The sequence below is a fragment of the Pseudarthrobacter sp. HLT1-3 genome, assembly GCF_059383535.1.
Window position 1 is genome coordinate 168,072 of sequence record NZ_JBWZCJ010000005.1, and the last position, 55,612, is coordinate 223,683.

The following is a 55,612-nucleotide window of genomic DNA, read 5'->3' on the forward strand; positions in this document are numbered from 1 at the left end:
GGGTGCGGTTCTTGAGCGCGGCCGCGATGTATGCGGGGGTGTCCGCTGCGGTGCCGGCGGCGACGGCGGCCTCCGCCTCGTCCGCGAGGTCCAGCGGGTTGCGGTCGAACTGCGGGTAGAACGGCATCCAGCCGAGCCGGGCGGACTGGGCCAGCGCGTCCGCGGTGTGCATGCCGTCCAGCGCCCCGGTGGACAGCGGTGATTTCAGCGCGTCCGCGGAGTAGCCGTCCTGCCGCCACTGGTCAGTGTGCATGTACCAGTAGCCGGTGCCGATCATGGTCCGCGGCGGCCGTGACCAGTCCAGGGCGTTGGCCATCGACAGCCAGCCGGTTACCGGCCTGGTCTTTTCCTGTCCCACATAATGGGCCCAGCCGCCGCCGTTGCGGCCCATGCAGCCGGTCAGCATCACGAGGGCCAGCACGGCCCGGTAGGTGGTGTCGCCGTGGAACCACTGGCAGATCCCGGCGCCCATGATGATCATGGAGCGGCCCTTGGACTGCTCGGCGTTCCGGGCGAACTCCCGGGCCACCCGGATGCAGGCCTGGGCCGGGACGGACGTAATCTCCTCCTGCCAGGCCGGTGTGTAGGGCGTCGCGGCATCCTCATAACCGGCCGCCCAGTCACCCGGGAGCCCTTCACGGCCCACCCCGTACTGGGCCAGCATCAGGTCGAACACGGTCGTGACCAGCTGGCCCTCGACCTCGAGAACGGGCACCCCGCGGCGGAGCACGCTGCCGGTGCCGTCGGCCTGCTCGAAGCAGGGCAGCAGGATCTCGGCGCTCTCCCCGGAGACCTCGCGCAGCGACAGCGCCGGTTTGATCCCCTCGAGGTCCAGGTTCCATTTGCCCTCGCCGCTGCCGGAGTAGCGGAACCCCATCGAGCCGTTGGGGACGGCCGGGCGGCCGGACTTCTTGTCGAACAGCACGGTGCGGAACGCCGCGTCCTCGGCCAGGGATTCGGCCGGTATGTCCTTGGCGGTGAGGAATTTCGACGGTGTGAGGGTGCCGTCGTCGCGCCGTTCCAGCCGGACCAGGAACGGCAGGTCGGTGTACTGCCGGACATAATCGGAGAAGAACGGAACCTCACGCTCGACGAAGAATTCCTTGAGCATCACATGCCCCATCGCCATGGCCAGAGCGGCGTCAGTGCCGGCCTGGGCGGGAAGCCACTCGTCGGCGAACTTCGTGTTGTCCGCGTAGTCGGGGCTGACCGTGACGACTTTGGTGCCGCGGTACCGCACTTCGGCCATCCAGTGCGCGTCCGGGGTCCGGGTGACGGGGACGTTGGAGCCCCACATCATCAGGTAGCCCGCGTCCCACCAGTCACCGGATTCGGGCACATCGGTCTGGTCCCCGAAGACCTGCGGGCTGGCCACGGGCAGGTCCGCGTACCAGTCGTAGAACGACGTCATCACCCCGCCGATCAGCTGGATGAAGCGGGTTCCGACCGCGTGCGAGACCATGGACATCGCGGGGATGGGCGAGAAGCCGGCGCAGCGGTCGGGCCCGTAGGTCTTAATGGTGTTCACGTGCGCGGCGGCCGCGATTTCGATCGCTTCCTGCCAGGAGACGCGGACCAGGCCGCCCTTGCCGCGGGCCTGTTGGTAGCGGCGGCGCCGTTCGGGGTCGCCGACGACGTCGGCAAAGGCCAGCACCGGGTCGCCGAGCCGGGCTTTCGCTTCCCGGTACATCTCCACCAGGACGCCCCGGGCGTAGGGGAACCGGACGCGGGTGGGCGAGTAGGTGTACCAGGAGAACGCGGCCCCGCGGGGGCAGCCACGCGGCTCGTATTCCGGGCTGTCGGGTCCGACGGAGGGGTAGTCGGTCTGCTGGGATTCCCAGGTGATGATGCCGTCCTTGACGTACACCTTCCAGGAACACGAGCCGGTGCAGTTCACCCCGTGGGTGGAGCGGACCACTTTGTCGTGGCTCCACCGGTCCCGGTAGAAGATGTCGCCCTTGCGGCCGCCTTCCCGGAACACCGCCCTGCCGTCGTCGGTTTGGTCCCATTTCGTGAAGAAACGGCCCAGCTTCAACATTGCGTCCGAGGCGGGTCCGTCTAACCCCGCGGAGCCTCCGGCAGTCATGCCCTCAAGCTATGAGCCCTACCTCCGCCCCGATAGGGCCTTACGGCACTGGCCAGAAGCGGGCGGGCGGTGGGGCGCCCGCCGTCGGCAACGCCGGATCAGGCGAAGCTCTCCAGCTCCACGCCGGCATTTTCCAGGGCGGCGCGGATCGCTGTGGCGGTGGCAAGCGAACCGGGGGTGTCGCCGTGGATGCACAGCGAGTCCGGTTCGATCCGGAGCACGGTGCCGTCCACGGCCTCGACTTCGCCCTTGGTCACGAGGCGCACGGCCCGTTCGGCGATCCGGTCGGCGTCGTGCAGCTGGGCCCCGTCCTGCGAGCGCGGCACGAGGGTGCCGTCGGGCAGGTAGGCGCGGTCGGCGAAGGCCTCGGCGAAGACCGGGTGGCCGGCTTCCCCGGCGATGCCGAGCAGCGCCGAGCCCGGGAATCCGAGGACGGGCAGGCCCGGATCGTAGGCCTGGATGGCGGCGACGACGGCGGAGGCCTGCTCGGCGTCGCGCACGGTCCGGTCATAGAGCGCGCCGTGCAGCTTGATGTAGTCCACCGAGGCTCCGACGGCGTGCGCCACGCCGTCGAGGGCGCCGAGCTGGTACAGCACGGCGCCGAAGAGGTCATCGAAGGTGATGTCCATTGCCCGCAGCCCGAAGCCGGCGAGGTCCGGGTAGCCGAGGTGGGCGCCGACCCGGACGTCGAGCTCGTAGGCTGCCCGGCAGGTGTCCAGCATGGTCACGGGGTCCCCGGCGTGCAGCCCGCAGGCGACGCTGGCGCTGGTGACCAGCGGGAACATCGCGGCGTCGTCGCCCATGGTCCAGGTCCCGAAGGACTCCCCCAGGTCAGCGTTCAGATCCAAAAGTTGCCGCCTTCCTTGGCCGGATTGTCCTTATTGTCCGGGTTGCCCGGGTTGCCCGGGTTGTCCTTGGTGGCCGGGCTGGTTGTGTTATCCCTGTTGTCCCGGACGTTTGTGTCGGCCTGGCCCTGGACCGCCGCCGGGGCACCGGCATTCGTCAGGTCCGCCAGTTCCCCGGGAATGGTGAGCGGCATCGGACCGAAGGCTTCCTTGGCGTTCGCGATCACGGCGCGGCCCATCATCCGGTTGCCCACGCCGCCGACCACGGCGCCGATGCCAAACGGCAACGCCCGTCCCAGCAGGGCGGTGCCCTGTTTCTTGAGCAGGGTCCGCAGGAACATCGTCTGGATCCGTTCCCGCACCGAACCGAAGCCGGCCAGCGGCGCACGGCGGGCGAACACGGAACCCCAGGCCTGGGTGGGGCCCTTGCCCTGCCCCGCGGCCTGTCCGCTCAGGGAGCTCAACAGTGCCGTACCTTCCTCGCCCAGCATGATTGCCATGACCAGGGTGCTGGCCCGCTCGGGGTCAACCATGCGTACGCCGTGCAGCTCCGCGAGGGACGTGGAGAACAGTGCGGTGGCTTCGAGGAAGCCGACGGTGGCGGCAGCCGAAAGTCCCAGCGCGGCAACGGTCCCGACGCCGGGGATCACCGCGGCTCCGCCCACGAGCGCGCCGCCGCCGGTGACGGCGAGGAGATAGTCCCGTTCCAGCGTGGCGGCAAGCTGCGCCGCCGTGGCCCGGGGATGCTTCCGCTGGAGCCTGCGGAGGTTGGCCAGCACCAGCGGGCGCTGGACTTCAACGGCGCGCAGGAGCACGTTGTGGACGCCCGGCTTGGGCTTGCCCTCGGCGTCGAACATCACGTTGTGTGCGGACTTCTGGGCAATTTTCATTGCCGGGTTGCTTCGCTTGGCCATCATCGCCTCTCGTCGGAACCGGAACTGCTGCAGTTGCAGGCCTTAACACTAGGCCACGGCCGCCCCGACGCCCCCGTCCCCGCCGACGTGGGATTTCGCGCCCGTGCCCGGGCCGGGATCGGACCCCTAAACTGGAGCCATGCGCTCACTGAGGGCCCTCCGTCCGTTCGTGCACCGGGAATACCGCGTGCTGATCGCCGCCCTTGCCATCTCCATTTTCGGCTCCGGAATGTGGGCCGTGGCGATGGTCTACGAGGTCATCCATCTGGGCGGCGGCCCCCTGGAGCTGTCCCTGGTGGCGGCGGCGGGCAGCGTCGGGCTCGTCGCGTTTGTGCTCGCGGGCGGCATCGCAGCGGACCGGTTCCCGCAGCGGCTCCTGATCATCGCGGTGGAGGGTGCCAACCTTGCCGTCATCGCCAGCATCAGCGGGCTGGCCCTGCTGGGCTGGCTGCAGCTCTGGCACCTCGCGCTCGGCGGCTTTGTGCTGGGCGTCGGGGCCGCGTTCTTTTTCCCCGCCTACTCCGCCATCCTTCCCCGGATCCTACCGCCGGAGGACCTGCTCGCGGCCAACGGCATGGAGGGGACGGTGCGGCCCATGCTCCAGCAGGCCGCCGGTCCTGCCGTCGCGGGCATCCTGGTCGCCGCATTGTCCCCGGCGCACGCCTTGACCGGGGTGGCGGCGTGCCACCTGCTGGCTTTTTCCATCCTCAACCTGCTCCATCGCCAGCCCGGGCCGGACGGCGGCGCCGGTTCCCGGCCCGGCGAATCCGCCAGGACATCAGTGCTGCACGACCTCCGCGAGGGGGTCAGCTACACGGTCCGCACACCCTGGCTGCTGTGGACCCTGCTGTGGGCCTGCATCTCCGTACTGTTCCTGATCGGCCCCATCGAGGTACTCCTGCCCTTCGTGGTCCGCGACCAGCTCGGCGGCGACTCGAGCATGTTTGGCTTCCTGCTCGCGATCGCCGGCGTCGGCGGCGCTGCAGCCTCGCTGGCCACGGCCTCGTTCCCGCTCCCCCGCCGCTACCTCACCGTGATGATGGTGTGCTGGGGCGCGGGCAGCCTGCCGCTCGCCGCCGTCGGCTTTATGGACAACTTCTGGGCGGTGGCCGCGGCCCTGTTCATCTTCGGTGCCACCGGCGGCGTCGGCATGGTTATCTGGGGCACCCTCCTGCAGCGCCGGGTGCCGCCGCACCTGCTGGGCCGAGTTTCGAGCCTGGATTTCTTCGTCTCGCTGGCCCTGATGCCGGTCTCCATGGCACTGGCCGGGCCCGCCGCCGTCGTGCTGCCGGTGTGGCTGATCTTCCTGGTCGCCGGTACCGTGTGCCCGGTGATGGCGGTCGTGGCGATGGTCGTCGCACGGATGCCGGTAGACGAGCTGACCCATCCGCTGGACGACGGCCGGGAGAACCTGGGCGCGGGCGGGCGCCCCGGCGGCAAGGGCTCCGCCGAACGTTCCGGCGACCGCCGAGCGGGCAGTTGAGAGCGTTGCAACGACCATATGACTTTGCCGCCGTCCACTCGCCCTGATCTGCCCACGCGCCGAAGCCACCCACAGTCCCAGCCCAGCCGCAGGCACCGCGGGGTCATCTGGCGCCCCTGGGCGCTACCTGACCCCGCGTTGCTTTGGCGGGGCTTAGACCGCGGCGCGCACGATCGGGATGGACGCCGTCGGCAGTCCGCTCGGGAAGATCGTCGGCTCCGGTGTCGCGACCGGCGCCAGCTGGACCCGCACCGTATCGCCGTCGATGGTGAGCTGCTCGCCGCGCACATCGACCAGCAGCGGCGCGCCCTCGCGCACGGTCAGGCTGATGGCGCCCTGTTCCAGTTCGACCCGCAGCAGCCGGCCGTGGATTTTCAGGTGGAAGGACAACCCCTCCCATTCGGCGGGCAGCCGCGGGTCGAAGTAGGGCAGCGCGCCCTGGTCGCGCAGTCCCGCGAAGCCGCTGACCAGCGAACTCCAGACGCCGCCGGTGGAGGCGATGTGCACGCCGTCGATCGTGTTGCCGTGCGTGTCGTCCAGGTCGATGAACAGGGCGTGGATGAAGTGGTCCAGCGCAGCCTTGCCGTAGCCGACCTCGGCCGCCATGATCCCCTGCACGCACGCGGACAGGGTGGAGTCGCCGGTGGTGATCGGATCGTAGAAGTCGAAGGCGCGGCGCTTCTCCTCGGCGGTGAAGTCCTGCCACTGCAGGAACATGGCCAGCACGCTGTCCGCCTGCTTGAGGACCTGGTGGCGGTAGATCACCAGCGGGTGGAAGTGCAGCAGCAGCGGATACTTCGAACGCGGCGTGCTCCAGTCCCACGGCTCCAGCGTCATGAAGTCATTGTCCTGCGAGTGCACCTGGAGGTCCTCGTCGTAGGGCAGCTGCATGCGGTTGGCGGCCTGCTCCCAGATCTGGCGTTCGGCGTCGTCGATATCCGCTTGGTCCAGGGCCGCCGCCGCGCGCAGGTTAAACCGCGCCATCACATTGGTGTACAGATTGTCGTTGACGACGGCGGTGTACTCGTCCGGGCCGGTGACGCCGTGGATGTGGAAGAGCCCATCCTTGCCGAAGAAGCCCAGCGAGACCCACATCCGGGCGGTCTCGATCAGCAGGTCGGCGCCGAGGGTTGCCTGGAACGCCCGGTCGCCGGTGGCCCAGATGTAGCGGTTGGTCGCGAACGCGATCGCGGCGGCGATGTGGAACTGTGCCGTGCCGGCGGCGTAGTAGGCGCTGGCCTCGAGCCCGTTGATGGTGCGCCACGGGAACAGGGCGCCGTCGACGCTGAGCTCCTCGGCGCGGATCTTGGCCTCGGGCAGCATCTCGTGGCGGAATTCGAGGACCTGGCGGGCGTTGCCCGGGTTGGTGTACGTCAGGTACGGCATCAGGTACACCTCCTGGTCCCAGAAGTAGTGCCCGTCGTAGCCGGATCCGCTGACACCCTTGGCCGGGATGCCAGCGACGTCGGCGCAGGCCGTGGCCTGGGCCAGCTGGAAGAGGTTCCAGCGGACGGCCTGCTGGAGTTCGGTCTGGCCGGGCAGGACGATGTCACTGGTGGTCCAATAGTTCCGGTAGTGCGTGGCGCTCTCCGCGAAGATATCCGCTAGCGGCCTGAGGGCTGCCTCCGCGTCGTCGGCGAGGTCCTCGGAGGCCTGCCCGACGGCGTAGCTGACGCTCTTCTCGAGCAGGAACGGTTCGTCGGCCCCGACGGCCAGGACGTAGCGGACGCTGCTCTCGTCCTCATGCACGTGGGTGTCGAAGGGCTGCACGTCGGCGTTCGTCCAGTGGTCCACGGCAAGCCCGATGCGCTGCTTGGATTCGGCGGTCTGCCAGGAAAGGCGCAGCGAGCCGTCGCCGCCGTCGAGCCGCAGCGGAAGCAGCACCCGGCCGGCGTGCCGGCCCGCACGGCGCGGGTCGTGGGCCGAGTGGTCGTCGACCGGCTGGTCCTGGCGGTTGATCACCCAGGAGGTCACGTCCGCCGAAATGTCCCGGTCGGGGGCGAGTTCCAGCGAAATGCCGAGCGCCCCGCGGGACTGGTAGCCGACGGCACGGCGTTCGGTGGTGGTCACGGTGGCCCCGGAGCGGCACAGCCACGTGATCCTGCACTCGTAAACGCCGGTGGCGAAGTCGACCCTGCGCCGGTAATCCAGCACATGGGATTCGTCCAGGCTCAGGGTTTCGCCGTCGATGATCACGGTGAAGTTGTTGGCGTCCGGGATGTAGAGAATGCGCTGGCCGGTACGGGCGAAGCCGTAGGCGTTCTCCGCATGTTTGATGTCCCAGGTCTCGTGGAAGCCGTTGATGAAGCTGCCCGGCAGGTCGGCGTCGGCGGTGGCCCAGTGGGCGCCGCGGATGCCGAGGTGGCCGTTGCCGAGGCTGAAGAGTGTCTCCAGTATGCCCGCGCTCCCGGGGAGGTGGACGGTTTCCACCAGCTGCCAGGGGTCGTTGGGGAACCGAGCGCGGTCCGAGGTGATGAGAGCCATGGTGGTTTCCTTGAGGCGGTGAAGTCGAGCGGCGAAAGTGGTGCGTGAAATTCGTGCGGGCCGTGCAGGGCGGAAGGGGCGGGGGCGGAAGCCTTGGCTAAAGGAGCTCTTGAAGGTCGTTTACCACCAGCGTGGCGCCTGCGTCCAGTAGCGTTTGCCGGCCGGCTCCGCGGTCGACGCCGATCACCGAATGGAAGTTCCCGGCGCGCCCGGCCTGGACCCCGGAGACTGCGTCCTCGACGACGACGCAGTCCTCGCTGGGCACGCCCAGCAGCCGGGCGGCGTACTGGTAGGTCGCCGGGCTGGGCTTGCCGGGCAGTCCCTCGGCCACGGCGACGACGCCGTCGACCACCACCGGGAAGTAGTCGGAGAGTCCTGCGGCCTTGAGCACTGCCGGGGCGTTGCGGGAGGAGGAGACGACGGCGACCTTCAGTCCGCGGGCCAGCGCGGCGTCGACGAACCGAACGGAACCCTCGAAGGGTTTCACGCCGCCGGCCTCGACGATGTCATTGAAGACCTTGTTCTTGCGGTTGCCCAGACCGTGGACCGTGTTGTGCGCCGGGTCGTCATCCAGCGGCCCTTCCGGCAGGACGACGTTGCGGGAGGCCAGGAAGTCGCGGACGCCGTCGAAGCGCGGCTTGCCGTCAATGTGGTCGAAGTAGTCGCTTTCGCGGTAGCTGGGGGCGCCGGGCACGGTCGTGAGGAAGCCGTCGAAGAGTTCCTGCCAGGCGCGTTCGTGCACGACCGCGGTGGGGGTCAGGACGCCGTCGAGGTCGAAGAGGATCGCGGCGGCACCGGTCCAGCCGGACAGGGTGGTGTTTGAAGGCTCAGTCATGGATCGGTTGTCCTTTCAGACGCGGTACGTAGGGCGTGGGCGGCACGACGGCGGGCCATAAGTTGTGCGCACGGCAGCAGTGGCGCAGTGCGGGCGGGGGCGCCCCGGAGCGTTCCGCGGGCGGACCGCGGGCCTTGGCACCGGGCGGGCGCGCCTGTTCAGGGCGGCAGGAGGCCCGGCAAGTACCGGAGTGCTGTGCAGATGGTGCGGATGGAGGGTGCGGCGGCGTCCTGGACGGTGACGGGTGGCCTCTTGGCCTGCGGCACGGGGCTCAGCCTTTCTTCCCCCTGAAGTAGCGGCCGTGAAGACGGCCAACGTTAAGTATAAAGGCTGACAAAATTAACGCGCAAATGGACGAACAGGGTATGGAGCTTTGGCCCGGCAGCGCCGGCGCGCCCTGGTCAAGAACGGAGCCGGATCAGCTGCCCGGGCGCAGTACGTAATGACGCAGGAAGGCGCTGACGTCCACGAGTTCCGCCGCCGAGATCGCGTGGCCCATTCCGGGGTAGGTCCGCGCGGTCAACTGGGTGTGCTCGTGGAGCCATTCCTCGGTGTGCTCGGTGGCGGCCTCATTGATCACCAGGTCGTCCCGGTCCCGGCCCCAGAAGAAGGGCGGGCGGGAGTCGAACGATTCGCTCATCGCCAGGAGTTCGTTTTCCAGGACAAAACCTGACAGCCCGACGACGGCCTGGAACTGCGCCGGGCGCAGCCGCAGCAGGGTGGTGGCCATCGCCATGCCCTGCGAGTAGCCGAACAGGGTGACGCTGCTGTGCTGCGCCTTGACCGATTCGATCCAGCTGAAGACGGCGTTGGTGGAGGAGACGACGTCGGCGAAGTCATGGGTCAGGAAGTAGTCCAGCAGGAACCAGCCGAAGCCGTCCCCGATCACCTTGGGGCCGCGCAGGGCGGCGCAGCTGAACTCGGGGGGCAGCCGGTCAAAGAGTTTTGCCATCCGGGATTCGTCCCGGCCGTAGCCGTGCATCATCACCAGCAGCGGCGTTCCGGCGCGCTCGTGTTCCGGCTTGGACCAGACGACTGTCTCCATCGGAACAGCCTAGCTTTCGGTGATCACCAGCGCCGTGCTGTGCCCTCCGAATCCGAAGGCGTTGGCGATGCCCGCCTTCGCCGGCTGCCCCTCGACGGTTCCCCGCAGCACATTGAGGTCGATCCCGTCATCCGGTTCGTCAAGGTTGCCGATGCCCGGGACCGCCCCGGTCTTCAGTGCCTGGATCATTACGACGGCGCCGAGCGCGCCGGCGCCGCCGAGGAGGTGGCCGGTGAGGGACTTCGTGGACGTCACCGGAACCTGGTTTCCGAGCACGGCCCTGATCGCTTCCGCTTCCAGCCGGTCACCGACCGGTGTGGAGGTCGCGTGGGCGTGGACCAGACCGATGTCACCGGCGGACAGGCCTGCCATGGCGAGCGCTTTTTGCATCACCCGGCGCTGCATGGCCGGGTCGGCAGCGACGATGTCGACGGCGTCGGAGGTCACCGCTGTCCCGGCCACAACGCCCAGGACTTCCGCGCCGCGGGCCCGGGCGTGGTCCTCGCGTTCCAGAACCAGGACCGCTGCGCCCTCGGCCAGCACGAATCCGTCCCGGTCTCGGTCAAAGGGCCGGGAGGCGGACTGCGGGTCCTCGTTGCGGGTGGACAGGGCCCGGATTTGTGCGAAACCGCTGATGATCAGGCCGTTGATGCAGGAGTCGACGCCGCCGGCGATCACAACGTCCGCCGACCCCGCCCGGATCATGTCGGCCGCCTGGGAGATGGCTTCCGCCCCGGAGGCGCAGGCGCTCACCGGTGTCCGCGCCCCGCCCTTGGCCCCGACGTCGATGGATACCCAGGCCGCGGGCGCATTGGTCATGATCCGGGTGAGGGTGTGCGGGGATACCCTGCGCGGACCGCTCGCATCCAGCGTCCGGTTCTGCGCCAGGGTGGTGTCGAGTCCGCCGTAGCCGGAGCCGATCACGACCGCCAGGCGTTCCGGGTCGGCCTCCGGACGGCCGGCCTGGGCCCACGCTTCGCGGGCTGCAATCAGGGCCAGCTGCCCGCACCGGTCCATCCTTTTGTATTCAGGGGTGGAGAGCAGGGACGCGACGTCGACGGTCACCCGGCCGGCCATGCGGACGGGGAGCTCCTGCGCCCAGTCGTCCTCAAGCGCCACGATGCCGGAGCGCCCGGCGAGCAGCGCGGCCCGCGTCTCGGCCGCGGTCCCGCCTAACGGGGTCACCGCGCCCAGTCCGGTGACAACAACTCGGGGAAAACCTTCAGACATGGGTACCGGTGTTTCTGTGAGGCCCGCCGCGGTGCCCGCGGGATCCCCGGGGAGGGGGCGAGCGGGTTCATGGCGGAGTGTGGCAGGCTGGGGGTGCGGATCGTACGGAAGCGGTCAAGCGGCAAGCATGCCCGGTTGGGACCCGGGACCCTTTAAAGGATACGGGGACGGCCGGAACCGAGCCGTTCCGTGACTCCCCCGGCTGGCCCCTAACACTTTCCAGTCATATAAGTACGCCCGGTTAGCTGTACGTACCCGGAAGGTTGGCGACGATGGACTCAATCGGCCTGGGGACTGTTAGCGGGTCAGCATGGCGATGGAGAACTTTCCAGGCTCCGTCTTCAAATCGGAATATTGTGGTTGCCCGAAGAGCTATGGGCGACGGTTCGTCGGATCCGCCGATCTTCGTCCGCGTTCGTTTGCGTTCGTTCGATCTCGACGATATAGGCCAGTTCCGTTCCGGAATCCCCCGATATTCGCTCGAAGTGGGTCGCCTCGCCTCCGCGTAAGTTGGCAATGGCCCGCTCCATTGTCTTCTCGACCCCAGTCCAGCCGCGAACAGGCGGCCCGAGCGGATTGGCCAGCGTGACGTCATCCCGCCTGGAATACAACTCTTTCATCGGAGCGGGATTGCCCTTGACGACGGCGTCGAGCGCTCCATGGTACTTCTCCACGAACAGATCGAAAGCTTCTGACATCGGGTCCTCCGGGCTCCGCTGCGAGCCCCATCGCCGAGCGTCTGCGGGGCATGCGGTCATAGTGGCACCGCCAGATTTCCTTGTCCAGTACGGTCCCGTTGGATCCGCCCGCAAACAATGAGCAAGGCATTCGCGGTCACTCGGGCGTTCACAACGATGGTCACCCCGTGCCTGCGGCGCGGAAATTGACCGGAGTGGCGGCGCCCCTGATCGTTGAATCAGCACCCGCGGGGCTGTAGCGTGACGCTGGAAAGCATGCTTAGCAATACCTATCCGTCCCACCGGACACAAGGAGCACCTCATGAGAATCGGTTCCTCCATCTTCCTCATCGCCCTCGGCGCCATCCTGGCGTGGGCCATCACTCCCGGCCTGATACCTAACGTCGACCAGACCATGATCGGCTACATCCTGATGGTGGTGGGCGTGATCGGACTGATCGCCTCGCTGGTCCTGGCGTCACCGGGCCGCGGCCGGACGCGCCGGGTCAGCGAGACGCGCTCCGTCGTCGATCCCAACACCGGCGAAACCATCACCCGCAACGAGAGCCGCGACGCCGGTCTCTAAGCCAACGGGCCAACATGCACCTAGGTGCGCCCCACGAACGACCCGGACGCCGGGCCGGACCTCAGGTCCGGCCCGGCGTCCGTCGTTTGCGTCCCCAGCCCTCGCGTGGGACATGCCCCGCCCCTCTCGTGGGACATGCCCCGCCCCTGCGGCCACCAGCGGACTTAGTCCCAATATGACCACTCCTGGGCGCGATACCTGGACATGTCCCGCGGCTCACCGCGCCCAGGCTGGGGGTAACCACTCCTCCTGGAGGGCACATGCCCAGTCCTCGGAGCTGGCGCGGGACATAGTGCCAATATGCCCGCTCCTCGGCGCGAACACGGGGCATGTACCCCGGGTGCGCCCGTGAGAATTCTGCGTTTCTGTTGTTTTCCATTGACAAAGCCACAAAATCAAAGATAAAGTCAATCAACTCCACTAGCTGTGATGGTCATCACGGCAGTGGCAGGAAGGTCCGCAGTACTGACGCAAGGGAGAGCCAGTGTTCGCCGAGGAACGCCAACAGCTGATCGTGGGTCTGATCACCGCGAGCGGCCGTGCCAGCGTCACGGACCTCGCCGAGCGTTTCAGCATCACCACCGAGACCGTCCGCCGCGACCTCGCCGCCCTTGAGGCCGCCGGCAGCGTCCGCCGGGTCCACGGCGGCGCCGTGTCCCCCGAGCGCTTCAGCACGAACGAGGAAAGCATCCTGGTCCGGACCGACCAGCGGCAGCCGGAAAAGACCCGGATCGCGGAGGCCGCCCTCGCGCTGATCCCGCGGGACGGCGCCGGCAGCATCCTGATCGACGCCGGCTCGACCACCGAGGCCCTGGCGGACCTCCTGGCCGCACGGACCGCAGCAACCGCCGCCCTCCCCGGTCCCGCCGCGGAACTCGTGGTCATCACCCACTCGCTGCCCATCGCCGTGAAGCTGTCCGGCGAACCCGGCGTCGCCCTGCACCTGCTCGGCGGGAAGGTCCGCGGCATCACCCAGGCCGCCGTCGGCCCATCCACCGTGGAAGCCGCCCGCCGGATCCGTCCGGACATCGCCTTCATCGGCACCAACGGCATCCACGCAGCCTTCGGGCTGAGCACTCCCGATCCTGAAGAAGCCGCGGTCAAGGCTGCCTTCGTCCAATCAGCACGCCGCATTGTGGTGCTGGCTGATTCCTCCAAGCTGGATGCCGAAACCCTGGTCCAGTTCGCCTCGTTGAAAGATCTGGACACTTTGATCACTGACACGAAACCCAGCCAGGAGCTGGCCGATGCCTTATCGGATGCCGGAGTGGAGGTGGTGGTCGCGTGATTGTCACCCTGACCGCCAACCCGAGCCTGGACCGCACCGTGGCGCTGCCCGGCCCGCTGCTCCGCGGCGAAGTCCAGCGGGCCATCTCCGTCCGGCAGGAATCCGGCGGCAAGGGAGTGAACGTCTCCCGCGCCCTGGTCGCCTCCGGCCTGACGACGGTCGCTGTGCTGCCGGGAGCCGAGGCGGACCCGGTCCTTGCCGGGCTCCGGGCAGGCGAGGTCCCGTTCGCGGCCCTTCCGATCGGCGAGCCGCTGCGCAGCAACGTGGCACTGACCGAGCCCGGTGGTGTCACCACCAAAATCAACGAACCCGGACCAGTGCTCAGCGAGGAGCAGCAGGAAGCCCTGATCGGGCTGTTGCTGGACCACGCCCGCGGCGCCAGCTGGGTTGTCCTGGCCGGCTCGCTCCCACCCGGGGTCCCGGCCGACTTCTACGCCACCGTCACCCGGCGGCTGCGCTCCATGGATCACGGCAACGAGGCCCCCCTCATCGCCGTCGACTCCTCCGGCGAACCGCTCGCCGCCGCGATCTCCGGCGACGCGCTGGGGAAACCGGATCTAATTAAACCCAACGCCGAGGAACTGGTGGAGCTGGCTGCCGCAGCCGGGTTCGCCACGCACACATCCGCCGAGGAACTCGAAGCGGATCCGGAGGCTGCCGCAGTGGCCGCCGCCGCCGTCGTGCGCTCCGGGGTGGGTGCCGTGCTCGCAACGCTCGGCTCCAAGGGTGCGGTGCTTGTAACGGCCGACGGCGCGTGGCTGGCCACGCATCCGCCGGTCACCGCCGTGAGCACGGTGGGCGCCGGCGATTCGTCGCTGGCCGGCTACCTGCTCGCCTCCAGCCAGGGCGCCGCCCCGGCCGATTGCCTCCGTCAGGCGGTGGCCCATGGTGCCGCCGCCGCTTCGCTGCCAGGCTCCACAGTCCCGGCAGTCCACCAAACCACCCCCAACGCCGTAACCATCACGGCCCTCCGGAAGGATTGACAGTGACTCAGCTCATTACCACCGACCTGGTCGAGCTCGACCAGAACCTGGGCAGCTCGCCCGAGGACGTGATCCGGCACCTGGCAGGCAGAGTTGCGGCCACCGGACGCGCCACCGAGGTCGAGGGCCTCTTCGCCGACGCCTTCGCCCGGGAATCCAAGACCGCCACCGGTGTCCCCGGCGGCATCGCGATCCCGCATTGCCGTTCGACGGCGGTCATCGAACCCACGCTCGCGATGGCCCGGCTCTCCGCCCCGGTCGACTTCGGCGCCAAGGACGGCCCCGCGGACCTGATCTTCTTCATCGCGGCCCCGGAAGGCGCGGACCAGGAGCACCTCAAGCTCCTCTCCAAGCTGGCCCGCTCGCTGATCAAGAAGGATTTCACCGCGGCCCTGCGCGCCGCGGGCTCCGAGGCCGAGGTCGTCGCGCTCGTCGACGGCGCACTGGCTGACAAGCCCGCCGCCGCGGCCCCGGCCGCAGCAGCGTCCGGAGCAACCGCAGCTGCAGCCTTGTCGACCGCCAAACCCGAAACCCCCGGGGCAGCCCGCCCCAAGCGCCTCGTCGCCGTGACCGCCTGCCCCACCGGCATCGCACACACCTACATGGCCGCCGATTCACTCGTGGCCGCGGCCAAGGAAGTCGGCGTCGACCTCCAGGTCGAAACCCAGGGCTCCTCCGGCGCCAAGCCACTGGATCCAGCAGTCATCGCTGCTGCCGACGCCGTGATTTTCGCGGTGGACGTGGACGTCCGCGGCAAGGAGCGCTTCGCCGGCAAGCCCGTCATCAACGCGCCCGTCAAGCGCGGCATCGACGAGCCGGCCAAGATGGTCCAGGAGGCCCTCGCCGCGGCGGACAACCCGAACGCCCGCCGCGTCCCGCACTTCGGTGCCGAGGAGCAGGCCGAGCACGAGGCCTCCGAAAAGGGCGAGCACATCGGCCAGAAGCTGAAGCGGGCACTGCTCACCGGTGTCAGCTACATGATCCCGTTCGTCGCCGGTGGCGGCCTGTTGATTGCCCTGGGCTTCCTCCTGGGTGGCTACGACATCACCGCCGTTGCTGACAAGGTGGTCGTGGAGAACAACTTCGGCAACCTCCCCGAGGGCGGCCTCGCGATCTACCTCGGCGCTGTGCTGTTCAAGATCGGCGCCCTTTCCATGGGCTTCCTGGTTCCCGCACTGGCTGGCTACATCGCCTACGCCATCGCCGACCGGCCGGGCATTGCACCGGGCTTCGTCGCCGGTGCGGTGGCAGGCTTTATGGGTGCAGGCTTCCTCGGCGGCATCGTCGGCGGCCTGCTCGCGGGTTACATGGCGCACCTGATCGGGACCTGGCAGGTTCCACGCTGGCTCCGCGGCCTGATGCCCGTGGTGATCATCCCGCTGCTCGCTTCCATCTTTGCCTCCGGCCTGATGTTCCTGGTTCTCGGCGGTCCCATCGCAGGCCTCACCAAAGCTCTCAACGAGTGGCTTTCGGGCATGACCGGCGCCTCCGCCGTCGTCCTCGGCATCATCCTCGGCCTGATGATGTGCTTCGACCTCGGCGGTCCGGTCAACAAGGTTGCCTACGCCTTCGCCGTGGCCGGCCTGAGCGCCGGCAGCGCCACCAACCAGGCACCATGGCAGATCATGGCAACCGTGATGGCTGCCGGCATGGTCCCGCCGCTGGCGATGGCGCTGGCCACCGTCCTGGACAAGAAGCTCTTCAGCCTCGCCGAGCGTGAAAACGGCAAAGCTGCCTGGCTGCTGGGCGCGTCGTTCATCTCCGAAGGTGCCATCCCGTTCGCGGCCGCCGACCCGCTGCGTGTCATCCCGGCCAGCATGCTGGGCGGTGCCCTCACCGGGGCCCTCTGCATGGCAACCGGCGTGACCTCGCAGGCACCCCACGGCGGTATCTTCGTGTTCTTCGCCATCGGCAACCTGGTGATGTTCATCGTCTCCATCCTCGCCGGAACCGTAGTCAGCGCCCTGGCCGTCGTCGCCCTCAAGCGCTGGGCAGCCAAGAAGACCGTTGATACGGTTGAACCGGTTCCCGTAACCGTCTAAGCCGGGCCCGGAAAAATCCCTTCCAGGGCCGACCTTCCCGGCCGACATTCCTTTCTTGATATACAAGGAGCAGAAATGACCGAACGTAACGCCACCATCGCCAGCCGCGTAGGGCTGCACGCCCGACCGGCCGCCATTTTTGCCGAGGCTGCAGGCGAGTTCGATCTAGAAATCACAATCGCCCGGCTGGGCGAACCCGTGGACGAGGCCATGGATGCCGCCAGCATCCTCTCCCTCATGAGCCTGGGCGCGTCCCACGGCGAAGTTGTGGTCCTGCGGGCCGAGGGCGACGGCGCCGACGCTGCCCTCGATCGCTTGGTCCAGATCCTCGAAACGGACCACGACGCCGAATAGTGTCACTACCCCGGCGGTCCTGCCGCCGGGCACCAGGCCCGGCCGAACCCTGTACAGGGTGCGGCCGGGCTTCGGCGTTTCCGGGGATTGAGGGGAATGACGGCCTGCGGGGATCCCCGAACCGTCAGCAAACTTAGTAAATGCTTGTCACAGCCACTGCGGCGGCGCTACTTTGGAACCGCGGCAGCACCTCCTGCCTGCCGCAGGACGAGCCCCGAGGTAATGATGCCCGCAAAGAAGAATGCCCCGCGCGGGTCCGAAAGTCCCAGCATCAAGGACCCTGAACTCTACGAAGCGCTGCTGGACGACGGCGCTTCGAAGCAGAAGGCCGCCCGCATTTCCAATGCCGCAGCCGCGAAGGGCCGGTCGCCGGTGGGCCGCAAGGGCGGAAAAGCCGGCGACTACGAGGACTGGACCGTCCCCCAGCTGAGGGAACGCGCCAAGGAGATCGGCTTGAAAAGCTACTCGGGGAAGAAGAAAAGCGAGCTCATCTCCGCGCTCAGGAATTCCTGATCCCGGTGGCCACGGGCCGGACAGCAGACTTTTCAGGCCTCTTTCCGCGCGCTCCGCACCGCGGTCTTTGGGGCGGCAGTCTTCGTGCCGGCAGTCTTGGTTGCGGCAGTCTTCGTACCGGCAGTCTTCGCCGGAGTTTTGGCCGCTGCTTTGGCCGGTGCGCGCGATGCCGCCTTCGCGGCGGGCGCCTTCGGGGCCGCCTTCGCAGCGGGCGCCTTCCCGGCGGACTTGGCCGCGGCCGGCTTCGGGGCCGCACTGCCGGATTCGTCCCCGGATGCGGTCCCTCCCCCGCGCTTCTTCTCGAGGCTCCGCTTGAGTGCCTCCATCAGGTCGATCACCTCGCCGCCGCCGGCCTCGTCTGCCGGGACACCGAAAGTCTCTTCCGTGTCCAGCGATTCCCCCTTCTCCAGCTTCGCCTCGATGAGCTGGCGCAGCTGCAGCTGGTAGTCGTCAGTGAACTGCTCCGGTTCAAAGTCCGCGGCCATCGAATCAACCAGCGCGGCGGACATCTCCCGCTCCTGGGCGGAGATGCGGATGCTGGTTTCGAGCGAGGGGAAGCTGGCCTCCCGCACCTCGTCGGCCCAGAGCAAAGCCTGCAGCACCAGCACGTCGCCGCGGATCCGCAGGGCGCCCAGCCGGGTCTTGTCACGCAGGGCGAACTGGACGATGGCCACCCGGTCCGTGTCCTCCAGCGCCCGGCGCAGCAGGACATAAGCCTTGGGGGACTTGGAGTCCGGCTCAAGGTAGTAGCTCTTCTCGAACATCATCGGATCGAGCTGCTCGGCCGGGACAAACTGCACGACGTCGATCTCGTGGCTGTTCTCGGCCGGGATGGACTTGAGCTCCTCGCGGCTGAGGACCACCGTGCGGCCGTCGTCCTCGTAGGCCTTGTCGATGTCCTCGTAGTCAACGATCTCGCTGCAGATCTCGCAGCGGCGCTGGTAGCGGATCCGTCCCCCGTCGGCGTTGTGGACCTGGTGCAGGCTGATGTCGTGGTCTTCGGTCGCGCTGTAGACCTTGACGGGCACGTTGACCAGCCCGAACGCTATCGCGCCTTTCCAGATGGCTCTCATGGATACAGTGAACATCACAGTTGCGTGGAGGTGAAGCCCCTTGGCTGAAAGGACCCCGGCCGGCGGCAGGGAGCGGGTCCGGGTCGGCGGCCGCGAATTGGTGGTCACCAACCTGGACAAGGTCATGTATCCGGAGACCGGCACCACCAAGGCGGATGTCCTGGCCTACTACGCAGCGATGGCGCCCGTGCTGATCCCGGCCGCGGCGAACCGCCCGGCCACCCGGAAACGCTGGGTGCACGGCGTCGGGACCGCCGATGCCCCTGGCACGATGTTTTTCCAGAAAAACCTGGACCATTCGACTCCGGGGTGGGTGCCAAGGGCATCCATCACACACAAGGAACGAACTATCCAGTACCCTCTGGTCAACGACCCGGCCACGCTCACCTGGCTCGCCCAGATCGCATCCCTGGAGATCCACGTGCCGCAGTGGCGGGTTGATTCCCACGGAAACGCCCTGCCTCCTGACCGGCTGGTACTGGACCTGGATCCCGGCGAGGGGGCCGGGCTGGCCGAATGCGTGGAGGTCGCCAGGCTCGCCCGGACCATCCTGCAGGACGTGGGACTGGACCCGGTGCCCGTGACCAGCGGCAGCAAAGGCATCCACCTGTACGCCGCCCTCGATGGCTCGCAGAGTTCCGAGCAGATCTCCGAATTCGCCCACGAACTGGCCCGCTCGTTGGAAGCCGACCACCCGGAGCTGGCCGTGAGCGACATGAAGAAGACGCTGCGGACCGGCAAGGTGCTGGTGGACTGGAGCCAGAACAGTGCCGCGAAGACCACCATCGTGCCCTATTCCCTGCGCGGGCGGCTCCGGCCCACCGTGGCGGCGCCACGCACCTGGCGCGAACTCAGCTCGCCGTCCCTGCACCAGCTCGACTACCACGAGGTGCTGAAGCGGGTGCAGTCCGGCAAGGATCCGTTCGCCGCCATCTCCGGCCGGGGCCGGCCCACAGCCGGGCTACCCGGCCATGCCGGCGGCGATCAAACCGCCGCCGAGGACGCCGCCGAGGGGAAAGCAGCCGGCGACGGCGGCGACACCGACCCGCGGCTGGAAACCTACCGCGCCAAGCGGGACCCGGGCTCGACGCCGGAGCCATTCGCGGCGGAGCGGTACGTCGCGGGGCCAGATAATGGCACGCTTCGGGAGAAGTTCGTCATCCAGGAACACCACGCCAGCCGGCTGCACTTTGATTTGCGACTGGAACGGGACGGCGTGCTGGTCTCCTGGGCGCTGCCCAAGGGTGTCCCCACCAGCAAGACGAAAAACCACCTGGCGGTCCAGACCGAGGACCACCCGATGGACTATTTGGACTTCGAAGGCACCATTCCCAAGGGCCAGTACGGCGCCGGAACCATGAGCATCTGGGACCGCGGCCACTACGAATGTGAAAAGTGGATCGCGGGTAAGGAGGTCATCGCCACGCTCACCGGACAGGACGGCGGCGGCCTGGGCGGCACCCGCAGATTCGCGCTGATCCACACCGGCCGTGGCGACGACCAGTGGCTGATCCATCTGATGGACCCGCCGGGCGCTAAGCAGGGGCAGGCTCCCCCGGCGTCGGCGGAGGCGGCGGTGGCGGCGGTGGCGGAGCCGCCCGCACTCGACGACGGGTCCGGCGCCCCCACACGGGATTCCGGCACGGGCAACACCGGCGCCGCAGCGCAGGAAAGGGACCAGCCCGCCGCCCCTGACGCGGCGGACTTCCGGCCGATGCTGGCCAGCGCCGGAACAGCCGCCGACCTGCCGGGCAAGGACTGGCAGTTCGAGCTCAAGTGGGACGGGGTGCGGGCCCTGATCGTCGGCGACGCGGAGAAGATCCGCCTGGTCAGCCGAAACGGCAACGACATGACCGCGGTATACCCGGAACTGACGGAGCGCTCCTGCTGGCCGGAACGGGATTTCATCGCCGACGGCGAGGTCATCGCCGTCGGCTCCTCGGGGCGGCCGGATTTTGGGCTGCTGCAGGGGCGGATGAAGCTCACGCGTGCCTCCGACATCGCCAAGGCGCGGTCATCGACGCCGGTGCGGCTGATGCTGTTCGACCTGCTGTCCGAGAACGGCAGGGATCTGCGCCGTCTGCCGCTCAGCAAGCGCCGGGAAAGGCTGGAGGCTTTCTTTACCCCTTCCGGCTGCCCGGTGGAGCTCTCCCCGCTGATCGAAGGCGAAGTCCGGCACATCCTGGAAAGCGCCGAGGAGCTCGGGCTGGAGGGCGTGATGGCCAAGCGCACGGGCGGCAGGTACGTCGGGCAGCGCAGCACCTCCTGGCTCAAACTCAAGTTCGAACGGACCCAGGAGGTGGTGGTCGGCGGCTGGCGGCCGGGCAAGGGCGGCCGCGGGCAGTCTGTTGGCTCGCTCCTGCTGGGGATACCGGAGGGTTCCAGGCTGCGCTACGTCGGCCGTGTCGGCAGTGGATTCAGCGCCAGGGAACTCAATGAGCTTCGTCTGCAGCTCGATGCCCTCCCGCGGAAGACCTCGCCGTTCGAGGAGGTGCCTGCGGCCGACGCCTCGGACGCCCATTGGGTGAGCCCCATCCTGGTCGGTGAGGTCACCTATGGCGAGTGGACCGGCAGCGGCAAGCTAAGGCACCCGGTCTGGCGCGGCTGGCGGCTGGACAAGAAGCCGGAGGACGTGGTGCTGGAGCCACGTTGAGCGCAGTGAAACGCCCGGGAGACCGTTGCAGGTCAACCCGGGCGGGGTCACGGCGCACGGCGCCGGCGCAGGTTCGGTTCAGGAGGAGTGCGGTGTGTCCGGCGGTGTGATCCGGTGCACCGCATTTGCTGCAGCCTCGTGCCCCAGCCGGCCAGGCTGGACGTCGTGCTCCTTGGGATGGCGGTGTTTGCCGCTTCCGTCCGGCCACTGTTTCCCGTCAGCTGCCGTGGGAGGGGTGGGACGCTTCGTTTCCGGTCCGGGCGCCTCGTCCATGGACTCCGCCATATGACTGGCAACCTCAGGATCGATCCCGTCTCCGAACTGGTTTTCCGCCATTGCTCTTCCTTCCACTGTCGAATAACGCCGTCGAACTAAGCCGTAGAAACAAGCCCAAAATGAGGGGTCCAACTATCGTAGGTCGCCCGGCTGGCGATGTCTGCAGGACTACCAGCGGACCTTCTTCTCAGCCGGGCCCTGCTTGCCGCTGGCATGCGTGGGTTTGTGGCTGTGGCCGACACTCTGCGAGGCGGCCCCGCCCCGGGACTTGCTGGCGAGCATCTCCTTCTGGGCATCGGTGAGGCGCGATTTGATGCCCTTCGCCTCATCCTGCTTGGACTGGGGCGTGTTGTCCCCCTCGGCTCCGCTGCCGCCGCTCTTCTTGGTCTCTTTGCCCGTCATGGACTGTCTCCTCGTGTGGCTTTTTGATCAGCACTCCGCTGGGTTCAACCCTAAGCGCTTTCCGGATCCTGTGGGTACCCCTCTCGGCACCGCGTCCACGCCGCAAACGGGTCCCGCGAGCGGCGAACCGGGCCCGCCGCCAAACGGGGAATCCGGCCGGATTTACGGCTTCCGGCCCCCCTTCCGGGAAAAACTTTCCGCAGCCACCGCTGAAGACCGGCCGTTCCCAACAACGGCGCGGTGAAACCGGGGAAAAGAAACCGGCCAGCCAACCCCCGATATGGGCTGAAATAGCGGATCATACGGCACCGATCTCCGAAAAACCATAGAAATCGCGTAAAATTGAAAGCCTGCCCAGAGCGGGGCAGCTACAAGTCGTAAGCAAATGACCTCCATAGGAGCGGCCCAAATGCCCATAGACCGAAGCACGACCGACTCTTCAGCAGGCGTTATGAACGCCAGCGGGACCAACAAAATTGCACCCACAGGTGCCAGAAAACCAAAGCTCCGGACACGCCGTCGGCTCAAGGAGTCCGACGTCAACGTCGTCAACAAGCCGATGCTCAAAAAAGCCCTCGGCGGCACCATCGTGGGTAACACCATGGAATGGTACGACGTCGGCGTGTTCGGCTACCTGATCACCACCATGGGACCGGTGTTCCTGCCCGAGGCCGACAAGTCCGTGCAGACCCTGTTCCTGCTGGGCACCTTCGCCGCCACCTTCATTGCCCGCCCGCTGGGCGGAGTCATCTTCGGCTGGCTTGGCGACAAGGTGGGCCGCCAGAAGGTCCTCGCCTGGACCCTGATGCTGATGGCCGCGAGCACTTTCGCCGTCGGCCTGCTGCCCGGCTACGCCCAGATCGGCATGTGGGCTGCTGCCCTGCTGGTCCTGCTCAAGCTCGTCCAGGGCTTCTCCACCGGTGGCGAGTATGCCGGTGCCACGACATTCGTCAGCGAATATTCCCCGGACAAACGCCGCGGCTTCTTTGCCAGCTTCCTGGACATGGGCAGCTACCTCGGCTTCGCCCTCGGCGCCGCACTCGTCTCCGCGCTGCAGCTGACCCTGGGCCAGAGCGCCATGGAGGAGTGGGGCTGGCGGATCCCGTTCCTGCTTGCCGGCCCGCTGGGCCTGATCGCGATCTACTTCCGTAACAAGATCGAGGAATCCCCGCAGTTCCAGGCCACGCTGGACGCCCAGCAGGAAAACGCAGCCAACGCCATCTCCTCCGACGTCACCGCGTCGAAGGGCCCGGTCGGCATTGTCAAGGCCTACTGGCGTTCACTCATCGTGGCCATGATCCTGGTCGCAGCCGCGAATACCGCAGGCTATGCCCTGACGTCCTACATGCCGACGTACCTGACCGAGTCCAAGGGCTACGATCCCGTGCACGGCACCCTGCTGACCATCCCCGTGCTGGTCATCATGAGTCTCTGCATTCCGCTGACCGGCAAGCTGTCCGACAAGATCGGCCGCCGCCCGGTGCTCTGGATCGGCGCGCTCAGCACCGTGGTCCTGGCTGCCCCGGCGTTTATGCTGATCGGCGTCGGCGAAATCTGGTCCACCCTCCTGGGCCTGGGCATGATCGCCTTCCCGGTGACCTTCTACGTGGCCAACCTGGCCTCGGCCCTGCCGGCGCAGTTCCCGACGGCGAGCCGTTACGGCGCCATGGGCATCGCGTACAACTTCTCGGTGGCCATCTTCGGCGGCACCACCCCGTTTATCGTCGCCGCCCTTATCGGGGCCACCGGCGATGACATGATGCCGGCCTACTACCTGATGGCCACCTCGGCGATCGGTGCCGTTGCGATCTACTTCCTCAAGGAATCGGCGCAGCGCCCGCTGCCGGGTTCCATGCCCAGCGTGGCCACCCAATCCGAGGCCAAGGCCATCGTTGCGAACCAGGACGAGAACCCGTTGATCGACCTGGTCGAAATGGACATGCCCTTCACCGCAACCGCGGCCGAGGCAGGTGCTGCTCCGGCGGCGCCCCGGGACACCGAAAAGGTTCCGGTCTGAGGCTGAGCTTGTCGCCTGGCCAGCCCGTCCGGTTCGTCCTGAGCCGGGCCGGCTAAGCCGGATTCTGTAGTTGCGTCCCGCCCTGTGAGGCCTGCCGTGTGTGTTTGCCCCCGTTGGGGAAACACCCGCGGCAGGCCTTTGGTGTTTCCGGCCCGTTGCGGCACGTTTCTGCGGCGCGGGGCCGTCCAGCCGGCGCCGCGCCGGCACTCCCACGCTGAACGGCTATTTCGCGGCGCGGCGGGGCGGCCAGGTCGCGAGTCTGCCGGGGAGCAGCCGGGCAGCTGCTGTCAGCGCCTTGTAGCGCCTGGTCGGGATGGAAACCGCCTTGCCCCGCGCGTTGTCAGCCAGGCCCTCCCGCACGACGCGCTCGGCCTGCAGCCACAGCCAGCGCGGTGTCACCGTTGTGTCCATGCCCATTCTGTCGTGGAACTCGGTGCGGGTGGAACCCGGGCAGACCGCCGTGACCTTGACGCCCTGTTTGGAATAGGCGAGGTTGGCCCAGCGGCTGAAACTGACCAGCCACGATTTCGCCGCGGCGTAGCTTCCGCGGGGAAGGAACGCGGCCACGCTGGCGACGTTGATGATCCTGCCGGAGTGCCTCCGGAGCATGCCCTGCAGTGCGGCGTGGGTCAGCTGCATCGCGGTCTCGACATGCAGCTTGAGAAGCGTGGATTCCTCCGCGATGTCGTTCTCCTCGAAGGAACGCAGCAGGCCCATCCCGGCGTTGTTGACCAGGATCTCGACCGGGCGCGCCGGATCCGTGAGCCGGGCCACCACAGCCGCCACGCCCGCGTCGTCCGCGAGATCAGCGGGGAGCACCTCGGCGCTGATGCTGTAGCGGTTTTCCAGCTCCGCGGCTTTGTCCTGCAGCCGGGCGGCGTCGCGGGCCACCAGCACCAGGTTGTGTCCCTGTTCGGCGAGCTGGCGGGCGAATTCCGCTCCGATTCCGGCCGTTGCCCCGGTGATCAGGGCCGTGCCCGCCGGTGTTGCAGTGGATGCAGTCATGGCGACAGCGTAACCCTGCCGGGCCCTGCCTCAGGCAATGGCCTGCCCGGCTGCCAGTTCGTCCTCCGCGGCACCGTCCGCGCCGCTCAGTTTGCGGTTCTGCAGCTCTTCGGCCGCCAGTTCGTACCAGGTGTGCGCACCAAAGGACGGGCTGTTCGTGTCGAGGTGGCGGTACAGGGCATCGGCCAGCTGGCCCAGGGCAGCGTCAGACAATGCCCGGACCGTGGCGGCCGGGTCGAGGGTGCCTTCGAAGTATTCGGCGAGTTCGAAGCCGTTGATCGTGCCGGACCCGTCGGAGAGGGGGCTGTTGGTCTCGCCGCTTCCCGGATTCTTCTGGCCATTCCCGCCGGGATCGGGACCATCCGAAGACACGCCGGCGGCATTCTCCGCGTGGGATCCTGCAGCGACGTCAAACAACTGGACCACCGGCAGCTGCCCCTCAAGGCCGGCCAGGACCACGCCGTCGGGCCCCACATGAAGCAGGCAGATCGGCAGCTCCGCGGGTTCCGCCAGGGTGACCCGGAGCGGTTCCGCGTCCTCTCCGGCCACGGATTCATGGGCTCCGGGGTCCGGCGCGGCGGCCACGCTGGCCGCGGCAATGGACCTTAGCTGCAAGAGGATCTCGGGGTCCAGGTGGGACGCACCGTGGAGGTCGATGATGACATCGGTGCCTGCGCCAAGGTGGCCTGCCCGCTGCATGATGTGCAGCAGCGCGGGGAGGTCTGGCTGGGTGAGGCAACCGGTGACTTCGAGGGTCACATGTCCGGGATCGACATCCACACGGACAAGCACACGCAGTTTATGGTTCACGGGGTTCTCCAAAGGGACACGTCCAAGAGCCAACTGCATAACTCTGTACAAACTTTACGAGGTTGTTGCCCCGGTCACAAGCGGGGCCAGCCGTTCAGCACTTCCCCTCCGCTCCGGGCCCGCTCTCAGGCTCCGGCCGGGGGGTGCTCGGGCCAGTCGATGTACTGGTTGTAGGCGTCGTGCTTGCGCAGATAACGATACATAAAGGGGCAGTTCGGGATGATCCTCTTGCCGGACGCCACCACGTCATCGAGCGCGAAGTGGGCCAGCACCTTGCCCAGCCCCTGGCCCTGGAACTCCTCCGCCGTGTCGGTGTGGATGAAGTCGATATGGCCGGGCTCGTCGATGAATCGGATCTGGACGGCAAGCTTGTCGCCGACACGGAGCTCGTAGCGGTGCAGCTCATCATTGCGGGTGGTGGAAACGTCCGGGCTGAACGTGTCTTCAGTGGCTGCAGAGTTCTCCGTCATGGTTCGACATTGGCACTTAAAGGCGGGCGTGGCAATGGCGGGCCCGATCCGCCGACGCCGTGACCAGCCGCGAACGTGGCCGGAATCCGCCCCAACAACAGCACGGCGAACGCGAAACACGCCGCTCCCCCGCCGAGCAGGCCGACGTTGAGCCCGTTGAGGGCGGCATCTGCCATCGGGACATAGACGACGACGGCGGCCGTCACCACCGCGGCCGCCGGACGGGGCCGGGTGGCGGCCGTCACCACCGCGGCCGCCGGACGGGGCCGGGTGGCGGCCGCCGCCGTCGGACGTTCCTCAAGCCGTCCAAAAAGTGCCAGCACGGGAAGCAGCATGCCGATCAGTGCCAGCAGCACGAGTGGCCGCCCCCACCACCAGGGTGCGGTTCCCCCTGCCGGCTGCGGAAAGTCGGTCAGCAGCAGCAGCCCGGACAGCGCCGCGAGCAGCGGCAGGTGCCAGAGGTAGACGGTCATGGACCGCCGCCCGGCTACGGCCAGGAAACCCCGCACTGCCGCGAGCGAGCCCAGGACCGCCAGCAGGGGCCGCAGGAGCTGCAGGGCCGCGGCCTGCGAGACTCCGAGCAGCAACAGGGCCAGGTTGGGCGGATTGAGGTTCACCAGCATGTTCCCGGGGTACAGCCCCAGCCACACGAGCAGGCCCAGCAGCAGGTTGCTTGCCAGGATGAGGACCGCCAGGGCAGGGCGGCCGGGAGCCGCCGGTCCGCCGTCGGCGAGGAAGAATCCGAGCTGCTGCACGGCACACCACAGAAGGATTATGTTGAGGTACGCCAGCGGCGGCATGGCCCCCCGCAGGCAATCGACAGTCACTACCAGCGAGACCAGGGCTGCCAGCGTCAGCCAGGGCGCCCGGGCGTGCAGCCGGGCAAGCAAAGGGAGGTTCAGCTGCGCCGCGAGGTACGCGGCGAGGAACCACAGCGGCATGCCTGCGCCGGCAGCCAGCAGCTGGATGACCTGCGGGTCCACACCGGCGAGCCGCGCCGCCGAGAGCCCGGTGAACATGATCGCGAGCAGCACAGCGGCCGGGCGGATGAGCCGAAGCATCCGGGCCTGAATGAAGTCGAAGGCGCTGCCGCCGCGGGCGCTGAGGCGGCGCCAGGACTGCAGGCCGGTGATGCCCCCGAGGACGAAAAACAGCGGCATGACCTGCAGGACCCAGACGACCGGTTCGAACCAGCGCTGGTTGCCGAGGGTGTTCTCGGAGGTCACGGTTCCGTCGGGTTGCAGCTCGGGGCTGACCATCATGGTGTGCGCCACCACCACGAGCGCAAGGCAGACGAACCTGGCGAGATCGATCACCGGGTCGTGGCCGGGACGCACCGCCTGCCCGTCCGTTCGCTGCCGTGGAACCATGGAGCCCCTTAAGGAACTTGTCAGCACCCGCTTGGGCGGATGCTGCTGTGTTGCTCCATTGTCGGCCTTGTCCGGTCAGGCGGCCAGTACCGTCGGTCCTGTCGAGGTTGCCTGCTGCCCCCAGCGCCGCAGGCAGGTGGCTGGGACAAAACAGTCCGGCTAGGGCGCCTGAGCCGCGGCCCAGGCGCTGGCCAACCCGTGGATCAGGCGAGCGAGAGGAAGAGCTTCTCGAGTTCGGCCCGGTCCAGGCTCGGGTCCTCCTGCTTCATGCACTGCTGCAGGCCGGTGGCGATGATCGAGAATCCGGCCTTGTCCAGCGCGCTCGAAACAGCCGCCAGCTGGGTCACGACGCTCTTGCAGTCGCGGCCCTCTTCGATCATCCGGGTCACGGCGGCCAGCTGCCCCTGGGCGCGGCGCAGCCGGTTGATAACGGGCTTCATGTCGGCGGGATCGAGTTCCATGTGTTCCTCCGGGAGTTGCAGGGCTAGCCTCCATGATATACCCCCCTACGTATAAGGACCAGCTGACGGTCTGCTACCACGGGCCTGTCGACACCTGCGCTTCCGCCACCCCGGCCTTCCAGCGCTGGCCTCAGTGCCGGCCTCAGTGCCGGCCTCAGTGCCGGCGCGTCCGAAGGCCGCCCTGCTAGGGACCAAAGTACCTACCGGAGGCCGAATATTCGGCGTATTGCTGGGGATGTGAACGCCGCCGGTTTCTTGGATCCTGGCGCCGGGGGGTCCGGCACCGATGGCCGCGCCACGGGTCGGGGCGCGCGCCGGTACCTGGGCCCAAATGCCGGACTGTGGAGCCGCTACGTCGCGATGGGGGATTCGTTCACGGCGGGCATCGGGGACCCGGAACCGCTGAGTCCCGGCGGTGTGAGGGGCTGGGCGGACCGCATCGCCGAGGAACTCAGCGGCGGGAGGCCGGATTTCCGGTACGCCAACCTCGCGGTCAGCGGCCTGCTTCTGAGCGAGATCCTCGACCGGCAACTCGGCCCCGCGATCGCGCTGAAGCCGGATCTGGTCACTCTCTCGGCTGGCGGAAACGACCTTGTTTTTCACCGGAGCGACCCCGACCGGCTGGCTGCTACCCTGGACGCCGCGGTGGCCATGCTCGGCGCCACCGGCGCCACGATCGTCCTGTTCACCGGCCCCGACTGGCGCGACACGCCGCTGCTGGGCCACAACCGGGGAAGGGTCGCCGTCTTCAACGAGAACATCCGGACCATCGCCGCCCGCCACCACGGTGTCATCGCTGATCTCTGGGCCTTGCGGCAGCTCTCGGACCCGCGTATGTGGGACCCTGACCGCCTGCACTTCTCGCCGATGGGACACCACACCATCGCGGCCATGGTGCTGGAGTCCCTGAGCGTCCCGCACACCCTGAGCCCGCTGGAGCCCAAGCCCATGCCCGCCGGAAGCTGGCGGGACAGCAAGGCCGGTGACATCGCCTGGTTCACCAACTACCTGCTCCCCTGGATGGTCAGCCGCGTCCACAAGCGATCTGACGACCCGCCGCTGGCGCCCAAACGCCCGGAACCGGGGCCGGTCTCCGGATCCTGAGAGGCAGCCTCCCGCCCCTAGTCCCGCCGCGATCTGTCCGCTAATCTGCAGGAACGGCCCACTGCCGGGTATCGATGGCGATCACGAGGAGCGAAGTTGCCTAATCACACTTACAGCATTTCTGAAATTGTCGGAACGTCGAACGAAGGTATCGATGCTGCCGTCCGCAATGGCATCGCAGAGGCGGCCAAGACTTTGCGGAACCTCGACTGGTTTGAGGTTAAGGAAGTCCGCGGACACCTCGAAAACGGCGAGGTCGCCGATTGGCAGGTAACTATCAAGCTCGGCTTCCGCTTGGAACGCTAGGCTCCGACGCCGGCCGCCCGGGCACGTCCGGTCTTTTACCCCTCCCGGTCACCGGGTGCGTCGGCGCGAAGGCGTCGACTCACCCGGTGACCGGGTCCGCCTGTTCCGCACCCCGGGAAGGACCCCGCGTGCAGTACACGCAACTCGGCCGCTCCGGCCTGAAAGTCTCCAGGCTTTGCCTCGGAACTATGAACTTCGGCCCGCACACCGAGGAAGCGGACGCCCATTCGATCCTGGACTCAGCGTTGGACTCCGGCGTCAATTTCGTCGACACCGCCAATGTCTACGGCGGCACCGGCCACCGGGGCCGGACCGAAGAAGTCATCGGCCGCTGGTTCGCCGCCGGAGGTGGGCGACGGGATCGGACCGTGCTGGCGACGAAGCTCTATGGCTCCATGTCGGACCGGCCGAACGAGTCGAGGCTCTCCGCCCTGAACATCCGACGCGCCCTGGACGCGAGCCTGAAGCGGTTGCAGACGGACTACATCGATCTCTACCAGTTCCACCACGTGGACCGGAAAACCCCGTGGGAAGAGATCTGGCAGGCCATCGACGTCGCAGTCCAGCAGGGCAAAATCCTGTACTCGGGCAGCAGCAACTTCGCCGGCTGGCACATCGCCCAGGCGCAGGAAGCTGCCGCCCGCCGCCACAGCAACGGCCTCGTCAGCGAGCAGTCGATCTACAACCTGCTGACCCGTGCCGTGGAGCTGGAGGTCATACCGGCTGCACAGCACTACGGGCTGGGGCTGATTCCCTGGTCACCGCTGCAGGGCGGGCTGCTCGGCGGTGTGCTCAAGCAGGGGCGGGCCGGGGTGCGCCGCGCCGAGGGCCGCGCCCTGGAGACGCTGAAAAAGCACCAGGAACAGCTCCGCCGGTACGAGGATTTCGCGGACGAGCTTGGCCGGGAACCCGGGGACATTGCCCTGGCCTGGCTACTGCACCAGCCCGCCGTGACCGCCCCGATCGTGGGCCCCCGCACCCAGGACCAGCTTGACGCCGCCCTCCGCGCCGTGGACTTGTCCCTGGACCCGGGTGCGCTGCAGCGACTCGACGAAATCTTCCCGGGCCACCGGACAGCACCGGAGGACTACGCATGGTGACCGAGTATGGACCGGCGCCGCGGACGGGATGCCTAAGAATCAGGAAAAGAGCCTGCAGATCTGTCCCGACGGGCCGAAAGGAGTCGCCACACGGAATGCTTTTCAGCTCCTGACTGGCTCTTTTATACTAAGCATGATTAGTATTGAGGCAGAAGGATGAAGCGCACCCGGCAACCCGGGTGTCTCCTCAATGAAAGAAGAAGGAACAACAAAATGGGTTTTCTCGGATTTCTGCTTCTGGGTCTTATCGCCGGCGCGATTGCGAAGGCAATCCTTCCGGGCAAGCAGGGTGGCGGCATCTTCATTACGCTGCTCCTCGGCGTCGTAGGCGCCCTGCTGGGCGGCTTCATTGGCAGCGCACTCTTCGGTGTGAGCATCAATGAGTTCTTCTCGCTCTCCACTTGGCTGCTGGCCATCGGCGGTGCGATCATCGTCCTGCTGGTTTACGGCATGATCACCAAGCGTTCAGTCCGCTAAGACTGACGCGACCGAAAGCCGGTCCCGGGACTTCCCGGGGCCGGTTTTTTGGCAAACGGCACCAACAACTTTTAGCGACCACCCTCTTAAAGAAACACCAATGAGCAGGAGGACAGCATGAAAGGCAAACTTCTATTCGGAGTCGGCATCGCGGCTGGCTACGTTTTCGGGTCAAGGTCCGGGCGGGCAGCCTACGAGAAGCTCAAGGCACGCGCGGCAGCACTATGGGAAAGCAAGCCGGTCCAGGACAAGGTGGCTGCGGCAACCGAGGCTGTCAAAGAAAAGGCACCCGAGGTGACCGAACATCTCGGCGAGGCGGCCCGGCGGGCCGGAACGGTGATCAGTTCCGCCGTCCACCGTGACAACTCCCCCACGGGGACAACCGGCGCAGCAACCGGCGCCGCCACCTCCGGCTCGACAACAGCCGGCGCCGGCCAGCCAGGCAGCACTGGCGCCGCGGCTGCCGATACCGGCATCCCCGCGCACAGCACCCACCCGGAGACGGTGAACCTTGGTACGTCTTCTTCGGCCGGTTCCACCGTGCCCGCCGCGTCCGACGTCGAGTCCGACCCTGCGCTCAACGACCAGCAGGGCCAGGACTGGTCCGACGAAGGCGGGGCCACCCCGGCCGGCGCGGCAACCAACGTCGATCCCAACAAGATTCCCTAGCTCCACCGGTCCGCTTTCGTTAGACCGCCGCAGCAACTGCTGTTCCGATGACAACGGTGGCGCCCAGTTCTGCGGAGTTCGCCACCCGGGCCGTGAGCCCGTTGCGGAGGAACAGTTCGACGGTCCGCGGCGCCTGCCGCCGGCTCGTCTCGATCAGCAGAAATCCGCCCGGCGCCAGCCAATGCCGCGCCGCGGCGGCCACGCGCCGCTGCACGTGAAGCCCGTCTTTACCGCCGTCGAGGGAAACCCTCGGCTCGTAAAGGCGGGCTTCCTGCGGCAGGGTGGCCATCTCGGCCGAAGGGACATAAGGGGCATTGACGGCGAGAATGTCGACCTTCCCCAGCAGCCGTCCCGGGAGGGCCTGGTAGAGGTCCCCTTCGTGGACCTCACCGCCGAAAGCCACGACGTTGCGGGCCGCGCACGCTACAGCGGCGGGGTCGACGTCGGAGGCGTGAAGCTCCAGCGGGCTGGCCAGCACCGCGAGCGCGGTTCCGACAGCCCCCGACCCGCAGCACAGGTCGACGACGACGGGAACCGTCGCGGCGCCGCGGGATTCGGCGAGGAGCCGTTCGGCCTGCCGGACGAGGAACTCGGTCCGGCGGCGGGGCACAAAGACTCCGGCGTCCACTGCGATCCGAAGTCCGCAAAACTCCGCCCAGCCCAGAAGGTGCTCGAGCGGCAGGCCGGACACCCGCTGCTCCACGAGGGCCTCCAGTTGATCAGGCGTGGTGGCGGACGCGGACAACAGCCGGGCCTCCTCCTGGGCAAAGACGCAGCCGGCAGCCCGGAGGCGGGCGACAACGGAGCTTTCGGGCTCAGCTCGGACCGTCATGCCAGGGACCCCCCCCTCCCGCTTGCCGTACCGGAATCCCATGCTATCGAAACGGCCGCCGGGGGGACATGCCCATTCCTCACGCCCAGGACCGGGCAGAACGGGGTTATGTCCATCCCTCCCCGCGGCCGGAGGGCATGTTCGGAGGTAGGCAGCAGGGCTCGGGCCACGGGGGTAGGCAGCGGGGCGTGGGCCACGGGGGTAGGCAGCGGGGCGTGGCTGGGCAGGGCGCCAGGGCGGGCACTCAGCGCCCCGAGGCCGCCCACTCCAGCAGGCGGTCCAGGGGCCAGGTCGTGACGATCCGGTCCGCCGGCACAGTATTGTGTTCCGCGCGCTCGGCACCGTACTGCAGAAAATCGAGCTGGCCCGGGGCATGGGCGTCGCTGTCGATGCTGAAGAGGCATCCGGCGTCGAGGGCCAGTTCGATGAGGTCGTCCGGCGGGTCCTGGCGTTCCGGGCGGGAATTGATTTCGACGGCGACATTGTTCTCCGCGCAGGCGGCGAAGACCTCTTCGGCGTTGAACTCCGACGGCGGACGGGTGCCACGGCCGCCTTGGACGAGGCGGCCCGTGCAGTGGCCAAGCACGTTGGTGTGCGGGTCAGCGATCGCGCCAAGCATCCGGCGCGTCATGGTTCCTCTGTCCGAGCGGAGCTTCGAATGAACGCTGGCGACCACGATATCCAGCCGGTCGAGCATTTCCGGCGTCTGGTCCAGGGTGCCGTCCTCGAGGATATCGACCTCGATGCCACGCAGCAGGCGGAAGCCGCCGCCGCCGGCATTGATTTCGTCGATGGCGCCGAGCTGGTCCGCCAGCCGCCCGGCGCTAAGCCCGTTGGCGATCTTGAGGTTGGGGGAATGATCGGTCAGGGCGAGATACTCGCGGCCGAGCAGTCGGGCGGCGTCCACCATGGCCCCGATCGGGGACCCGCCGTCGGACCAGTCGCTGTGGCTGTGCAGGTCGCCGCGGAGTGAGGCAAGCAGCTCATGCCCTCCCGGCACCAGCGGCCCGGTCCCCCGGTTCCGCAGTCCACTCAGGTATTCGGGCACGTCGCCGTCGAGCGCTTCCCGGATCACCTGGAATGTCCGGTCGCCGATCCCTTTGGTCCTTTTGAGCCGTCCGTCCCCGGCTCGTGCCGCAAGTTCCTCCGGCTGCAGGTCTGCGATGATTCCGGCGGCCTTGCGGAACGCCTGAATCTTGAACGTCGGGGCAAGCTCGCGTTCCAGCCAGAAGGCAATCTCATTGAGGGCGTCGACGGCATCCATTGCACCATCTTCCACCCCCGGCCGGCGCCGTGGGACCCCCGGCAGCGCCCAAATGTCGAGCGGCATGCCTGCCAGCCGGGCCTCTTCTGAGAGACTTGTCCCGGCCGGGGCCTGATCCGGCGGGAAACTACGCGTGGCGGTCCTGGGGAGGACCGCCAAGCAGCAGGGATTCATCGACTATGGTGCTGCTCGACCGGTCAACCCTCATGGTGGTCTTCGCCGTGATGACGCTGACAATGCTGGTCCTTTTCTACTTCGATACCTACCGCAAGAGCCATGCGCCGTTTGCCGCCTGGTGGTGCGGGGCCGTCGCGTCCTTCTTCCTGGCCGCCGTCTTCTATTTCCTGGGCGAGGTCCAGGAAGTAGCCTGGGCCCCCAGCGTGGGAAACGGTGTGATGGTGCTTGGCTCCGGGTGCGTCTGGGCCGGAACCAGGTCATTGGCCGGTCGTCGGGTCCGGCCCGTTCTGCTGGCGATCCCGGCGGCGGCGGCCGTGGCCATTGACGCCACCGTCCGCTACTCCGACAACGCCCGGGTCGGCAGCATTGTCCTGCTGGCGCTGATGGGGACAGCCGTCGGTCTCGCCTCGGTGGAGCTGTGGCGGGAGCGTGCGGTGTCCTGGCATCTTGTCCGGTCCCTCGCCGTCGCATCTGCCGGCGGTGCTGTGTACTACCTGAGCCGAATGGTGGGGCTGGCGGTGCTCGGGCCCGAGGATCCGCTGTTCCAGGTGCTGTTCGGCACCGGAGTGACCCTGCTGATGGCCATGGTCCTGCTGGTGGTCGTCTCGTCCAGTATCACGTCGCTGAACAACACCCGCCAAACCGAGAATCTGCAGGAACGGGCCTCGCGGGACGGGCTCACCGGGCTGCTCAACCGGGCGGAGTTCATGCAGCAGGCCCAGCGCCGGCTCCGGGCCACCCTCGCGGGCGGCGGCGGAGCTGCCATTGTGATGGCGGACCTGGACCGCTTCAAAGCCATCAACGACCGGTTCGGCCACGAAGCCGGCGACGGCGTCATCCGGGCGTTCGCCGAAGCCTGCCGGGCAGCAGTGCGGGAGGACGATCTGGTGGGCCGCTACGGCGGCGAGGAATTTGCGTTGCTGCTCAACGGCGTCGACGCCGAAGAAGGAGCAAGGATCGCCGACCGGATCAACGCCGCTCTGGCCGGCCACAGTGCACTGCCCGACGGAGTAACTGCGCCGACGGCGAGCTTCGGCGTGGTCGACGCGCGCGACCGGCACGCAGGGCTGCCCCGCCTGCTCCGGGAAGCAGACCGCGCCCTGTACGACGCGAAGGCGGCCGGCCGCAACCGGGCAGTGATCGGTTCTTCGGCGGGCAGCCAGGCGTCCTGATCCGCCCGCGGCAGCGTCTCGAACCGGGGACTTAGCGGCTGAGCCTCGACGAGAAGCTCGAGGGCTGAACGATTCCGTCCAGCTGGAAGCCGCAGGTGCAGCGCCAGAGCGGTGGCAACTCCGCCGCGGCTTCGGCTGGGGCCAGGGAGTACACGGTCATAAATGCAGCGGCCGGCGTCGTCCATTCCATCGGCACCCCGCAGTGGACCGGCGCGGCCAGGGCAAGTGCGGGAGACGGGTCGGCAGGCGCGTAGTCGGCGACAGCGGTGCCGGAAAAACGGAGATTAGCCATATTTAGTAAGCATACATATAAATAGGCTGGCTAGCGAGCCTTGGGACAATCAGGCCTCAGTCCCGGGGCTCTGCAACGGTCAGTCTCGCGGCTCCGCAACGGCTTCACTCATCCGCCGCAGGAAGCTGACCACGACCCGCGCCTCCGCGGCGCTGAGTTCCTCCGCGACGGCCATCATCCGGCGGTGCATGTCACCGAGGGTGGCCCGGACCTCCGAATCCGAATCCGCCGTGGGAACGATCACCAGTGAGCGCCGGTCCGTGGGATGGGGTTCGCGGCGGACATGGCCGCTGCCCACCAGCCGGTCGAGCAACGAGGTGGTGGAGGCCGTGGTAATCCCCAGGACGCGGCTCAGGTCCTTGGGTCCGACCCGCTCGCCGTCCGCCTGAGCGCGCAGCAGGTACCTCAGTGCCAGCAGATCCGTTTCGCCCATTCCCATCGAATCCCTTGTGGAGCGGCGGCGGGCGACTTCCACGTTGCGGTATTCACGCAGGGCCTGCAGGACGGCGCCGGGCGGGTCGAGCCTGTCGTCGGGTCCATACCAGTACCCGGAGCCGGAGGGGCTGTGCGCGTTCATCCGGCCATCCTAGCCGACCTGATATCTGGAATTTCGTGGGATTTCTGCGCTGCGCCGGGGTGACAAAAACCCCCGGCACCCTGTCGCCAGGATGCCGGGGGTTGTCCACTCTTCGCTAAAAGAGTGGGCCCTGTGGGGATCGAACCCACGACCCACGGATTAAAAGTCCGATGCTCTACCAACTGAGCTAAAGGCCCCAGCCGAATGCCTGAAACTGCGGATAAATCCACACCTCCAAGGCCGATCAGCCCAGTCCATTTCTGAACGTTAATACTGTACCCCAGACCGGCGGTCGTTTTTCGCATATGGCGCGGGCGCCGCCGTCGCGCGCTGTCGCCTGCCGGGAACGCGCTCGATTCCCTGACAGCACAGGAGTAGCGTGGTGGCATGAGCGAGCAAGCAGGATCCAGCGCCCCCGGACCGCACCGGCACCACAAGCCGAAGGCCTTCGCCCCCATGGACTTTGAGCCTTTCGCGGGCGGCGCCGATCCTGCCCGCATCTCCGAGGCCGCCCACCTCGCCGCCCAGGCCCTCGTGCGCCGCGGACGCGACAGCGACGACCCCGTCGTGACCAAGCGGCTGGTGAAGCTCGCCGACGAACAGGGCCTGGAGGCCATCGCCGAAATGTGGGCCGAAAGCCCGGCACGCTCGCTCCCGGGAGCCCTCTGGCGGCTCTATGCCATCCGCGCCGCCACGATCCAGGACCCCGAGCGGATCTCCGTCTACTTCAAGGCCGGCAAGGACACCGCCCAGGTCTCGCATGTGGTGGCCGGCGCCGCAGAGCCGCCCGGCGCGGACGAGATGAAGTTGATGGCCGACGCCATCCTCTCGGGCGCGTTCGACGGCGAGTTCGACGTCGCGCTGGAACGCTCTGCCGCGTTCTGCCGTGTCGTGGCGCTGGGCCAGGCCACTCTGGCCGACGGCGCCGAGCACAGCAACGAGAACCACGCGAGCAAGCTCACCCGCAACTCGCACCTCCTGGTCAAGACCGCCGAAGACCTGGAACATGCCGCCAACGCGTGGCGTCTGGGCGAACTGGACTGAGGCGTCGGCACCCCCGCGGCACCGCAACGCACGCGACCCACTGACTGTCAATGTTGACTTGTCCCCAACCACGTAGAAAACTAAAAGCGGTGCCGAACCGCGAAACCCCCGGGCTTCAACATCTAGCCGCCTAGAGCGGCCTACCGCCGAGAGGCGTATCCGGTTCGGCACCATCTTCATGCCCGCTTCCGGCCAGACGATAAAGTAATATCTATGCACGGGACTTCATCACCTCTCAGGCCCGGCAGACAACCCCCGTGCACGTCCTCCCCGAAGACCGGTAATCACACGTGAAGCTGCGCCTTTTCCCCCAGGAGCCCGCCGGGCTGAAACTCCTTGCCCAGCTGGCCAACCAGATAATGCTGGCCACCGGCACCCTCTCGGAGATCCTTGGCGCGCCGGCCAGCGAGAATGCCCGGCTGGTGGAGGACATGCATAACCATGAGGCGAAGTCCGCAGAGCTGCACTTCGCGCTGCTGACCCATATGCGGACGTCCTTCGTGAACCCGCTCCCCCGCGAGGACATGTACACGCTCTCGCTGTTCCTCAACAATGCGATGGAAAAACTCGATGCCGCCGCGGAGCTAGTATCCCTCTACAAGCTGGACCGCCTGCCCAAACGCGCCGCCGACCAGCTGGAAATCATCAGCAGGCAGGCCGAACTCACCGTGGACGCCATGCGGAACCTCGACAACCTGGACGACCTCGAGGACTACTGGATCGAGGTCCTCCGCCTCGCCAAGCGCGCAGAACGAACCCACCGGGTCTGGGTGGCGGACATGCTCACGGAGATGAAGTGGACCCCGTACGCGCGCAACCGTGACATCGCCGAGCAGCTGGTAGGGGTCACCAGGGACATGCGTCGGATTGCGACCCAGGTGGGCAGCATCATCGTCAAGGAATCCTGACGTGATCGTTTTCCTGTTTGTCCTGGTGGTCGCCTTCGCCGGGGCATTCGCCTTTCTCAACGGCTTCAGGGACGCATCTGCGGCGGTGGCGCTGGCCGTCCGGACCCGCGCGCTCACGCCCACCGTCGCGGTACTGCTGGCCGCGTTATTCAATTTCGTCGGCGCCGGGTTGAGCGCCGGCTTTGCCCTGGCCGTCAGCCAGACCTGGGTCCGGCTGCCCAGCGGAGGAAACGGGCTGAGCATCCTGATGGCGGGGCTGGCCAGTGCCGTGCTGTGGGCCGTCTACACCTGGTGGCGGGGCATCCCGTCCTCCTCCACGCACGCCCTGGTTGGCGGGCTGGCCGGAGCCGGGCTCGCCAGCGTAGCCATCGGCGGGGGCGCCGTCGGAGGCGTTGACGCCTCCCTGCTGTTCCAGGTGGTGCTGCCGCTCCTGCTGTCGCCCGCGATAGCCTTTGCCGGCGCGTACCTGCTGGTCTGGCCCGCCACCTGGGTCGCGCGGTACACCCCGCCTAACGTCGTCAACAGCCGTGCGCGCCGCGCCCAGAGCATTGCCGTGGGCGCCGTGGCGTTCGCCCACGGCCTCCAGGACGGCCAGCGCACCAGCGCCGTCCTGATCCTTGCGCTGGTTGCGTCCGGGCTGTCCGACGGCGGCGAAATGCCGGTCTGGGTGGCGCTGTTCACCGCGGCACTGCTGGCCGCCGGGACGCTGGCCGGCGGCTGGCGCATTTCCTATACGATCGGCAACCGGCTGATCCGGATGGATCCCCTGCGCGGCTCCGTGGCGCAGCTGTTCAGCTCGGCTGTCCTGCTGGTGGGCGCTGTGGGGCTGCACTGGCCCATCTCCACCACGCACGCCGTCACCTCGGCGGTCTTGGGTTCCGGAGCCAACCAGAGGTTCCCCGCCACCAACCGCAAGGTGCTAATCCGGGTCCTGATGTTCTGGCTGATAACACCGATCGTCACCGCGGCGGCGGCGTTCGTGCTGGCCCTGTCCCTGTCGCCGCTTGCGAAGTTCTAGGCCCGCGACGCCCCAGGAGCGCGGGGTCCGTGTGGCGCGGACTCACCGGCACGGCGCCTAAAGACCCATCCGTTGCTCCGCAGGCGCCCTTTTGAGCCCTCAAAAGGGCGGCTACGGAGCAGTCGACGGGGTTTAGCGGGTGTTTAGCCGAAGCGGCCTGAGACGTAGTCCTCGGTGGCCTTCTCGGTCGGGTTGCTGAAGATCGTGTGCGTGTCACCGTATTCGATCAGCTTGCCCGGCTTTCCGGTGCCCGCGATGTTGAAGAACGCGGTCTTGTTCGACACACGCGCGGCCTGCTGCATGTTGTGCGTCACGATCACCACGGTGTAGTCATCCTTGAGCTCATTGATGAGGTCCTCTATGGCCAGCGTGGAAATCGGGTCCAGGGCCGAGCAGGGCTCGTCCATCAGGATCACCTGTGGTTCGACCGCGATGGCCCGGGCGATGCAGAGCCGCTGCTGCTGGCCGCCGGACAGGCCGGAGCCGGGCTTGTTCAGCCGATCCTTGACCTCGTTCCAGAGGTTGGCTCCCTGCAGGGAGCGTTCCACCAGCACGTCGGCCTCGCCCTTGGAGATCTTCTGGTTGTTCAGCTTCACGCCGGCCAGCACGTTGTCGCGGATGGACATCGTAGGGAACGGGTTGGGCCGCTGGAAAACCATACCGATCTGCGAGCGGACGTTGACCGGGTCCACGCCGGGGCCGTACAGGTTGTCGCCGTCGAGCAGCACCTCGCCTTCGACGCGGGCGCCGGGGATCACCTCGTGCATCCGGTTGAGCGTGCGCAGGAAGGTGGACTTGCCGCAGCCGGAGGGCCCGATGAAGGCCGTGACGGACTTGGGCTCGATGTTGATGTTAACGTCTTCGACGGCCAGGAATTTGCTGTAGTAGACGTTCAGGTCTTTGACGTCGATGCGCTTAGACATGATGTTCCTTCACTTGCTGGAGGTACGGGCTGAAGATTTGGGTCGCCGGTGCTGGCTAGCGGCCGGTCTTGGGGGCGAAGGCGCGAGCGATAAGGCGTGCGCCGAAGTTGAGCAGCATGACCAGGATGATGAGCACGAGGGCGGCTCCCCAGGCGCGCTGGGAGGACGGGTCCGGGTTGGACGGCGAGGTGGGGTTAAGGATCTGAGTGTAGATGAAGGTCGGCAGCGAGGCCATCCAACCGCCGAACACGTTGTTGTTGATCGAGGTGGCAAAGCCCGCGGTCACCAGGATCGGTGCGGTTTCGCCGATCACCCGGGCGATCGCGAGCGTGACACCGGAGGCAATGCCGGAAATCGCCGTCGGGATGACCACTTTGATGATGGTCCGCCATTTCCTGACGCCGAGGGCGTAGGCGGCCTCGCGGAGTTCGTTCGGGACGATCTTGAGCATCTCCTCGCTGGAGCGAACCACAACCGGGATCATCAGCACGGACAGCGCGACGGCAGCGACGGCACCGGTTTTGGTGCCCGGTCCGACGACAGCGAAGAAAAATGCTGCGGCGAAGAGGCCGGCCACAATCGAGGGAATGCCGGTCATGACGTCCACGAAGAAAGTGATGGCTCGGGCAAGCGGCCGGTCGTTGCCATACTCCACCAGGTAAATGGCGGTCATCAGACCAACAGGGACCGAGATGAGGGTTGCCAGCAGGGTCATTTGCACGGTGCCAACGAGGGCGTGGAAGATGCCGCCGACCACCGGCGTGCCCTCCTCGACACTCTTGTTATCAAAGGCGCCGGTGACGCCATTCATCGAGGTGGTCAGGAAGCCGGGGTCCATAAGGCCGGGAAGCCCGTTGACCAGGACGGTCCAAATGACGGAGATCAGCGGCAACAGCGCCACCAGGAACGCGCCGATAACCAGGCTGCTGGCCAGTTTGTCTTTGGCCCGGCGCGAGCCCTCCACGACGGCACTCCAGCCGACAAGGCCCGCGGCAAAGAGGATGGCGGAGACGATTCCCCAGCCCAGGGCGTTGAAGCCGATCAGTGCCATAAAAGCCGCGCCGAGAATCAGGGCGATGCCCAGGAGCAGGTAGGGGGCCCACTTCGGCAGTTGGCCCTTAGTGAGGGCCGAGCGCTTCTTGACGGGGGTCAGGGTGGTGGTCATTTAGTTGGCTCCCGAGAATTCTTTATGCCGGCTGATGATCCAGCGCGCGATCATGTTCACGCCGAGGGTGATGACGAACAGGACCAGGCCGGCCGCAATCAGCGTGTTCACCTTCAGGCCGCTGGCCTCGGGGAAGTTCAGTGCGATTTCGGCGGCGATGGTCTGGTTGCCGGACTGGATGAGGCTCGCGGTCAGTACGCCGGAGGACAGCACGAGCGCGACGGCCATGGTCTCGCCAAGGGCGCGGCCCAGGCCCAGCATGACGGCACTCACGATTCCGGGGCGGCCGAACGGAAGCACGGCCATCTTGATCATTTCCCAGCGGGTGGCGCCGAGCGCCAGAGCGGCTTCTTCGTGCAGCTTGGGGGTCTGCAGGAAGATTTCCCGGGTCAGCGACGTGATGATCGGCAGGATCATGACGGACAATACGATTCCAGCGGTCAGAATGGTCTTGCCGGTGGCGGAGGCGGGGCCCTGGAAAATCGGCAGCCAGCCCATGTTGTCGGCCAGCCAGTTGTAGGCCGGCGAGATTTCCTTGGCCAGGAAAGCGGCGCCCCAGGCACCGTAAACCACCGAGGGGATCGCGGCGAGCAGATCGATCACGTATCCCAGGCCGGAGGCGAGCCTGCGCGGGGCGAAGTGCGAGATGAAAAGTGCGACGCCGATCGCGACCGGCGTCGCGATCGCAAGGGCGATGAGAGCCGCGATCAGGGTGCCAATGACGATCGGCCAGATGTAGGCGAAAAAGCCTTCACCACCCTGGATCTTTTCCGGGGAGGCCACGAGGGCGGGGAAGGCCTGGATGACAAGGAAGAGCGCCACTCCGAAGAGCACGGCCAGGATCAGGCACCCGGCAGCCAATGTGGCTGCGGAAAAGACCTTGTCTTCGGCGCGGCCCGCGCCCCGGGACGTGGTCAGGGAGGTGGTGGTCACTACACGATCCTTCAGATCTTAGGTACTTCGGACAAACGAGTAGGTTCCCTGCCCCGGTGTGGCCGTCGATGACAGGCGGACCGGGACAGGGAACCAGGATCAGGCTGGTGTTTCCACTATGCCTTGGAGGCTAGGTTTTCCCTAGGACTTGACCTTGATGGACTCAATGGACTTAAGGGCCTTGTCCTGCAGGGTCTTGGACAGCGGAGCGGACTTGGCGGCCTCAGCGGCTGCCTTCTGCCCGGCGTCCGAGACGACGTAGCTTTCGAAAGCCTTCACGAGATCCACGGTCTTCTGGTCGGCGTAGGTGCTGCAGACGACGTGGAAGGAAACCAGGACAACCGGGTAGGCGCCAGCGATCGTGGTCGCGCGGTCCAGCTTGATGGACAGGTCGTTGGCGTTGCGACCCTCAACCGGCTTGCCGGCGTCGACTGCCTTCGCAGCAGCCTCGGCGGAGATCTTCGTGAAGGTTTCGCCCACCTTGATCTGCGCGACACCCAGCTTGCCGCTGACGGCAGAGTCGTCGGCGTAGGTCACGGCGCCCGGGGTGTCAGTTACGGTCTTGACCACGCCGGAGGTGCCCTTGGCGTTCTCGCCCTGGAGGCTCGCGGGCCAGATGCCGGAGGCCTTGTCCGTCCATGCCTCGGGGGCTGCAGCGGCCAGGTATTCGGTGAAGTTGGTCGTGGTGCCGGAGTCATCCGAGCGGTTGACCGGGGTAACAGCGAGGTCCGGGAGCGTGACGCCCGCGTTCAGGGCGGCGATCGCGGGATCGTTCCACTTGGCGATTTCGCCGCGGAAAATCTTGGCAACGGTGACGGCGTCGAGGTTCAGTTCCTTGATGTCGGGCAGGTTGAAGGCCACGGCGATCGGGGAGATGTAGACCGGAATGTTCAGGGCACCGTCGGGACCGCACTGGGTGGTGGAGCCGGCGTACTCTTCGTCCTTCAGGAAGGCGTCGGAGCCGCCGAACTGGGCGGAGCCGTCGACGAGGGCCTTGCGGCCTGCGCCGGAGCCGTCCGGGGAGTACTGCACGGTGGCACCCGGGTTCGCTGAGGCGAAGTTGGTCTTCCACACGTCCATTGCAGCGCCCTGCGCGGATGAACCGATGCCGGTCAGCGTGCCCGTAACCTGGGCGCCCGAGGCGGACGGCGCGGCGGACGGGGCCGTGTTGGTTGCATTGTCCGAACCGCAAGCGGTCAGCGCGAGAGCGCTAGCTGAAATGACAGCGATAGCCGCGTTGCGGCCGAAGCGGAGTGCCTTCACTGAGATGTACCCCTTCCAGGGATTTTCTATGCGTACCGGGCCGGGAGAAGGCCGGGCAGGGGATGCGTACGGTTTGTACCTTTAATGAATTTAGGTGCCCCAGATGAAGAGAATTGCCGTCCAGGGTGAACGGACGGTTAACGCCGTGCGGACATTGGCTTACAACCGCCGGGTCCCTATTGCGTAACCTGCGTCACGTCCGTAGGGATTGCGGCGCGTTAAGCAGCGGCAGACCGAACAAATAGACTGGTGCGCATGGCCCCGGCAAATGGACTCTCCGCAAGCGCCCGTTTCCTCCGCGGGCGGGTCCGCACCGGGCTGGTCCGAAGCCGGAACTCCCTCCTGCCGGCCATCCAGATGACCGCCTGCGCAGTCGGCGCCTACGCATTCGCCGAGAACGTTCTGGGCCACAGCGGCCCGCTCTTCGCCGCCACATCCTCGCTCATCTCGCTGGGCTTTTCCCGGGACCCCCGGCTCCGCCGCGTGATCGAGGTCGGTCTGGGCTGCACCATCGGCATCGTGGTCGGCGACCTGCTGCTGCACTGGCTCGGCCCCGGGCTCTGGCAGGCCGCCGTCGTACTGCTGTTCTCGATCCTGCTGGCCCGGTTCCTGGACAGCGGCACGATCTTCACGACCCAGCTGGGGCTGCAGTCGCTGCTGGTGGTGCTGCTGCCGGCCCCGGCCGGTGGTCCGTTCACTCGCAGCATCGACGCCGTCGTGGGCGGGGTGTTCGCCCTGCTGGTGACGTTCCTGGTTCCGAAGGACCCGCGCCGGGAACCCCGCAACGACGTCAAGAAGCTGCTGCACGAGTTCGCCGAGGTGCTGCGCGAGTGCGCCTCCGCGCTGAGCTACAGCGACTCCACCCAGGCCTGGCACGCGCTCATCCGCGGGCGGAACTGCCAGCCGCTCATTGATGCCATGCGGCAGACGCTCCGAAGCTCCGGGGAGGTGGCGACCCTGGCGCCCGCCTACCGCCGGCACCGGGACGAGCTGGACCAGATGGCCCAGTCGCTGGACTACATCGACCTCGCACTGCGCAACAGCCGCGTCTTTGCCCGCCGGCTGACCAGCGCCATCAACCACGCGGCGCTTTCCGACGAGGCCACGCAGAATATCGCCGACGTCCTGCAGGACACGGCCGACGCCGTCGGCGAGCTCTCCCTGGGCCTGGCGGAGGTGCACGACGGCGTCCGCCGCACGCATATGAGGACGGCGCGGGCGGAGCTGCGGGAAGTCGCCGGCCGGCTGCATCCGCGGCTGCTGGACGTGCAGCGGCTCGAGGGCGAAACCGTGGTCATGCTGTACCGTCCGCTGATCGTGGACCTGCTCGAGGCGGCCGGGGTCGACTCCCGGGAGGCCCGGGACATCCTGCCGCCGCTGTAGATGCCGTGAGGCGGGAGCTGGGTTGTCGCTTTTGTTGTCGCTGGGCGCGGATAGGGTGGAGCGATGGCTACCAAGACTTCCCGGACTTCCAAGGCGCCGGGCTACAAATGCGCCGAGTGCGGCTGGACCACAGCCAAGTGGGTGGGCCGCTGCGGCGAGTGCCAGGCCTGGGGAAGCGTGGAGGAAACCGGCGGCGCCGTGGCGCGCACGACGGCGGCCGCCGCCGTCCTGGAGCCGGCCCGCCGGATCTCGGAGGTGGATGCCACGTCCGCGGCTTTCCTGCCCACCGGCGTGGACGAACTGGACCGGGTGCTCGGCGGCGGGCTGGTTCCCGGCGCCGTGATCCTGCTGGCGGGCGAACCCGGCGTCGGCAAATCGACACTCCTGCTGGACGTTGCCGCCAAGTTTGCCCGCACCGCGCAGGACGTCCTCTACATCACCGGCGAGGAATCCGCCGCCCAGGTCAAGCTCCGCGCGGACCGGATCGACGCCGTCGCCGAATCGCTGTACCTCTCCGCCGAAACGGACCTCGGCCAGGCCCTGGGCCAGGTAGAGAAGCTTGAGCCGCGCCTGCTGATCGTGGACTCCGTGCAGACGCTGAGCAGCGCCGACGTCGAGGGCAGCGCCGGCGGCGTCTCGCAGGTCCGCGAGGTCGCCGCTTCCCTCATCGCCGCGGCCAAACGCCGCAATATGACCACCCTGCTGGTGGGGCATGTGACCAAGGACGGTTCCATCGCCGGGCCCCGGCTGCTCGAGCACCTGGTGGACGTCGTGTGCCAGTTCGAGGGCGAGCGCCACTCCCGGCTGCGGCTGCTGCGGGCGGTTAAGAACCGCTACGGCCCCACCGACGACGTCGGCTGCTTCGACCTGAACGAGGACGGCATCGTGGGCCTGGCCGATCCGAGCGGTCTGTTCGTTTCCCGGACCAAGGAACCCGTGTCCGGAACGTGCATCACGGTCACCCTCGAGGGGCGCCGGCCGCTGCTGGCGGAGGTGCAGTCGCTGCTGGCCGAAAGCGCCAACGCGCAGCCCCGCCGGGCCACCAGCGGACTGGACAGTTCCCGGGTGGCCATGCTGCTGGCCGTGCTCCAGCAGCGGGCCGGCTGCCTGCTGAACAAGGACGATTCCTACGTGGCGACTGTGGGCGGCGTGAAACTCAGCGAACCCGCCACGGACCTCGCCGTCGCGCTGGCGGTGGCATCGGCGAAAGCCAGGAAACCCCTGCCGCAGCGGCTTATCGCCTTCGGCGAAGTCGGCCTGGCCGGCGAGGTCCGCCCGGTGCCCGGCATCAACCAGCGGATTCACGAAGCGCACCGGCTGGGGTTTACCCACGCCGTGGTGCCCGCCAGCCCGAACGGGCCGGGACCGGTGCCCGCGGGCTTCTCCGTGCGGGAAGTCGGACACCTGACCGAGGCCCTGGACCTGCTGATCGGCTGAGCTCTGTTTCGCGCCCCGAAAGGCGACTTGGGACTCTAGCCCCGCCGCGGCTTTCGGCGGATCATGGGACCAGATCGGTCGCCCACAAAGGAGATCTGCCATGATGGGATATTACGGTGACGGCTTCGGCTGGATGTGGCTCTGGGGTTTGCTGCTGCTGATCGGAATCGGCGTGCTGGTCCTGCTCGCGGTCCGCCTCTTTGCCGGGGGTGGCCGCGGCGGTCCCGCCCAGTCCGGACGAGCCGGACCCTACGGCACTGCGCCCTATGGCCAGCCAGGGGGTCCCCCAGGCGGCCCCGGATTCCCGAGCGGGAAAAGCCAGGCCCGGCTGATCCTGGATGAGCGCTTCGCGAGGGGCGAACTCAGCGCGGACCAGTACCGCGAGAACCTGAAAGTCCTCGGCGAGGGGACTTGATGCGGCCGGTCAGCCGCCGCGGCGCGTTGCTCCTGGGCGGCCTGGGCACGGCAGCCACGGTGGCGGGCGGCGCCGGGCTGTGGTGGACGTTGGCCTCGACGGAGCGGACCGGCGGCGCAGGTACCGGGTTGGACCCCGGACGCGGTCCCGGGTTGAGCCCCGGGTCAGGTCCGGCACTGCGCAGCCCCGCCGAGCTTCGCAGCACGGACGGCCGGCTGAAGGTCACCCTCGATGCCGGACGCGCACCGGTTGAGCTCGGCGGCCGGTTGGCGAGCCCGCTCTGTTACAACGGGACCCTTCCAGGGCCCACCCTCCGCCTGCGGCCGGGCGATGAGCTCGCCGTCAGGCTCGAGAACCATCTCGCCGAAGCAACGAACCTGCACGTCCATGGCCTGCACGTGAGCCCGGAAGGCAACGGCGACAATGTGTTCCTGGCAGTTCTGCCCGGCACCGGCTTCGACTACAGCTACCGGCTTCCGTCCAACCACCCGCCGGGCGTGTACTGGTACCACCCGCATCACCACGGAATGGTCGCGGGGCAGATTTTCGCCGGACTGTTCGGGGCGATCATCGTGGAGGACCCCGAAGCCATCCCGGTGAGCCGGGAACGGGTGCTGCTGGTCTCGGACACCACCCTGGACCGCAGGGGCAACATCTCCCCACCGTCGCCCATGGAGCGCATGGCGGGCCGGGAAGGTGACCTCCTGCTGCTCAACGGGCAGGTCAGCCCGCTCCTGACGGCCCGCCCGGGGGAACGGGAACGGTGGCGGATCATCAACACCTGCGTGGCCCGCTACCTCCGGCTCCGGCTGGACGGCCAGCGGCTGCAGCTGCTCGGGATGGACTCCGGGCGTTCCGCCGATCCCGAAGCCGTGGACGAACTCCTGCTCGCGCCGGGCAACCGGGCGGACCTGCTGGTGACCGCCGCGGCCGGCGAATCCGTGTTGCGGGCCCTCCCCTATGACCGCGGGGGCATGACCGGAATGATGGGTCGGGGACCGGCCTCCGGCAGCGGGTCGGCCGCGCTGGCGGTGTTACGGGTCGACGGCGAATCCGCCACCCCGCCCGGGGCCGTGGAGACACGGCCTGCCCCGGAGGACCTCCGCACTGCCGCCGTCGCAGCACGCCGGCAGCTCGTCCTGGCCGCGGGCGCGGGATCCGGAGGTATGGGCGGCGGAATGGGCGGCATGATGCGGTTCACCATCAACGGCCGCGAATACAACGAGGCCCGCACCGACACCACCGTCGCAGCCGGAACCGTCGAGGAATGGACATTGATCAACACCAGCCCGATGGACCATCCCATCCACCTTCACGTGTGGCCCATGCAGCTCATCGACGACAACGGCCAGGCCGTCAGTTCCGTGGTCATGCGGGACGTGGTCAACGTGCGGGCCAACGGGCGCGTCACCGTCAGGATCGCGTTCCGCGACTTCAGCGGCCGTTCGGTTTACCACTGCCACATCCTCGATCACGAGGACCTGGGGATGATGGGCGTGATCGAGGTCAAATGAACGCCCCCACGTGGGCTGACGGAAGGAAACCATGCCGGAGGACACTCCCTGCCCTCCCTCGTTCGGGAAATCGTTCGCACGGGTGGGGCCGCGGATGGACGCCCGAGGGGCAGCGGAGCACCGCCGGCGCCTCGTGGCAGCGGCGCACGGCGTCGTCGTCGAGATCGGAGCGGGCTACGGGGCCAGCTTCGCGCACTATCCTCCCGCGGTGACGGGCGTGCTTGCCCTCGAGCCGGACCCCACGCTTCGGGAGCTCGCGCTGGCCGCCGCCAGGCAGGCGCCGGTGCCGGTCACCGTAGCGGACGGCGTGGCCGAATCCCTGCCGGCTCCGGACGGCTCGGTGGACGCCGTCGTTTCCAGCCTGGTCCTGTGCAGCGTGGCGGACCAGTCCATTGCACTGGCGGAGGTGGTACGGGTCCTGCGGCCGGGCGGCCAATTGCTGTTCTACGAGCACGTCCGCTCGGCACACCGCGTGCTGGGCATGGCCGAAGACCTGGTCACGCCGTTGTGGAGCCGGCTGGCAGGCGGCTGCCACCCGAACCGGAACACCACCGCCATGGTCGCCCGGTCAGGTCTCACGGTGCAGGCCCTGGAGCGCTTCGGTTTTTCGGTCCTCCCCGGCAACCCGCGGCTGGCCCACGTTATTGGGGTGGCCTGCAAGCCCTGAGCCCGGACACACGACAGGGGCGCCTGCCCAATGGCAGACGCCCCTGTCGTTAATCAGTCAACCGGCTTTGAGCCCGGCGCTTAGGACTTCTTGGGCGGCAGCGCGAGCTTGAAGACCTTGGCCCAGGTGGAGCCGACCTGCTTCCAGATCGGGCCGGTGGTGTACGGCAGTCCGTAGCGCTTGCAGATTTCCTGCACCTTGGGAGCCACCTCGGCGTAGCGGTTGGACGGAATATCCGGGAAGAGGTGGTGCTCGATCTGGTGCGACAGGTTGCCGGTCATCAGGTGCATGAACTTGGACCCGGAGATATTGGCGGAGCCGATCATCTGCCGGACGTACCAGTCACCGCGGGTCTCGCCTTCGACCATTTCCTCGGTGAAGGTGTCCGCGCCCTCGGGGAAGTGGCCGCAGAAGATCACCGCGTGCGCCCAGACGTTGCGCACCGCGTTGGCAGTCAGGGTGCCGTAGAGGGCCTGCTTGCCGGAGCCGGTGAGCATGGCGACGGCGGGGGTTGCGGCGTAGTCCTTGGTGAACTGGGTGACTACCTTGCGGCCCAGGGCCTTGAGGTCCTTCATCAGGGCCTCCTTGGTCTTCTTGCCCTGCTTGTAGTCCTCAAGTTCGAGGTCGTAGATCGCGATGCCCCATTCGAAGACCGGTGCCAGCAAAGCGTTGTACAGCGGGTTGCCCAGGTTGAAGGGCTTCCACTCCTGGTCCGCGTCCATCCGCAGCAGGTTGTATCCGACGTCGTTGTCCTTGCCGATGACGTTGGTCCAGCGGTGGTGCAGGTCGTTGTGGGTGTGCTGCCAGGCGCGCGACGGGGTTACGAAGTCCCACTCCCAGGTGGTGGAGTGGATGTCCGGGTCCCTCATCCAGTCCCACTGGCCGTGCAGGATGTTGTGCCCGAGCTCCATGTTTTCCAGGATCTTGGCGAAGCTCAGCAGCGTGGTGCCGGCAACCCAGGCCGCCTTGTGCTTGCTGACCAGCAACGTGGCACGGCCGGAAATCTCCAGTCCGCGCTGGATCTTGATCATCCGGCGGATGTAGGCGGCGTCGGACGCGCCGCGCTTGGCGAGGATATCGTCCTTGATGGCGTCGAGTTCGCGGCCCAGCTCGGCGACCTGCTCGTCGGAGAGATGCGCGGCCGCCGGCGGCCGCACCGTCGGGCTGCCGAATTCGGCGAGCGCCCCCGGCCGCGTCTTTACGGCGGCGGGGGCCTTGGCGGAAACGGCGCCTGAGGCGGCGGCCGTAGCGCCTTCGTCGGAAACGTCTGGCTTGTCAGAAACAATCGTCATGCTCTGGTACTCCTCAGATGTCGAGGTTTACGGGTCCGGCGGCTGCCGAGACACACGTTTGGATAAGTTGGCCGGGCTCGCCATGGACTTCGTCCGTGCGCAGGTCACGAACCTGTCCGGCCCGGAGTGGGGTGAGGCAGCTGTGGCAGATGCCCATTCGGCAACCGCTGGGCATCAGCACGCCGGCGTCCTCGCCGACGTCGAGCAGCGAAGTGTCGCCGTCAGCTTCGACCTCGCGGTCCGAGGCCTCGAAGGTGACCAGGCCGCCGTCGTGCCCCTCGCCGCCGGCCAGCTTGGTGCTGAAGCGTTCGATGGTCAGGGTCGAGTCCGCGGCGGTGCCGGCGGTCGCGGTTTCCGCCGTCCACAGCGCCTCGGCGTCGTCCAGGAAGCTTTCCGGGCCGCAGGCGTAGGCGGCGCGCTGGCGCCAGTCCGGACAAAGCTGTTCCAGCGCGGCAACGGAGCTGAAGTCCAGCCGACCGCGTTCGCCGGTGAACCAGTGGGTGACCCGGAAGTTGGGAAACTGGTCCGCCAGTTCCGCCAGTTCCTCGCGGAAGATGGCGTTTTCCGGGGTCCGGGCGGTGTGAATGAGGACGACGTCGGAGTCAGGGCGGTGCGGGACGAGCGTGCGGATCATCGACATCACCGGGGTGATTCCGCTGCCGGCCGTGAGCATCAGCAGGGGCCGCGGGTGCTCAGGGAGGACGAATTCACCCTGCGGCGGCGCGAGGAAGAGCACGTCGCCGGGCTTCGTGTTGCGCACGAGGGTTCCCGAGACAGCGCCCATGTCGCTGACGGTGATGGCCGGGTCTTTGCCGGCGGGGGCGCTGAGCGAGTACGACCGCCAGTGGCGGACGCCGTCGAGTTCGACGCCGATACGGGCCCACTGGCCGGCAAGGTGTGCTTGCCAGCCGCGGCCAGGACGGAAGAAAATGGTGGCGGAATCGGCCGTTTCTGGAACCACCCGGGTAACCACGCCGCGCAACTGGCGGGCGGAAAACACAGGATTGAAAAGCGACAGAATGTCTTCTGGAGCCAGTGGGGTGGTCAGTACAGATGCGGCGCGCGCCAGCTTACGGAGCCGGATCATTCATCAATCGTATGTCAGATTGGGTCATACTTCTTCATTCAAGGCATACGATCGACTCAAAGAAACTGTCTCCCCGCAACAACTTAATGGAAGCAGACATGAACGCCTCGCCCGCCAGCCCTTCCGCCTCCCCCGCCTACGACCCTCCATGGCTGGCCCTGCCGCGGGAGGTCAGCGACATGCTCCGCCCCATGATGCCCGGCATTGTCGAGGCAATCATCGACGCCGTGCCGCAGCTTGTGCCTGCCTACGCCCGGCCGATCGAAGGCCGCTTCGGGCGGGGGCTGCGCCGCGGGGTGGCTGCCGCACTGGACCGCTTCCTGCAGCTGCCCGGAACCCGGCTGCCCGCCCTGTCGGAGGAGAGCAGGCAACTTGTCGCCGGGCTGGGAAGCGGCGAGTTCCGGCAGGGCCGGAGCATGGATGCGCTGCTGAGCGCCTACCGGATGGGTGCCCGCGTCACCTTCCGCGAGATGTCCAGGGTGTCCGTGGAGCACCATCTGGGCCAGAGCGTGGTGGTGGACCTGGGCGAATCGATCCTCGCGTACATCGACGAATTGTCCGCCGTCAGTGCCGAGGCGTATGCCTTCGAACAGTCGGAACGGGCGGGCGCGGTGGACCGGCGGCGCACCGAACTGCTCGACCTGTTGCTGCTGGGGCAGGCGGACGAGGCCGCCCTGCGCCAGACGGCGACGATGGCCGACTGGGCCCTGCCGCAGCGGATGGTGGTGGTGACCCTGCCGATCGACCGGTCCGCGGGGCTGCGGGTCCGGCTGGGGCCAGGGACGCTGGTCATCGAACGTGAGACCGACGCCGTGGCCCTGGTTCCGGCGCGGAAGTCCAAGACCGCACGGGCGGACCTGGAAAAGGCGCTGCGCGGCCGCGGAGCGGCCGTGGGGCCGGCCGGGGACTGGGGAAAGGTCCCGGATTCGCTTCGACTGGCCGTGCTCGCGGCCTCGGCGCTGCCGCCCCGGGAAGGTCCCGAGGACCCGCCGATCTGGGCAGATGAGCACCTGGCCGAAGTGATCCTCGGGGCGGAGCCTGTCGCGATCGCCGAACTGGCCAGCCGCCGTCTGGCGCCGCTGGAAGGGCTTCGGCCGGCCCAGCGCGAGCGGCTGGCGGAAACATTGCTGTCCTGGCTGCGGAACTGGGGCCAGCGCGCCCCGGTCGCGGCCGAGCTCGGAATCCACCCGCAGACCGTGGGCTACCGGGCGGCGCAGCTGCGCGAACTGTTCGGCGACGCCCTGGAGGACCCCCAGGCGAGGTTCGAACTGGAACTGGCGCTGCACGCCGGCCGGCGTTAAACACAGCAGGCGTTGGACAGCGCGGCCGGCCTTCCCCGCCGTCGGCTCCGGCTAACCGGCGATCGCTTCCCGACTCTGCAGCCGCAGCTCAAGGTCGTTCATCACGATCGCGGCCAGGTCCTCCAGCGTCCGGGTGTCCTCGGCGCTGAACTCCCGCGGCTCCCGGTCCAGAATGCAGAACGTGCCCAGGTTGTAGCCGTCCGGGGTGCGCAGCGGGACCCCGGCGTAGAACTGCAGGCCGAACTCGCCCGCCACGAGCGGGTTGGCAAGGGTGCGGGGATCCCTGGTGGCGTCCTCAACAACCCAGACATCGTCCTGCAGGATCGCGGAGGCGCACAGTCCCGGGTCGCGGCCAATCTGGCTGACCTCGGTGCCGTGATGTGCCTTGAACCAGATCCGGTCATGGTCCACCACGCTGACGATCGCCACGGGCACCGAGAACATCCGGGCCGCGAGGCCCGCGATCCGGTCGAAGGCTCCGTTTGAAGGGGTGTCGAGGATCCGGTAGCGTTCCACCGCGCGCATCCGGCCTTCCTCGACCACCGCGCTCGAAGCCTGGCCCCGGCGGTGCCGGGCGGCGCCGTTGATGACCTCCTGGCGCAGGGCAAGCGAGACCTCCCGGGCTGCCGGGCGTCCTGCCGGGTCGCGGGCAAGCATCGAGGTCAGCAGCGAGGTCCACATCGGGGCGAGCTCTTCGGGGATGTCCGGGTCGTGGAGCAGCCGCGCGACGGCGGACTGGACAGGCGCACCGGGGTAGGCCATCTTCCCGGTCAGGCCTTCGAGCAGCACCAGGCCCAGGGAATACACGTCACTCAGCGGCCCGGCCGGCTCGCCGGCAGCCTGCTCCGGGCTCAGGTACGCGGGGGTCCCGGAGGTTCCGCCGTCGTCCGCCACCGGGCCGTGGCCCGTCATGATGGCCACGCCGAAGTCGCTGAGTTTCGCCCGCGGGCGCCGGTCGTCATTGCTGTAGTCCACCAGCAGGATGTTGGCGGGCTTCACATCGCGGTGCACGATGCCGTGGTGGTGGATGTAGGAGAGTCCATCCGCCAGGTCGTGGCCGATCACCGCCATGTGCGCCGCGGACAGCGGGCCCTGGGCGGCCCGGCTGCGGAGGTCCGGCCCGCGGACCAGTTCCATCACGAGGTAACTCAGGGGCGCGGCCGGGTCGCTCAGGTCAGCGCCGGCGTCGAACAGGGTCACGAGGGAATGGTGGCTCATTCCGGCGAGGATGCGGATCTCCTGTCCCTGCCGGCGGGTGTGTTCAAGGTCGTCCGCGTCGGCCCGGAACAGCTTGACGGCCACCTGGCGCTGCAGGAGTTCGTCATGGGCGCGGTACACGGTGGACTGGCTGCCCCTGCCAATCAGGCATTCGATCCGGTAGCGCCCGCTCAGCAGGAATCCTGCTTCCATGCCGAGTTTTCTGTTGTAGTCAGTCAAAGAGTGTTCGTTGTCCCTCGAGTGCGGGGCCCGCCGACGGAATCGGGCGGATCAGTCCGGAAAGCCGAAAATTGCGGCACCAGCAAAGTAGCAAGGTTACTTATGATACCGCGGGAACGGGTTTCCGGAAGACCTGCGGCCCAGCTGTTTCTGTCCGGCTCAGGACCGCGGGCCGCTACTTCGCGGGATTGTGCGTGCCGATCGGCAGCAGGGTCAGGTCCGGGTGGTTCTTCTCGATCCGGCGCAGGGCCCAGACGTCGTTGAAGAGGGCAAGGTATTCGCCGTCGGAGCGCAGCAGCACCTCGGCGCCGGGCACGGTGGCCAGCGCCGGCATGGCGTCCGCCGTCGAAATCCGGGCGATGGAATAGGGCAGGCGCTCCAGCCGCATCGGTGCGCTGAAATCGTGCGCCATGCGGTCCTCCACAACTTCGAACTGCATGGGGCCGACGGCGGCCAGCACCGGGGCCTGGTCGCCGCGGATGTCCGAGCGGAGCACCTGGATGACACCCTCGTGCTCCAGCTGTTCGATGCCGCGGCGGAACTGCTTGAAACGGCTCGGGTCCTTGGAGCGGGCCACCTGGAAGTGCTCCGGCGCGAAGAGCGGGATGGCGGGAAACTCCACGGGCTGCTCGAGGAAGAGGCTGTCGCCCACCCGCAGCGAGGACGCGTTCACCAGGCCCACAACGTCACCGGGGAAGGCTTCGTCAATGACCTCGCGTTCCCGGCCGAAGACCTGCTGGGCGTACTTGGTGGCGAACGACTTGCCGGTCCGGCCCTGCGTCACCACCATGCCGCGTTCGAAGATGCCGGAGCAGACCCGGATGAACGCGACGTGGTCCCGGTGTGCCTTGTTCATGCCGGCCTGGACCTTGAACACGAAGCCCGAGAAGGGAGCATCGACGGGCCGTGCCTCGCCGTCGACGTCGGGCCGCGGGGCGGCCGGCGGGGCGAAGTCCACGAGGGCGTCGAGGATCTCCTTCACACCGAAGTTCAACGCGGCGGAGCTGAAGAGGATCGGCGTGGCCTTGCCGGCGTGGAAGGCATCGACGTCGAACTCAAGATTGGACTCGATGACCAGCCCGGCTTCATCAACGGCGTTGGACCAGTCGTCGCCCTGGCTGGTCGCGGCCTGCTCCGGGGTGAAGTACTCGGTGAGGGCGATCTTGGCGCCGGCGTTGTTGCGCTGGAACTGGGCGAAACGGTCATTGCGCAGGTCCCAGACCCCGCGGAAGTCACCGGAGATCCCCACCGCCCAGGTCAGCGGCATCGGCTGGAGCCCGGTGCGCTCGGTGATCTCGTCCATCAGGGCCAGGGCGTCAAGGCCTGGCCGGTCCCACTTGTTGATCACGGTGATAATCGGCAGGTTGCGCTGCTTGCAGACCTCGAAGAGCTTCATGGTCTGGGTTTCCAGGCCCTTGGCGGCGTCCACCAGCATCACGGCGCAGTCGACGGCGGCCAGCACACGGTAAGTGTCCTCGGAGAAGTCCGCGTGGCCGGGGGTGTCCAGCAGGTTGATCACCGTATCCCGGTAGGAAAACTGCAGCGCCGCGGAGCTGATCGAGATGCCTCGGTCCTTCTCCATCTGCATCCAGTCCGACACCGTCTCCTTGCGGTTGGCCTTGCCGCTGGAGGCGCCGGCAGTGCCGATCACCTTCGCGTGCAGCGCGAGCGCCTCGGTGAGCGTTGACTTGCCGGCGTCGGGGTGTGAAATGACCGCGAATGTCCGACGCCGGGCCGCCTGCTTGTGAATCTCCTGGACTCGGGCGGGGCTAAGGACTTCTTGGGACACGGTGCTACTTTCGCTGCGGCTTTGGATGGTTGCGGTCCCGGACCGGCGGGAATCAGGCTGGCCCGGCGGGATCGCTGGTGGTTCTGCGGGGGGTTCTGCGGAACTGCAGGGCGTGATTGCTTATACGCTGCGGCGGCAGCCGACGGTACACCCAAGGCTTCAAG

52 protein-coding genes and 1 tRNA gene (1 of these 53 running past the window's edge) are annotated in these 55,612 nt (G+C 67.6%); 24 read left to right on the forward strand and 29 right to left on the reverse strand.

The genetic code is table 11. From position 1 onward, the window contains the following. From AC50X9_RS06585 to AC50X9_RS06595, 3 genes are all read right to left on the reverse strand, one after another. On the reverse strand, window positions 1-2,086 hold the 5' portion of the coding sequence (locus AC50X9_RS06585) for a nitrate reductase subunit alpha (protein WP_494891562.1). It extends 1,625 nt beyond the left edge of the window; only the first 2,086 of its 3,711 coding nucleotides appear in the window; its start codon is at window positions 2,084-2,086; the stop codon falls past the left edge of the window. Between the two features lie 98 nt (window positions 2,087-2,184). Beyond that, the gene (locus AC50X9_RS06590; protein ID WP_494891564.1) at window positions 2,185-2,934 is read right to left on the reverse strand and encodes a LamB/YcsF family protein; all 750 of its coding nucleotides are present in this window, start codon (window positions 2,932-2,934) and stop codon (window positions 2,185-2,187) included. Then, window positions 2,925-3,845 carry a hypothetical protein gene (locus AC50X9_RS06595; RefSeq protein WP_494891710.1) on the reverse strand — a complete coding sequence of 307 codons (921 nt, stop codon included), beginning with the start codon at window positions 3,843-3,845 and terminating at the stop codon, window positions 2,925-2,927. Before AC50X9_RS06595 ends, AC50X9_RS06590 begins: the two co-directional genes overlap by 10 nt. Before the next feature lie 139 nt (window positions 3,846-3,984). Between AC50X9_RS06595 and AC50X9_RS06600 the strand changes: the two genes are divergently transcribed. After that, entirely contained in the window at window positions 3,985-5,328 is a 1,344-nt protein-coding gene (locus AC50X9_RS06600; RefSeq protein WP_494891566.1) for an MFS transporter, read from the forward strand. Window positions 5,329-5,481: 153 nt separating this feature from the next. Here the strand turns inward: AC50X9_RS06600 and AC50X9_RS06605 are convergent, their stop codons facing one another. The 5 genes from AC50X9_RS06605 to AC50X9_RS06625 all read right to left on the reverse strand — a co-directional run bounded on the left by AC50X9_RS06605 (window position 5,482) and on the right by AC50X9_RS06625 (window position 11,620). Next, complete coding sequence (locus tag AC50X9_RS06605) at window positions 5,482-7,812, reverse strand: glycoside hydrolase family 65 protein (RefSeq protein ID WP_494891568.1); 2,331 nt, start codon at window positions 7,810-7,812, stop codon at window positions 5,482-5,484. A 97-nt stretch (window positions 7,813-7,909) separates the two neighbouring features. Then, complete coding sequence (locus tag AC50X9_RS06610) at window positions 7,910-8,647, reverse strand: HAD family hydrolase (protein WP_494891570.1); 738 nt, start codon at window positions 8,645-8,647, stop codon at window positions 7,910-7,912. A 418-nt stretch (window positions 8,648-9,065) separates the two neighbouring features. Beyond that, a complete protein-coding gene (locus tag AC50X9_RS06615; protein WP_494891572.1) occupies window positions 9,066-9,692 on the reverse strand; it encodes an alpha/beta hydrolase in 627 nt (208 codons plus the stop codon). A 9-nt stretch (window positions 9,693-9,701) separates the two neighbouring features. Further along, entirely contained in the window at window positions 9,702-10,922 is a 1,221-nt protein-coding gene (locus AC50X9_RS06620) for a beta-ketoacyl-[acyl-carrier-protein] synthase family protein (RefSeq protein ID WP_494891577.1), read from the reverse strand. Window positions 10,923-11,263: 341 nt separating this feature from the next. Further along, window positions 11,264-11,620 (reverse strand): Cif family virulence factor, encoded by a 357-nt coding sequence (locus tag AC50X9_RS06625; protein WP_494891583.1) that lies wholly within the window; start codon window positions 11,618-11,620, stop codon window positions 11,264-11,266. Window positions 11,621-11,921: 301 nt separating this feature from the next. Here AC50X9_RS06625 and AC50X9_RS06630 point away from each other — a divergent pair, with 301 nt between their 5' ends. From AC50X9_RS06630 to AC50X9_RS06655, 6 genes are all read left to right on the forward strand, one after another. Then, entirely contained in the window at window positions 11,922-12,185 is a 264-nt protein-coding gene (locus AC50X9_RS06630) for a DUF6458 family protein (RefSeq protein WP_494891585.1), read from the forward strand. 484 nt (window positions 12,186-12,669) lie between these two features. Then, window positions 12,670-13,473, forward strand: coding sequence for a DeoR/GlpR family DNA-binding transcription regulator (locus AC50X9_RS06635; RefSeq protein WP_494891587.1), 804 nt, complete (start codon window positions 12,670-12,672; stop codon window positions 13,471-13,473). Continuing rightward, window positions 13,470-14,456, forward strand: a complete 987-nt coding sequence (locus AC50X9_RS06640; RefSeq protein WP_494891589.1) for a 1-phosphofructokinase family hexose kinase — start codon at window positions 13,470-13,472, stop codon at window positions 14,454-14,456. The genes AC50X9_RS06635 and AC50X9_RS06640 overlap by 4 nt, the downstream gene beginning before the upstream one ends. A 2-nt stretch (window positions 14,457-14,458) precedes the next feature. After that, a complete protein-coding gene (locus tag AC50X9_RS06645) occupies window positions 14,459-16,498 on the forward strand; it encodes a PTS fructose transporter subunit IIABC (RefSeq protein ID WP_494891591.1) in 2,040 nt (679 codons plus the stop codon). 75 nt (window positions 16,499-16,573) lie between these two features. Beyond that, entirely contained in the window at window positions 16,574-16,852 is a 279-nt protein-coding gene (locus AC50X9_RS06650; protein ID WP_494891593.1) for an HPr family phosphocarrier protein, read from the forward strand. Window positions 16,853-17,077: 225 nt separating this feature from the next. Then, window positions 17,078-17,365: a DUF7218 family protein gene (locus AC50X9_RS06655; RefSeq protein WP_494891712.1), complete on the forward strand. Its 288-nt coding sequence runs from the start codon at window positions 17,078-17,080 to the stop codon at window positions 17,363-17,365. 32 nt (window positions 17,366-17,397) lie between these two features. On the opposite strand, the gene ku is transcribed toward AC50X9_RS06655, so the two are convergent. Next, window positions 17,398-18,438, reverse strand: a complete 1,041-nt coding sequence (ku, locus tag AC50X9_RS06660; protein ID WP_494891595.1) for a non-homologous end joining protein Ku — start codon at window positions 18,436-18,438, stop codon at window positions 17,398-17,400. Window positions 18,439-18,562: 124 nt separating this feature from the next. Between ku and AC50X9_RS06665 the strand changes: the two genes are divergently transcribed. After that, on the forward strand, window positions 18,563-21,091 hold the full coding sequence (locus tag AC50X9_RS06665) for an ATP-dependent DNA ligase (protein ID WP_494891714.1): 2,529 nt from the start codon (window positions 18,563-18,565) through the stop codon (window positions 21,089-21,091). A 78-nt stretch (window positions 21,092-21,169) separates the two neighbouring features. On the opposite strand, the gene AC50X9_RS06670 is transcribed toward AC50X9_RS06665, so the two are convergent. Next, window positions 21,170-21,427: a hypothetical protein gene (locus AC50X9_RS06670; protein WP_494891597.1), complete on the reverse strand. Its 258-nt coding sequence runs from the start codon at window positions 21,425-21,427 to the stop codon at window positions 21,170-21,172. A 108-nt stretch (window positions 21,428-21,535) separates the two neighbouring features. Then, the gene (locus AC50X9_RS06675; RefSeq protein WP_494891599.1) at window positions 21,536-21,769 is read right to left on the reverse strand and encodes a hypothetical protein; all 234 of its coding nucleotides are present in this window, start codon (window positions 21,767-21,769) and stop codon (window positions 21,536-21,538) included. A gap of 409 nt (window positions 21,770-22,178) precedes the next feature. On the opposite strand from AC50X9_RS06675, the gene AC50X9_RS06680 reads away from it, so the two are divergent. Next, complete coding sequence (locus AC50X9_RS06680) at window positions 22,179-23,786, forward strand: MFS transporter (RefSeq protein ID WP_494891601.1); 1,608 nt, start codon at window positions 22,179-22,181, stop codon at window positions 23,784-23,786. A gap of 222 nt (window positions 23,787-24,008) precedes the next feature. On the opposite strand, the gene AC50X9_RS06685 is transcribed toward AC50X9_RS06680, so the two are convergent. From AC50X9_RS06685 to AC50X9_RS06705, 5 genes are all read right to left on the reverse strand, one after another. Next, a complete protein-coding gene (locus tag AC50X9_RS06685; RefSeq protein WP_494891603.1) occupies window positions 24,009-24,791 on the reverse strand; it encodes an SDR family NAD(P)-dependent oxidoreductase in 783 nt (260 codons plus the stop codon). Between the two features lie 30 nt (window positions 24,792-24,821). After that, window positions 24,822-25,601: a hypothetical protein gene (locus AC50X9_RS06690; protein ID WP_494891608.1), complete on the reverse strand. Its 780-nt coding sequence runs from the start codon at window positions 25,599-25,601 to the stop codon at window positions 24,822-24,824. 125 nt (window positions 25,602-25,726) lie between these two features. Further along, on the reverse strand, window positions 25,727-26,071 hold the full coding sequence (locus AC50X9_RS06695) for a GNAT family N-acetyltransferase (RefSeq protein ID WP_494891613.1): 345 nt from the start codon (window positions 26,069-26,071) through the stop codon (window positions 25,727-25,729). After that, entirely contained in the window at window positions 26,068-27,441 is a 1,374-nt protein-coding gene (locus tag AC50X9_RS06700) for an acyltransferase family protein (RefSeq protein ID WP_494891615.1), read from the reverse strand. The genes AC50X9_RS06695 and AC50X9_RS06700 overlap by 4 nt, the downstream gene beginning before the upstream one ends. A 203-nt stretch (window positions 27,442-27,644) precedes the next feature. Then, window positions 27,645-27,902: a metal-sensitive transcriptional regulator gene (locus AC50X9_RS06705; RefSeq protein ID WP_494891616.1), complete on the reverse strand. Its 258-nt coding sequence runs from the start codon at window positions 27,900-27,902 to the stop codon at window positions 27,645-27,647. A gap of 237 nt (window positions 27,903-28,139) precedes the next feature. Here AC50X9_RS06705 and AC50X9_RS06710 point away from each other — a divergent pair, with 237 nt between their 5' ends. The 5 genes from AC50X9_RS06710 to AC50X9_RS06730 all read left to right on the forward strand — a co-directional run bounded on the left by AC50X9_RS06710 (window position 28,140) and on the right by AC50X9_RS06730 (window position 31,558). Further along, window positions 28,140-29,006: an SGNH/GDSL hydrolase family protein gene (locus AC50X9_RS06710; protein WP_494891618.1), complete on the forward strand. Its 867-nt coding sequence runs from the start codon at window positions 28,140-28,142 to the stop codon at window positions 29,004-29,006. 96 nt (window positions 29,007-29,102) lie between these two features. Further along, window positions 29,103-29,312: a dodecin gene (locus tag AC50X9_RS06715; RefSeq protein WP_463883029.1), complete on the forward strand. Its 210-nt coding sequence runs from the start codon at window positions 29,103-29,105 to the stop codon at window positions 29,310-29,312. A gap of 128 nt (window positions 29,313-29,440) precedes the next feature. Further along, a complete protein-coding gene (locus AC50X9_RS06720; RefSeq protein ID WP_494891620.1) occupies window positions 29,441-30,412 on the forward strand; it encodes an aldo/keto reductase in 972 nt (323 codons plus the stop codon). Window positions 30,413-30,625: 213 nt separating this feature from the next. Further along, window positions 30,626-30,889: a GlsB/YeaQ/YmgE family stress response membrane protein gene (locus tag AC50X9_RS06725; protein ID WP_494891622.1), complete on the forward strand. Its 264-nt coding sequence runs from the start codon at window positions 30,626-30,628 to the stop codon at window positions 30,887-30,889. 117 nt (window positions 30,890-31,006) lie between these two features. Then, window positions 31,007-31,558 carry a hypothetical protein gene (locus tag AC50X9_RS06730; RefSeq protein ID WP_494891624.1) on the forward strand — a complete coding sequence of 184 codons (552 nt, stop codon included), beginning with the start codon at window positions 31,007-31,009 and terminating at the stop codon, window positions 31,556-31,558. Between the two features lie 19 nt (window positions 31,559-31,577). Here the strand turns inward: AC50X9_RS06730 and AC50X9_RS06735 are convergent, their stop codons facing one another. Both AC50X9_RS06735 and AC50X9_RS06740 read right to left on the reverse strand, forming a co-directional pair. Then, the gene (locus tag AC50X9_RS06735) at window positions 31,578-32,390 is read right to left on the reverse strand and encodes a putative protein N(5)-glutamine methyltransferase (protein ID WP_494891626.1); all 813 of its coding nucleotides are present in this window, start codon (window positions 32,388-32,390) and stop codon (window positions 31,578-31,580) included. Between the two features lie 244 nt (window positions 32,391-32,634). Then, window positions 32,635-33,654 carry a PHP domain-containing protein gene (locus tag AC50X9_RS06740; RefSeq protein ID WP_494891628.1) on the reverse strand — a complete coding sequence of 340 codons (1,020 nt, stop codon included), beginning with the start codon at window positions 33,652-33,654 and terminating at the stop codon, window positions 32,635-32,637. 179 nt (window positions 33,655-33,833) lie between these two features. On the opposite strand from AC50X9_RS06740, the gene AC50X9_RS06745 reads away from it, so the two are divergent. Further along, window positions 33,834-35,003: a GGDEF domain-containing protein gene (locus AC50X9_RS06745; protein ID WP_494891630.1), complete on the forward strand. Its 1,170-nt coding sequence runs from the start codon at window positions 33,834-33,836 to the stop codon at window positions 35,001-35,003. A 31-nt stretch (window positions 35,004-35,034) separates the two neighbouring features. Here the strand turns inward: AC50X9_RS06745 and AC50X9_RS06750 are convergent, their stop codons facing one another. From AC50X9_RS06750 to AC50X9_RS06760, 3 genes are all read right to left on the reverse strand, one after another. Then, a complete protein-coding gene (locus AC50X9_RS06750; protein ID WP_494891632.1) occupies window positions 35,035-35,295 on the reverse strand; it encodes a hypothetical protein in 261 nt (86 codons plus the stop codon). A gap of 79 nt (window positions 35,296-35,374) precedes the next feature. Continuing rightward, a complete protein-coding gene (locus tag AC50X9_RS06755; protein WP_494891634.1) occupies window positions 35,375-35,872 on the reverse strand; it encodes a MarR family winged helix-turn-helix transcriptional regulator in 498 nt (165 codons plus the stop codon). Between the two features lie 124 nt (window positions 35,873-35,996). Continuing rightward, a tRNA-Lys gene (locus tag AC50X9_RS06760) sits at window positions 35,997-36,069 on the reverse strand. 190 nt (window positions 36,070-36,259) lie between these two features. Here AC50X9_RS06760 and AC50X9_RS06765 point away from each other — a divergent pair. The 3 genes from AC50X9_RS06765 (at window position 36,260) to AC50X9_RS06775 (ending at window position 38,842) form a co-directional block, all read left to right on the forward strand. Beyond that, window positions 36,260-36,916, forward strand: coding sequence for a hypothetical protein (locus AC50X9_RS06765; protein WP_494891636.1), 657 nt, complete (start codon window positions 36,260-36,262; stop codon window positions 36,914-36,916). Between the two features lie 290 nt (window positions 36,917-37,206). Next, window positions 37,207-37,824 carry a DUF47 domain-containing protein gene (locus AC50X9_RS06770; RefSeq protein ID WP_494891638.1) on the forward strand — a complete coding sequence of 206 codons (618 nt, stop codon included), beginning with the start codon at window positions 37,207-37,209 and terminating at the stop codon, window positions 37,822-37,824. A 1-nt stretch (window position 37,825) separates the two neighbouring features. Continuing rightward, the gene (locus AC50X9_RS06775) at window positions 37,826-38,842 is read left to right on the forward strand and encodes an inorganic phosphate transporter (RefSeq protein ID WP_494891640.1); all 1,017 of its coding nucleotides are present in this window, start codon (window positions 37,826-37,828) and stop codon (window positions 38,840-38,842) included. A 143-nt stretch (window positions 38,843-38,985) separates the two neighbouring features. On the opposite strand, the gene pstB is transcribed toward AC50X9_RS06775, so the two are convergent. From pstB to pstS, 4 genes are all read right to left on the reverse strand, one after another. Further along, window positions 38,986-39,765: a phosphate ABC transporter ATP-binding protein PstB gene (gene pstB / locus AC50X9_RS06780; protein WP_494891642.1), complete on the reverse strand. Its 780-nt coding sequence runs from the start codon at window positions 39,763-39,765 to the stop codon at window positions 38,986-38,988. Between the two features lie 55 nt (window positions 39,766-39,820). Beyond that, a complete protein-coding gene (pstA, locus tag AC50X9_RS06785) occupies window positions 39,821-40,930 on the reverse strand; it encodes a phosphate ABC transporter permease PstA (protein WP_494891644.1) in 1,110 nt (369 codons plus the stop codon). Then, on the reverse strand, window positions 40,931-41,863 hold the full coding sequence (pstC, locus tag AC50X9_RS06790; protein WP_494891646.1) for a phosphate ABC transporter permease subunit PstC: 933 nt from the start codon (window positions 41,861-41,863) through the stop codon (window positions 40,931-40,933). 141 nt (window positions 41,864-42,004) lie between these two features. Beyond that, a complete protein-coding gene (gene pstS, locus AC50X9_RS06795) occupies window positions 42,005-43,126 on the reverse strand; it encodes a phosphate ABC transporter substrate-binding protein PstS (RefSeq protein ID WP_494891648.1) in 1,122 nt (373 codons plus the stop codon). A 255-nt stretch (window positions 43,127-43,381) separates the two neighbouring features. Here pstS and AC50X9_RS06800 point away from each other — a divergent pair, with 255 nt between their 5' ends. From AC50X9_RS06800 to AC50X9_RS06820, 5 genes are all read left to right on the forward strand, one after another. After that, the gene (locus tag AC50X9_RS06800; RefSeq protein ID WP_494891653.1) at window positions 43,382-44,509 is read left to right on the forward strand and encodes an FUSC family protein; all 1,128 of its coding nucleotides are present in this window, start codon (window positions 43,382-43,384) and stop codon (window positions 44,507-44,509) included. A 63-nt stretch (window positions 44,510-44,572) separates the two neighbouring features. Beyond that, complete coding sequence (gene radA / locus AC50X9_RS06805; RefSeq protein ID WP_494891658.1) at window positions 44,573-45,946, forward strand: DNA repair protein RadA; 1,374 nt, start codon at window positions 44,573-44,575, stop codon at window positions 45,944-45,946. Window positions 45,947-46,046: 100 nt separating this feature from the next. Continuing rightward, window positions 46,047-46,361, forward strand: coding sequence for an SHOCT domain-containing protein (locus AC50X9_RS06810; protein WP_494891660.1), 315 nt, complete (start codon window positions 46,047-46,049; stop codon window positions 46,359-46,361). Further along, window positions 46,361-47,875, forward strand: coding sequence for a multicopper oxidase family protein (locus AC50X9_RS06815; protein WP_494891662.1), 1,515 nt, complete (start codon window positions 46,361-46,363; stop codon window positions 47,873-47,875). The genes AC50X9_RS06810 and AC50X9_RS06815 overlap by 1 nt, the downstream gene beginning before the upstream one ends. Before the next feature lie 31 nt (window positions 47,876-47,906). Then, window positions 47,907-48,542 carry a class I SAM-dependent methyltransferase gene (locus AC50X9_RS06820; protein WP_494891664.1) on the forward strand — a complete coding sequence of 212 codons (636 nt, stop codon included), beginning with the start codon at window positions 47,907-47,909 and terminating at the stop codon, window positions 48,540-48,542. A gap of 80 nt (window positions 48,543-48,622) precedes the next feature. Here the strand turns inward: AC50X9_RS06820 and AC50X9_RS06825 are convergent, their stop codons facing one another. Together AC50X9_RS06825 and AC50X9_RS06830 are read right to left on the reverse strand one after the other, a co-directional pair. Further along, window positions 48,623-49,834 (reverse strand): fatty acid desaturase family protein, encoded by a 1,212-nt coding sequence (locus AC50X9_RS06825; RefSeq protein WP_494891666.1) that lies wholly within the window; start codon window positions 49,832-49,834, stop codon window positions 48,623-48,625. A 13-nt stretch (window positions 49,835-49,847) separates the two neighbouring features. Further along, complete coding sequence (locus AC50X9_RS06830; RefSeq protein WP_494891668.1) at window positions 49,848-50,921, reverse strand: ferredoxin reductase; 1,074 nt, start codon at window positions 50,919-50,921, stop codon at window positions 49,848-49,850. Window positions 50,922-51,019: 98 nt separating this feature from the next. On the opposite strand from AC50X9_RS06830, the gene AC50X9_RS06835 reads away from it, so the two are divergent. Beyond that, complete coding sequence (locus tag AC50X9_RS06835) at window positions 51,020-52,222, forward strand: PucR family transcriptional regulator (RefSeq protein ID WP_494891670.1); 1,203 nt, start codon at window positions 51,020-51,022, stop codon at window positions 52,220-52,222. Window positions 52,223-52,273: 51 nt separating this feature from the next. Here AC50X9_RS06835 and AC50X9_RS06840 read toward each other — a convergent pair whose 3' ends face one another. Both AC50X9_RS06840 and AC50X9_RS06845 read right to left on the reverse strand, forming a co-directional pair. Beyond that, the gene (locus AC50X9_RS06840; RefSeq protein WP_494891672.1) at window positions 52,274-53,632 is read right to left on the reverse strand and encodes a GAF domain-containing serine/threonine-protein kinase; all 1,359 of its coding nucleotides are present in this window, start codon (window positions 53,630-53,632) and stop codon (window positions 52,274-52,276) included. Between the two features lie 202 nt (window positions 53,633-53,834). After that, window positions 53,835-55,448 carry a peptide chain release factor 3 gene (locus tag AC50X9_RS06845; protein ID WP_494891674.1) on the reverse strand — a complete coding sequence of 538 codons (1,614 nt, stop codon included), beginning with the start codon at window positions 55,446-55,448 and terminating at the stop codon, window positions 53,835-53,837. Window positions 55,449-55,612: the final 164 nt, after the last annotated feature.

What these genes read in the sequence shown, in the direction of transcription:
- AC50X9_RS06630 (WP_494891585.1), top strand. Translation starts at nt 11,922, where the DNA reads ATGAGAATCGGTTCCTCCATCTTCCTCATCGCCCTCGGCGCCATCCTG.
- AC50X9_RS06730 (WP_494891624.1), top strand. Translation starts at nt 31,007, where the DNA reads ATGAAAGGCAAACTTCTATTCGGAGTCGGCATCGCGGCTGGCTACGTT.
- pstB (WP_494891642.1), bottom strand. Translation starts at nt 39,765, where the DNA reads ATGTCTAAGCGCATCGACGTCAAAGACCTGAACGTCTACTACAGCAAA.
- AC50X9_RS06825 (WP_494891666.1), bottom strand. Translation starts at nt 49,834, where the DNA reads ATGACGATTGTTTCTGACAAGCCAGACGTTTCCGACGAAGGCGCTACG.
- AC50X9_RS06835 (WP_494891670.1), top strand. Translation starts at nt 51,020, where the DNA reads ATGAACGCCTCGCCCGCCAGCCCTTCCGCCTCCCCCGCCTACGACCCT.
- AC50X9_RS06800 (WP_494891653.1), top strand. Translation starts at nt 43,382, where the DNA reads ATGGCCCCGGCAAATGGACTCTCCGCAAGCGCCCGTTTCCTCCGCGGG.
- AC50X9_RS06655 (WP_494891712.1), top strand. Translation starts at nt 17,078, where the DNA reads ATGCCCGCAAAGAAGAATGCCCCGCGCGGGTCCGAAAGTCCCAGCATC.
- AC50X9_RS06745 (WP_494891630.1), top strand. Translation starts at nt 33,834, where the DNA reads ATGGTGCTGCTCGACCGGTCAACCCTCATGGTGGTCTTCGCCGTGATG.
- AC50X9_RS06675 (WP_494891599.1), bottom strand. Translation starts at nt 21,769, where the DNA reads ATGACGGGCAAAGAGACCAAGAAGAGCGGCGGCAGCGGAGCCGAGGGG.
- AC50X9_RS06625 (WP_494891583.1), bottom strand. Translation starts at nt 11,620, where the DNA reads ATGTCAGAAGCTTTCGATCTGTTCGTGGAGAAGTACCATGGAGCGCTC.
- AC50X9_RS06665 (WP_494891714.1), top strand. Translation starts at nt 18,563, where the DNA reads ATGTATCCGGAGACCGGCACCACCAAGGCGGATGTCCTGGCCTACTAC.
- AC50X9_RS06685 (WP_494891603.1), bottom strand. Translation starts at nt 24,791, where the DNA reads ATGACTGCATCCACTGCAACACCGGCGGGCACGGCCCTGATCACCGGG.
- pstA (WP_494891644.1), bottom strand. Translation starts at nt 40,930, where the DNA reads ATGACCACCACCCTGACCCCCGTCAAGAAGCGCTCGGCCCTCACTAAG.
- AC50X9_RS06595 (WP_494891710.1), bottom strand. Translation starts at nt 3,845, where the DNA reads ATGGCCAAGCGAAGCAACCCGGCAATGAAAATTGCCCAGAAGTCCGCA.
- AC50X9_RS06815 (WP_494891662.1), top strand. Translation starts at nt 46,361, where the DNA reads ATGCGGCCGGTCAGCCGCCGCGGCGCGTTGCTCCTGGGCGGCCTGGGC.
- AC50X9_RS06605 (WP_494891568.1), bottom strand. Translation starts at nt 7,812, where the DNA reads ATGGCTCTCATCACCTCGGACCGCGCTCGGTTCCCCAACGACCCCTGG.
- AC50X9_RS06695 (WP_494891613.1), bottom strand. Translation starts at nt 26,071, where the DNA reads ATGACGGAGAACTCTGCAGCCACTGAAGACACGTTCAGCCCGGACGTT.
- AC50X9_RS06615 (WP_494891572.1), bottom strand. Translation starts at nt 9,692, where the DNA reads ATGGAGACAGTCGTCTGGTCCAAGCCGGAACACGAGCGCGCCGGAACG.
- AC50X9_RS06705 (WP_494891616.1), bottom strand. Translation starts at nt 27,902, where the DNA reads ATGGAACTCGATCCCGCCGACATGAAGCCCGTTATCAACCGGCTGCGC.
- radA (WP_494891658.1), top strand. Translation starts at nt 44,573, where the DNA reads ATGGCTACCAAGACTTCCCGGACTTCCAAGGCGCCGGGCTACAAATGC.
- AC50X9_RS06620 (WP_494891577.1), bottom strand. Translation starts at nt 10,922, where the DNA reads ATGTCTGAAGGTTTTCCCCGAGTTGTTGTCACCGGACTGGGCGCGGTG.
- AC50X9_RS06600 (WP_494891566.1), top strand. Translation starts at nt 3,985, where the DNA reads ATGCGCTCACTGAGGGCCCTCCGTCCGTTCGTGCACCGGGAATACCGC.
- AC50X9_RS06755 (WP_494891634.1), bottom strand. Translation starts at nt 35,872, where the DNA reads ATGAACGCGCACAGCCCCTCCGGCTCCGGGTACTGGTATGGACCCGAC.
- AC50X9_RS06735 (WP_494891626.1), bottom strand. Translation starts at nt 32,390, where the DNA reads ATGACGGTCCGAGCTGAGCCCGAAAGCTCCGTTGTCGCCCGCCTCCGG.
- AC50X9_RS06830 (WP_494891668.1), bottom strand. Translation starts at nt 50,921, where the DNA reads ATGATCCGGCTCCGTAAGCTGGCGCGCGCCGCATCTGTACTGACCACC.
- AC50X9_RS06650 (WP_494891593.1), top strand. Translation starts at nt 16,574, where the DNA reads ATGACCGAACGTAACGCCACCATCGCCAGCCGCGTAGGGCTGCACGCC.
- AC50X9_RS06700 (WP_494891615.1), bottom strand. Translation starts at nt 27,441, where the DNA reads ATGGTTCCACGGCAGCGAACGGACGGGCAGGCGGTGCGTCCCGGCCAC.
- AC50X9_RS06810 (WP_494891660.1), top strand. Translation starts at nt 46,047, where the DNA reads ATGATGGGATATTACGGTGACGGCTTCGGCTGGATGTGGCTCTGGGGT.
- AC50X9_RS06610 (WP_494891570.1), bottom strand. Translation starts at nt 8,647, where the DNA reads ATGACTGAGCCTTCAAACACCACCCTGTCCGGCTGGACCGGTGCCGCC.
- AC50X9_RS06820 (WP_494891664.1), top strand. Translation starts at nt 47,907, where the DNA reads ATGCCGGAGGACACTCCCTGCCCTCCCTCGTTCGGGAAATCGTTCGCA.
- ku (WP_494891595.1), bottom strand. Translation starts at nt 18,438, where the DNA reads ATGAGAGCCATCTGGAAAGGCGCGATAGCGTTCGGGCTGGTCAACGTG.
- AC50X9_RS06840 (WP_494891672.1), bottom strand. Translation starts at nt 53,632, where the DNA reads ATGGAAGCAGGATTCCTGCTGAGCGGGCGCTACCGGATCGAATGCCTG.
- AC50X9_RS06765 (WP_494891636.1), top strand. Translation starts at nt 36,260, where the DNA reads ATGAGCGAGCAAGCAGGATCCAGCGCCCCCGGACCGCACCGGCACCAC.
- AC50X9_RS06750 (WP_494891632.1), bottom strand. Translation starts at nt 35,295, where the DNA reads ATGGCTAATCTCCGTTTTTCCGGCACCGCTGTCGCCGACTACGCGCCT.
- AC50X9_RS06725 (WP_494891622.1), top strand. Translation starts at nt 30,626, where the DNA reads ATGGGTTTTCTCGGATTTCTGCTTCTGGGTCTTATCGCCGGCGCGATT.
- AC50X9_RS06670 (WP_494891597.1), bottom strand. Translation starts at nt 21,427, where the DNA reads ATGGCGGAAAACCAGTTCGGAGACGGGATCGATCCTGAGGTTGCCAGT.
- AC50X9_RS06740 (WP_494891628.1), bottom strand. Translation starts at nt 33,654, where the DNA reads ATGGATGCCGTCGACGCCCTCAATGAGATTGCCTTCTGGCTGGAACGC.
- AC50X9_RS06680 (WP_494891601.1), top strand. Translation starts at nt 22,179, where the DNA reads ATGCCCATAGACCGAAGCACGACCGACTCTTCAGCAGGCGTTATGAAC.